Source organism: Mesorhizobium sp. RCAM 05099, from assembly GCF_059683685.1.
The window spans coordinates 617,348-673,744 of record NZ_CM185035.1; the positions used below are offsets into that span (position 1 = coordinate 617,348).

At 63.6% G+C, this 56,397-nt stretch carries 53 protein-coding genes and 1 pseudogene (1 of these 54 running past the window's edge); 29 read left to right on the plus strand and 25 right to left on the minus strand.

Features of this window, described 5'->3' with window-relative positions; translation table 11 throughout:
• Window positions 1-826 carry the 5' portion of an ABC transporter substrate-binding protein gene (locus AC56QQ_RS02980; protein ID WP_497125499.1) on the minus strand. It extends 143 nt beyond the left edge of the window, so 826 of the gene's 969 nt are visible here — the first part of the coding sequence; the start codon lies at window positions 824-826; its stop codon lies off the left edge, out of view.
• Window positions 827-1,248: 422 nt separating this feature from the next.
• Window positions 1,249-1,434 carry a hypothetical protein gene (locus AC56QQ_RS02985; protein ID WP_489858604.1) on the minus strand — a complete coding sequence of 62 codons (186 nt, stop codon included), beginning with the start codon at window positions 1,432-1,434 and terminating at the stop codon, window positions 1,249-1,251.
• 309 nt (window positions 1,435-1,743) lie between these two features.
• On the opposite strand from AC56QQ_RS02985, the gene AC56QQ_RS02990 reads away from it, so the two are divergent.
• The 4 genes from AC56QQ_RS02990 to AC56QQ_RS03005 all read left to right on the plus strand — a co-directional run bounded on the left by AC56QQ_RS02990 (window position 1,744) and on the right by AC56QQ_RS03005 (window position 4,967).
• Complete coding sequence (locus tag AC56QQ_RS02990) at window positions 1,744-2,112, plus strand: septal ring lytic transglycosylase RlpA family protein (protein WP_497125500.1); 369 nt, start codon at window positions 1,744-1,746, stop codon at window positions 2,110-2,112.
• 231 nt (window positions 2,113-2,343) lie between these two features.
• Complete coding sequence (locus tag AC56QQ_RS02995) at window positions 2,344-3,621, plus strand: polyhydroxyalkanoate depolymerase (protein ID WP_489858602.1); 1,278 nt, start codon at window positions 2,344-2,346, stop codon at window positions 3,619-3,621.
• A gap of 287 nt (window positions 3,622-3,908) precedes the next feature.
• A complete protein-coding gene (locus AC56QQ_RS03000; protein WP_497125501.1) occupies window positions 3,909-4,526 on the plus strand; it encodes a transglutaminase-like cysteine peptidase in 618 nt (205 codons plus the stop codon).
• Window positions 4,527-4,712: 186 nt separating this feature from the next.
• Complete coding sequence (locus AC56QQ_RS03005; protein WP_489858600.1) at window positions 4,713-4,967, plus strand: hypothetical protein; 255 nt, start codon at window positions 4,713-4,715, stop codon at window positions 4,965-4,967.
• A 93-nt stretch (window positions 4,968-5,060) separates the two neighbouring features.
• On the opposite strand, the gene AC56QQ_RS03010 is transcribed toward AC56QQ_RS03005, so the two are convergent.
• From AC56QQ_RS03010 to AC56QQ_RS03025, 4 genes are all read right to left on the minus strand, one after another.
• Window positions 5,061-5,429: a helix-turn-helix domain-containing protein gene (locus AC56QQ_RS03010; RefSeq protein WP_497125502.1), complete on the minus strand. Its 369-nt coding sequence runs from the start codon at window positions 5,427-5,429 to the stop codon at window positions 5,061-5,063.
• Window positions 5,426-5,971 (minus strand): Smr/MutS family protein, encoded by a 546-nt coding sequence (locus AC56QQ_RS03015; protein ID WP_497125503.1) that lies wholly within the window; start codon window positions 5,969-5,971, stop codon window positions 5,426-5,428. The genes AC56QQ_RS03010 and AC56QQ_RS03015 overlap by 4 nt, the downstream gene beginning before the upstream one ends.
• On the minus strand, window positions 5,968-7,074 hold the full coding sequence (mltA, locus tag AC56QQ_RS03020) for a murein transglycosylase A (protein ID WP_497125504.1): 1,107 nt from the start codon (window positions 7,072-7,074) through the stop codon (window positions 5,968-5,970). Before mltA ends, AC56QQ_RS03015 begins: the two co-directional genes overlap by 4 nt.
• A 127-nt stretch (window positions 7,075-7,201) precedes the next feature.
• Complete coding sequence (locus AC56QQ_RS03025) at window positions 7,202-7,909, minus strand: Tim44/TimA family putative adaptor protein (protein ID WP_256753290.1); 708 nt, start codon at window positions 7,907-7,909, stop codon at window positions 7,202-7,204.
• A gap of 213 nt (window positions 7,910-8,122) precedes the next feature.
• On the opposite strand from AC56QQ_RS03025, the gene AC56QQ_RS03030 reads away from it, so the two are divergent.
• Together AC56QQ_RS03030 and secB are read left to right on the plus strand one after the other, a co-directional pair.
• Window positions 8,123-8,623 (plus strand): FxsA family protein, encoded by a 501-nt coding sequence (locus AC56QQ_RS03030; protein ID WP_497125505.1) that lies wholly within the window; start codon window positions 8,123-8,125, stop codon window positions 8,621-8,623.
• A gap of 125 nt (window positions 8,624-8,748) precedes the next feature.
• On the plus strand, window positions 8,749-9,249 hold the full coding sequence (gene secB / locus AC56QQ_RS03035) for a protein-export chaperone SecB (RefSeq protein ID WP_497125506.1): 501 nt from the start codon (window positions 8,749-8,751) through the stop codon (window positions 9,247-9,249).
• A gap of 82 nt (window positions 9,250-9,331) precedes the next feature.
• Here secB and dnaQ read toward each other — a convergent pair whose 3' ends face one another.
• The 5 genes and pseudogenes from dnaQ to AC56QQ_RS03060 all read right to left on the minus strand — a co-directional run bounded on the left by dnaQ (window position 9,332) and on the right by AC56QQ_RS03060 (window position 13,625).
• Window positions 9,332-10,036 (minus strand): DNA polymerase III subunit epsilon, encoded by a 705-nt coding sequence (gene dnaQ / locus AC56QQ_RS03040; RefSeq protein ID WP_497125507.1) that lies wholly within the window; start codon window positions 10,034-10,036, stop codon window positions 9,332-9,334.
• 411 nt (window positions 10,037-10,447) lie between these two features.
• Window positions 10,448-11,052, minus strand: a pseudogene (gene coaE / locus AC56QQ_RS03045) (dephospho-CoA kinase).
• Window positions 11,049-11,891, minus strand: a complete 843-nt coding sequence (locus AC56QQ_RS03050) for a shikimate dehydrogenase (protein ID WP_497125508.1) — start codon at window positions 11,889-11,891, stop codon at window positions 11,049-11,051. Before AC56QQ_RS03050 ends, coaE begins: the two are co-directional and overlap by 4 nt.
• Window positions 11,884-12,483 (minus strand): Maf-like protein, encoded by a 600-nt coding sequence (locus AC56QQ_RS03055; protein WP_497125509.1) that lies wholly within the window; start codon window positions 12,481-12,483, stop codon window positions 11,884-11,886. The genes AC56QQ_RS03050 and AC56QQ_RS03055 overlap by 8 nt, the downstream gene beginning before the upstream one ends.
• Window positions 12,484-12,803: 320 nt before the next feature.
• A complete protein-coding gene (locus AC56QQ_RS03060) occupies window positions 12,804-13,625 on the minus strand; it encodes a pyruvate, water dikinase regulatory protein (protein ID WP_256753283.1) in 822 nt (273 codons plus the stop codon).
• A 404-nt stretch (window positions 13,626-14,029) separates the two neighbouring features.
• On the opposite strand from AC56QQ_RS03060, the gene hemE reads away from it, so the two are divergent.
• From hemE to yddG, 4 genes are all read left to right on the plus strand, one after another.
• Complete coding sequence (hemE, locus tag AC56QQ_RS03065) at window positions 14,030-15,061, plus strand: uroporphyrinogen decarboxylase (protein ID WP_489858591.1); 1,032 nt, start codon at window positions 14,030-14,032, stop codon at window positions 15,059-15,061.
• A complete protein-coding gene (gene hemJ, locus AC56QQ_RS03070) occupies window positions 15,061-15,597 on the plus strand; it encodes a protoporphyrinogen oxidase HemJ (protein WP_489858590.1) in 537 nt (178 codons plus the stop codon). The genes hemE and hemJ overlap by 1 nt, the downstream gene beginning before the upstream one ends.
• Before the next feature lie 161 nt (window positions 15,598-15,758).
• Entirely contained in the window at window positions 15,759-17,024 is a 1,266-nt protein-coding gene (gene rho, locus AC56QQ_RS03075) for a transcription termination factor Rho (protein ID WP_082525387.1), read from the plus strand.
• Between the two features lie 173 nt (window positions 17,025-17,197).
• Window positions 17,198-18,124: an aromatic amino acid exporter YddG gene (gene yddG / locus AC56QQ_RS03080; RefSeq protein ID WP_497125510.1), complete on the plus strand. Its 927-nt coding sequence runs from the start codon at window positions 17,198-17,200 to the stop codon at window positions 18,122-18,124.
• A 2-nt stretch (window positions 18,125-18,126) separates the two neighbouring features.
• Here yddG and AC56QQ_RS03085 read toward each other — a convergent pair whose 3' ends face one another.
• Window positions 18,127-20,145, minus strand: a complete 2,019-nt coding sequence (locus tag AC56QQ_RS03085; protein ID WP_497125511.1) for a thioredoxin domain-containing protein — start codon at window positions 20,143-20,145, stop codon at window positions 18,127-18,129.
• Between the two features lie 57 nt (window positions 20,146-20,202).
• Between AC56QQ_RS03085 and mnmE the strand changes: the two genes are divergently transcribed.
• From mnmE to AC56QQ_RS03110, 5 genes are all read left to right on the plus strand, one after another.
• Window positions 20,203-21,534, plus strand: coding sequence for a tRNA uridine-5-carboxymethylaminomethyl(34) synthesis GTPase MnmE (gene mnmE / locus AC56QQ_RS03090; RefSeq protein ID WP_497125512.1), 1,332 nt, complete (start codon window positions 20,203-20,205; stop codon window positions 21,532-21,534).
• Between the two features lie 194 nt (window positions 21,535-21,728).
• Window positions 21,729-23,600 (plus strand): tRNA uridine-5-carboxymethylaminomethyl(34) synthesis enzyme MnmG, encoded by a 1,872-nt coding sequence (gene mnmG / locus AC56QQ_RS03095; RefSeq protein ID WP_497125513.1) that lies wholly within the window; start codon window positions 21,729-21,731, stop codon window positions 23,598-23,600.
• Window positions 23,597-24,229: a 16S rRNA (guanine(527)-N(7))-methyltransferase RsmG gene (rsmG, locus tag AC56QQ_RS03100; RefSeq protein WP_497125514.1), complete on the plus strand. Its 633-nt coding sequence runs from the start codon at window positions 23,597-23,599 to the stop codon at window positions 24,227-24,229. The genes mnmG and rsmG overlap by 4 nt, the downstream gene beginning before the upstream one ends.
• Before the next feature lie 42 nt (window positions 24,230-24,271).
• Complete coding sequence (locus tag AC56QQ_RS03105) at window positions 24,272-25,072, plus strand: ParA family protein (protein ID WP_091575900.1); 801 nt, start codon at window positions 24,272-24,274, stop codon at window positions 25,070-25,072.
• 67 nt (window positions 25,073-25,139) lie between these two features.
• Window positions 25,140-26,027: a ParB/RepB/Spo0J family partition protein gene (locus AC56QQ_RS03110; protein ID WP_497125515.1), complete on the plus strand. Its 888-nt coding sequence runs from the start codon at window positions 25,140-25,142 to the stop codon at window positions 26,025-26,027.
• A 336-nt stretch (window positions 26,028-26,363) separates the two neighbouring features.
• Here AC56QQ_RS03110 and holA read toward each other — a convergent pair whose 3' ends face one another.
• A complete protein-coding gene (holA, locus tag AC56QQ_RS03115; RefSeq protein ID WP_497125516.1) occupies window positions 26,364-27,407 on the minus strand; it encodes a DNA polymerase III subunit delta in 1,044 nt (347 codons plus the stop codon).
• 576 nt (window positions 27,408-27,983) lie between these two features.
• On the opposite strand from holA, the gene AC56QQ_RS03120 reads away from it, so the two are divergent.
• From AC56QQ_RS03120 to lpdA, 4 genes are all read left to right on the plus strand, one after another.
• A complete protein-coding gene (locus AC56QQ_RS03120) occupies window positions 27,984-29,216 on the plus strand; it encodes a 3-methyl-2-oxobutanoate dehydrogenase (2-methylpropanoyl-transferring) subunit alpha (protein WP_497125517.1) in 1,233 nt (410 codons plus the stop codon).
• A gap of 3 nt (window positions 29,217-29,219) precedes the next feature.
• Window positions 29,220-30,233, plus strand: coding sequence for an alpha-ketoacid dehydrogenase subunit beta (locus tag AC56QQ_RS03125; protein WP_497125518.1), 1,014 nt, complete (start codon window positions 29,220-29,222; stop codon window positions 30,231-30,233).
• Window position 30,234: 1 nt separating this feature from the next.
• Window positions 30,235-31,566 (plus strand): dihydrolipoamide acetyltransferase family protein, encoded by a 1,332-nt coding sequence (locus AC56QQ_RS03130; RefSeq protein ID WP_497125519.1) that lies wholly within the window; start codon window positions 30,235-30,237, stop codon window positions 31,564-31,566.
• 245 nt (window positions 31,567-31,811) lie between these two features.
• Complete coding sequence (lpdA, locus tag AC56QQ_RS03135; RefSeq protein ID WP_497125520.1) at window positions 31,812-33,206, plus strand: dihydrolipoyl dehydrogenase; 1,395 nt, start codon at window positions 31,812-31,814, stop codon at window positions 33,204-33,206.
• A 111-nt stretch (window positions 33,207-33,317) separates the two neighbouring features.
• Here the strand turns inward: lpdA and AC56QQ_RS03140 are convergent, their stop codons facing one another.
• Window positions 33,318-34,421: a saccharopine dehydrogenase family protein gene (locus tag AC56QQ_RS03140; protein WP_497125521.1), complete on the minus strand. Its 1,104-nt coding sequence runs from the start codon at window positions 34,419-34,421 to the stop codon at window positions 33,318-33,320.
• 123 nt (window positions 34,422-34,544) lie between these two features.
• Here AC56QQ_RS03140 and AC56QQ_RS03145 point away from each other — a divergent pair, with 123 nt between their 5' ends.
• On the plus strand, window positions 34,545-34,973 hold the full coding sequence (locus tag AC56QQ_RS03145; RefSeq protein ID WP_497125522.1) for an Lrp/AsnC family transcriptional regulator: 429 nt from the start codon (window positions 34,545-34,547) through the stop codon (window positions 34,971-34,973).
• A gap of 426 nt (window positions 34,974-35,399) precedes the next feature.
• On the opposite strand, the gene AC56QQ_RS03150 is transcribed toward AC56QQ_RS03145, so the two are convergent.
• The 3 genes from AC56QQ_RS03150 to AC56QQ_RS03160 form a co-directional block, all read right to left on the minus strand.
• Window positions 35,400-36,770 (minus strand): HAMP domain-containing sensor histidine kinase, encoded by a 1,371-nt coding sequence (locus AC56QQ_RS03150; protein ID WP_497125523.1) that lies wholly within the window; start codon window positions 36,768-36,770, stop codon window positions 35,400-35,402.
• The gene (locus AC56QQ_RS03155) at window positions 36,767-37,450 is read right to left on the minus strand and encodes a winged helix-turn-helix domain-containing protein (protein ID WP_091575911.1); all 684 of its coding nucleotides are present in this window, start codon (window positions 37,448-37,450) and stop codon (window positions 36,767-36,769) included. The genes AC56QQ_RS03150 and AC56QQ_RS03155 overlap by 4 nt, the downstream gene beginning before the upstream one ends.
• A 133-nt stretch (window positions 37,451-37,583) precedes the next feature.
• Window positions 37,584-38,378 carry a COG4705 family protein gene (locus AC56QQ_RS03160; protein WP_497125524.1) on the minus strand — a complete coding sequence of 265 codons (795 nt, stop codon included), beginning with the start codon at window positions 38,376-38,378 and terminating at the stop codon, window positions 37,584-37,586.
• 295 nt (window positions 38,379-38,673) lie between these two features.
• On the opposite strand from AC56QQ_RS03160, the gene AC56QQ_RS03165 reads away from it, so the two are divergent.
• Window positions 38,674-39,309 (plus strand): methyltransferase family protein, encoded by a 636-nt coding sequence (locus AC56QQ_RS03165; RefSeq protein WP_489858574.1) that lies wholly within the window; start codon window positions 38,674-38,676, stop codon window positions 39,307-39,309.
• 11 nt (window positions 39,310-39,320) lie between these two features.
• Here the strand turns inward: AC56QQ_RS03165 and AC56QQ_RS03170 are convergent, their stop codons facing one another.
• The 3 genes from AC56QQ_RS03170 to AC56QQ_RS03180 form a co-directional block, all read right to left on the minus strand.
• Window positions 39,321-39,533 carry a hypothetical protein gene (locus AC56QQ_RS03170; RefSeq protein WP_497125525.1) on the minus strand — a complete coding sequence of 71 codons (213 nt, stop codon included), beginning with the start codon at window positions 39,531-39,533 and terminating at the stop codon, window positions 39,321-39,323.
• A complete protein-coding gene (locus tag AC56QQ_RS03175; protein ID WP_497125526.1) occupies window positions 39,530-40,285 on the minus strand; it encodes a COG4280 domain-containing protein in 756 nt (251 codons plus the stop codon). Before AC56QQ_RS03175 ends, AC56QQ_RS03170 begins: the two co-directional genes overlap by 4 nt.
• Window positions 40,286-40,446: 161 nt before the next feature.
• Window positions 40,447-40,932 carry a hypothetical protein gene (locus AC56QQ_RS03180; RefSeq protein WP_497125527.1) on the minus strand — a complete coding sequence of 162 codons (486 nt, stop codon included), beginning with the start codon at window positions 40,930-40,932 and terminating at the stop codon, window positions 40,447-40,449.
• Window positions 40,933-41,115: 183 nt separating this feature from the next.
• Between AC56QQ_RS03180 and AC56QQ_RS03185 the strand changes: the two genes are divergently transcribed.
• Both AC56QQ_RS03185 and AC56QQ_RS03190 read left to right on the plus strand, forming a co-directional pair.
• The gene (locus AC56QQ_RS03185) at window positions 41,116-41,517 is read left to right on the plus strand and encodes a RidA family protein (protein WP_497125528.1); all 402 of its coding nucleotides are present in this window, start codon (window positions 41,116-41,118) and stop codon (window positions 41,515-41,517) included.
• A 28-nt stretch (window positions 41,518-41,545) separates the two neighbouring features.
• Window positions 41,546-42,781, plus strand: coding sequence for an amidohydrolase/deacetylase family metallohydrolase (locus tag AC56QQ_RS03190; RefSeq protein WP_497125529.1), 1,236 nt, complete (start codon window positions 41,546-41,548; stop codon window positions 42,779-42,781).
• A 35-nt stretch (window positions 42,782-42,816) separates the two neighbouring features.
• Here the strand turns inward: AC56QQ_RS03190 and AC56QQ_RS03195 are convergent, their stop codons facing one another.
• From AC56QQ_RS03195 to AC56QQ_RS03205, 3 genes are all read right to left on the minus strand, one after another.
• A complete protein-coding gene (locus AC56QQ_RS03195) occupies window positions 42,817-43,224 on the minus strand; it encodes a CatB-related O-acetyltransferase (protein WP_497125530.1) in 408 nt (135 codons plus the stop codon).
• Between the two features lie 441 nt (window positions 43,225-43,665).
• Window positions 43,666-45,486 (minus strand): flavin-containing monooxygenase, encoded by a 1,821-nt coding sequence (locus AC56QQ_RS03200; RefSeq protein ID WP_497125531.1) that lies wholly within the window; start codon window positions 45,484-45,486, stop codon window positions 43,666-43,668.
• Window positions 45,487-45,599: 113 nt separating this feature from the next.
• Window positions 45,600-46,544 (minus strand): MurR/RpiR family transcriptional regulator, encoded by a 945-nt coding sequence (locus AC56QQ_RS03205; RefSeq protein WP_497125532.1) that lies wholly within the window; start codon window positions 46,542-46,544, stop codon window positions 45,600-45,602.
• 357 nt (window positions 46,545-46,901) lie between these two features.
• Between AC56QQ_RS03205 and AC56QQ_RS03210 the strand changes: the two genes are divergently transcribed.
• The 5 genes from AC56QQ_RS03210 (at window position 46,902) to AC56QQ_RS03230 (ending at window position 52,959) form a co-directional block, all read left to right on the plus strand.
• Complete coding sequence (locus tag AC56QQ_RS03210) at window positions 46,902-47,729, plus strand: ABC transporter ATP-binding protein (protein WP_497125533.1); 828 nt, start codon at window positions 46,902-46,904, stop codon at window positions 47,727-47,729.
• Window positions 47,726-48,574, plus strand: coding sequence for an ABC transporter permease (locus tag AC56QQ_RS03215; RefSeq protein ID WP_489858564.1), 849 nt, complete (start codon window positions 47,726-47,728; stop codon window positions 48,572-48,574). Before AC56QQ_RS03210 ends, AC56QQ_RS03215 begins: the two co-directional genes overlap by 4 nt.
• A gap of 110 nt (window positions 48,575-48,684) precedes the next feature.
• A complete protein-coding gene (locus AC56QQ_RS03220) occupies window positions 48,685-49,851 on the plus strand; it encodes an ABC transporter substrate-binding protein (protein ID WP_497125534.1) in 1,167 nt (388 codons plus the stop codon).
• 313 nt (window positions 49,852-50,164) lie between these two features.
• Window positions 50,165-51,256: a Gfo/Idh/MocA family protein gene (locus AC56QQ_RS03225; RefSeq protein ID WP_497125535.1), complete on the plus strand. Its 1,092-nt coding sequence runs from the start codon at window positions 50,165-50,167 to the stop codon at window positions 51,254-51,256.
• 266 nt (window positions 51,257-51,522) lie between these two features.
• The gene (locus AC56QQ_RS03230; protein WP_497125536.1) at window positions 51,523-52,959 is read left to right on the plus strand and encodes an amidase; all 1,437 of its coding nucleotides are present in this window, start codon (window positions 51,523-51,525) and stop codon (window positions 52,957-52,959) included.
• A gap of 307 nt (window positions 52,960-53,266) precedes the next feature.
• On the opposite strand, the gene AC56QQ_RS03235 is transcribed toward AC56QQ_RS03230, so the two are convergent.
• Window positions 53,267-54,511, minus strand: coding sequence for a M24 family metallopeptidase (locus tag AC56QQ_RS03235; protein ID WP_497125537.1), 1,245 nt, complete (start codon window positions 54,509-54,511; stop codon window positions 53,267-53,269).
• Window positions 54,512-54,674: 163 nt separating this feature from the next.
• Between AC56QQ_RS03235 and AC56QQ_RS03240 the strand changes: the two genes are divergently transcribed.
• Entirely contained in the window at window positions 54,675-55,436 is a 762-nt protein-coding gene (locus tag AC56QQ_RS03240) for a class I SAM-dependent methyltransferase (protein WP_497125538.1), read from the plus strand.
• A gap of 583 nt (window positions 55,437-56,019) precedes the next feature.
• Here the strand turns inward: AC56QQ_RS03240 and AC56QQ_RS03245 are convergent.
• Entirely contained in the window at window positions 56,020-56,181 is a 162-nt protein-coding gene (locus AC56QQ_RS03245; protein ID WP_497125539.1) for a hypothetical protein, read from the minus strand.
• Between the last annotated feature and the right edge of the window lie 216 nt (window positions 56,182-56,397).

Below are 56,397 nucleotides of genomic sequence, written 5' to 3' on the forward strand. Positions count from 1 at the left end.
AGCGAACCACCTCCGGATGTTTCTTACGCAGCGAAGTCGCGTAGGCGATGTGGTAGTGAGCCGTATCCCAGGCAACGGCGGCGTTCGATTTCGAAAGCCACTGTGGGTCCTCCGTCGGCAGCACGATCTTCCATTTGGCGGCATCATATGGCGGTTCGGTCAGGCGGACGATGTCGTGCAATTTGAAAACCACATGGGGCGCGTAGCAAGCGAAGACCATCGGTCGATCCGCCGCCTCCGCCGCATCGACAGCCGCCATGCCCACATCTTCCGGCATCTCGAGCAGCGTCAGGTTCTTGGCATAGCCGTAGCTGTTGGCGCGGATGCGCTCGATTGTGGTCGAAGACCATGTCTCGGCGCCGATCCACATCTCACCCTTGCCGTCCCCGTCCGTGTCGAGCGCTTCGGTCTTCTTCGGATCACTGAGGTCGGAAATGTCCTTGAAGCCGTATTTGTCGGCTGCTGTCCTGTTGGCGCAGATGCCTTGCCAGGCCGGAACGCCGATCGGGCCGATCGCGACCGTACCGGCATCGGTGACATACTTCTTGACGAGGTTGTCGAGGTTGGGCAGCCAGACTTCCGGATGGATGTCGACCTGGCCGGAGTCGAGGCCGGCGAATGCGATTAGAGTGCCCATCTCCACCACATCCGCATCAATCCCGAACTCCTTCTTGAGGCTCACCTTCAGGATGTTGGCCGTGGCCTGGCCCGACGACCAGTTCGGCATCGCAATAACAAGATCGGCAGCCTGGGTGCGAACATCGCCGAGCACAATCGCCAAGGCGACCACCGCCACTTTCAATGCCAATTTCACCAGGTCGACCATCAAGTGATCCTCTTCACGTGCTCCTTCGGAATTCGGCTGAGGACAGCGATGCGTCAATACAATATATAAATATGCGCTCTGCTTAATATATGCGTGCTAGCCAGAATAAATATCCTCTTTTGGCGCAAATAAATCAAGATCGAACAGCCCGACGCAACCCCATCTGGCGGGAGCATAATTCGCTTGGTGCAACACTCGGCGAATCCGAAGATAATACCTTATTAGCCTCCTCTTGCGGACCTGCTTCCAACGGTATCGGATGAAGGATCGCCAAATTGCTGGCTATGGTGACCTGCAAAACCCGCCAAGGATGTCGACGCTAGCTTGGCGGTTCTCCGCGCCAGATCGCACGTTCAAACCGGCATCCGGTCCTGATACGTTTCCTTGGGGATGCCGGCCGTGGCGGGCCTGTATTCGATGTGTCAGTTGCGCGAGCGGTTCGCCCACGCCAGCCCGGCAAGGCCGACCAGCATGGTGACGATGCCGACATAGAGCCATTGCGACTGGCCGGTCATGAAGCTTCCGCCGACAACGCCGATGCCTTGCAGCGACCATAGCGCGCCGAGGGCAAGAACGATCAAGGCCAGCAGATTTTTGGTCAGTCTCACTGTCCGATATCCCTTCCCAAGTCGATCTATTGCGGTGTCATCGCCGCGATGAAAGAGCCAAAGGAAGCGGCTCGATCACGCCGACTTCTACTTGGATATCAGCGCCCGATCTTGTCAAACAAATCTCGGATATCGGCACGAAGATCATGATGAATTGATCATCGCGCCCCGGAATATCACTAACAGACTGTTACCCAGCGACTCCAAACGTGTGCCTTCGCCACGGAACCGCCAGATGATTGCCGCATTTCCCGCCTTATTCGCTACCTAACGGCTGGGGTCTGTCAAAAACGGAGTCATCCCCAAAAAATGAAGAACACAAAACAGACCGCGCTTGTCGCGGTAACGATCGCTGCTGGCCTGATGGTCGGCGCCTCCGCCTCTTCGGCAACCGCCGCCGCCGGCCAGTGCGGCCGCGCTTCGTGGTATGCCCTGCATTCCAGGACCGCATCGGGTGAGCGCATGAATCCTTCGGCTTTGACCGCCGCCCACCGCACCCTGCCTTTCGGCACCAAGCTTCGGGTGACCAACCAGAACAACGGCCGCAGCGTCGTCGTCCGCATCAACGATCGCGGCCCGTTCATCAAGGGGCGCGTGCTGGACCTGTCGAAGGGTGCCGCCGGCCAACTCGGCTTCATCGGCTCGGGCCACACCGCCGTCTGCATGGCGCGCGTCTGATGTCGCGTGTGTCCGGCGCGAAGGTCGGACACATTTCCTATACACTTCGCAATGCACATTGAGCCGGCTGCGCCGTTCGAGGCGGTTTTTCAACGCTTTGGACGAAAGAACCATTGGTCACGCAACGTGACGTATTGCATCGCAACAATTAGTTGTTAACCTCGCCGCGAGATATCCAGGGCTCGGCGCTGCTCGTCGTCCCTTCGGTCGGCAGCAGCAGCGGGGTTCTCGATGTTCTACCAGCTCTATGAAATGAACCACGCCGCCATGCAGCCCGCGCGCCTCTACGCCGACGCGGTGCGGATGTTCTACTCCAATCCGCTCAATCCGGTTTCCCATACAGCCTGGGGCCGTTCGATCGCGGCGACCGCCGAATTGTTCGAGCGGACGACGCGCCGCTACGGCAAGCCGACGTTCGGCCTCGACAAGACGGTGGTCGACTGGAAGAGCGTCGAGGTCACCGAAAAGACCGTCTGGTCGCGGTCGTTCTGCAATCTCGTCCGCTTCGAACGCGCACTGCCAGCCGGGCGCCGGCCGGATCCGAAGCTGCTGATCGTGGCGCCGATGTCCGGCCACTACGCGACGCTGCTGCGCGGCACGGCCGAGGCGATGCTGCCCCATGCCGACGTGTATATCACCGACTGGGTCGATGCCCGCATGGTGCCGCTGGCGGATGGCAGTTTCGATCTCGACGACTACATCGACTACATCATCGACATGCTGCACACGCTGGGGCCCGACACGCATGTGATGGCTGTGTGCCAGCCTTCCGTGCCGGTGCTTGCCGCCGTTGCGCTGATGGAAACGCGCGGCGACCCCTTCGTTCCCTCGACGATGACCTTGATGGGCGGACCGATCGACACCCGCCGCAACCCGACCGCGGTGAACCTTCTGGCCGAGGAAAAGGGCATCGACTGGTTCCGCGACAACGTCATCATGAACGCGCCGTGGCCGGTGCCTGGTTTCGGCCGTGAGGTCTATCCGGGCTTCCTGCAGCTTTCCGGCTTCATGAGCATGAACCTCGACCGTCACATCATCGCCCACAAGGACTTCTTCATGCACCTGGTGAAGCATGATGGCGACAATGCCGAGAAGCACCGCGATTTCTATGACGAATACCTGGCGGTGATGGATCTGACGGCGGAGTTCTACCTGCAGACCGTCGACACCGTCTTCGTGCGCCATGCCTTGCCGAAGGGCGAGATGACGCATCGCGGCACCAGGATCGACCCGTCGGAGATCCGCAATGTCGCGCTGTTCACGGTCGAGGGCGAGAATGACGACATTTCCGGCCTTGGCCAGACCAAGGCGGCACATGATCTGTGCCCCAACATCCCCGCCGACAGGCACGCCCACTACATGCAGCCGGCGGTCGGCCATTACGGCGTGTTCAACGGCTCGCGCTTCCGCTCCGAAATCGTGCCGCGCATCGTCGACTTCATCACCAGCTATGGCCGACAGAACCGCGTTGCGGTGAAACCGAAGCTGGTCCGCACCGCCAAGAAATAATGCCCACGGGCCTGTGCCACGGTGCGCGGTCATGCGGGACAATGGCTCGTAGTACAAAAGGCTTAAACCGCGCCGACTGACGCGGTTCAAGCCCACGCGTTCTAAGTACGGCAGCGACAATCCACGCCGATTGGCCGCCAGAATGAGGGTGGCGGCCGATTCTGTTGCACAATAGACGCTGTCCTGCCGCTCGGGTAACCATGCTGCTAATCCGCCCGTCGTCGTAATTGACACGGACTGTCAATCGCCCTTAACCTTTCGTTAATAACAAAGGGCGAGCGGGGACAATGATTTCCTCACCTATGGCACGAAGGCTGCGCTTGTGCGTGTTGGCCGGGCTGGCAGCAACGGGAGGCTGGGTGGCACCGGCTTTGGCGGCTGGAGCAATGGTGACGGGGGGACTGACCTCGCAGCCGATTGGCCACTATGATTTCTGCAGGCTCAATCCGGGCGAATGCTCGATCCGCCCGACCAACCTCGCGCCCACCCCGATGACCGATGGGCTGATGCGCAAGCTGATCAGCGTCAGCGCCAAGGTCAACGCCGCCGTCAAGCCGATGAGCGACATGGAAATCTACGGCAAGGACGAGGTCTGGGCCTATCCCGACAAGGGCGTCGGCGACTGCGAAGACTATGTGCTGGAAAAGCGACGCGAGCTTTCGCGCATGAGCATCTCGCTTGCCGATCTGCTGATCACCGTGGTGCGCAAGCCCGACGGCGAGGGCCACGCGGTGCTGACGGTGCGCACCGACAAGGGCGACTACGTGCTCGACAATCTGACCGACAAGGTCAAGCCGTGGGACCAGACCGGTTATCGCTTCCTCAAACGGCAGGCGATCGACAACACCGGTCGCTGGGTCTCGATCCGGGGCGGCCAGCAGGTGCTGGTCGGCGCGGTCCAGTAGCGGACTGGACGTTCCGCCCGAGGATGGCGAACGCAATGACGGCCTCCTGATCCAAGGCGGTCGCAGCTGCATCAGCCGCGCATCGCGCCGCCTTTCGACAAATTTTCGCATTTCTCCATGAACCATTTCCGTTCGCCCGGCGACACACAGCCGTGGACGACAGAAACTCAACCATGGAGACTTCAGATGACTGCTTTTCTGCGGAATGCCCTTCTCGCTGCCGCGGCCGTGTCGGCCCTGACCGGATCCGCTCTGGCTGACCAGACCGTCACGAGCTGCGCCAAGACCACGCTCAATGATCTGTGGAGCGGTCGCTGCTGCAGCGCCGCCGGCGCATCGGACTGCCTGGGCGGTGGAAACGGTGGCCGCGACCATCACGACAATGGTGGCCCCAGCACCAATGGCGGCGGAAACAAGGGCGGCGCGGCCGGCAAGCCGTGATCTCATCGCTGCTGACCGCCGGCGGGCTCTTCAGGTGAAGCGGACGCCGGCGCCAGCAGCAGAACTCGCGCCGTCTGGCGCAAATCGCCTGGGCTACGGCCGCCGACCCAGCGCCGCGCGGATCGACGCGGTGATGCGGCGAAGTTCGGCCTCGTCAAGTTTTTCGATGTTCTCGGCCAACAGATTGGCAAGCTCGGTGGCGGCGGGATTCAGACCCGACGTGTCGAGCTTCACACGCGGGTGCGAGGCCTCGGCCAGCCGTGCCAGTTCCTCGGCGTCATCCCAGATGATGTTGAAATAGCCGATGATCTTCTGAATCAGCGTCCAGGTCGGCGCACCGCGCCGGCCATGTTCCAGCGCCGACAGATAGGCCGCGCTGACGCCGATCGCCGCCGCCATGTCCTTCTGGTTGACACCACGTTCGCTGCGCAGCGCGCGCAGCTTCTCGCCGAAGGGGGTCATGACCGCACCCGCCGCAAGCGGACATAGAGCGCGCCCGAGCCGCCATGGTTGCGCGCGGCATGGTCGTGGCTGGAGACCAGCGGCCGGAAGGCCGGCGTCGACAGCCAGGCGGGGACCGCGCGCCGCAACACCCCGTCGCCGCCCGAGGATGAGCCCTTGCCGGTGATGACCAGCACATAGCGGATGCCGCCGGCATGCGCGCGGTGCAGGAACGAAAACAGCAGCGAATAGGCTTCGTCCTGGGTCAGGCCGTGCAGGTCGACGCGGCCCTCGATCGGCAGCCGGCCTTTCGACAGTTTGTCCAGCGTCGGCTCATCGAGCGCGTGCGCGACATGTTGTGCCTTCGGCTTCGCCGCGCCGGCCGGAGCGCCGGCGAGCGGCGCTGGTTGCGGCGGCGCAGGCCTGGGCTCGGCGCCGATGTCGGGAATGTCGACGGCTGTCCTGCCCTTCAGCGGCTTGGCCGTGCGCGCCACCAGGTTCCACAGAACCCGGTCGTCCTCGCTTAGCTTGGCTTCGCTCACCCTGTCTGGGCGCCGGGTCATCGATTCGAACCCGAAACGAGCGCGCGCGGCACCAGCGCGTGAAAGTCCGCCGCATTGCGCACCACGCCGGCGATCTCGCCGGCCGCGTCGCCCGAACCGGCGAACAGGTCGCCCCGCGCCGGCCCGGTTATGGCCGAGCCGGTGTCCTGCGCGATCATCAGGCGCCGGAACGGTTTTCCGTCGAAAGCGGTCAGCGACGGAGCGTCGATATGGAACGGCGTACCGAATGTGTGCAGCAGGCGGTCGACGGCGACGGAGCGGCCCGGCGTCAGCGGCACCTTGGCGGCGGCGATCGGACCGAGCGTCGCATCGTCGACATCCGCCTCGCGGAAGAAGATATAGGAGCGGTTGCGCCAGAGGATTTCGTCGACGCGGCCGGGATGCGCCTTGAACCAGGCGCGGATCGACTGCATCGTCACCTTCTCGAGCGGGATCTCGCCAATCTCGCTCAGGATCTTGCCCGGCCCGGTGAAGCGCTGGCCGGATTTGGCCGCGTAGGTGACGCGGCGAAGCCGGCCATCGGTCATGTTCAGCCGCGCCGCCCCCTGCACGTGAATGAAGAAGGCATCGACCTTGTCGGCTAGCCAGGCGATTTCCAGCCCCTTGCCCGCGAGCGCGCCGCGCTCGATCTCGCCACGGTCGGGATATTCGACCGGCCCGTCCGGCGTCTGGCGCGCAAAAGCGAGATAGGGGTCCATGCCGGGCGGCCGGTTGGCGTCGTCGATATCGACGAGATCGGCCGGACGCGACAGCAGCGGCACGCAGAAGTGCCGGGTTTGCGCCGCCGACGCCTCGATTTCGGGCTCGTAGAAGCCGGTGACGAGGCCTGGGCCGCCGTTCTCGGCGCGGACATGCGCCGGAATGAAATGGCGCTCGAAGAAGGCACGGGCCTGCGACCGATTCGCCGGCGAAACAGTGCGGGCCTCGGTGTAGGCGTCAGCGAAGGCGTTGAAATCGATACCGAGCGACCCGGTGCGATAGGGTTTAGTCAGGACATGAAAGGCGGAGCGGCGGAAGGCCGCGAAGGCCGCGAGATGGTCGTCTTCGCCCCAGCCGGGGAGATCCTCAAACGATTTTCCGACAAGGAGAGGCGACAGCGACACCGGAGCCCGCCTTCGACTAAAGCGCGTCGTGCTTGAAGAGGGCCATGCGACGCGCTTCGGATCCTGGGTTTGATGCCTGTCGTTGCCCCAAGACCGCTTCGCACTTTTGGGCGACATGCATCGGGGCTCAGTCTTCTTCCTCGGTGGCGACCAGCTTCCAGTTCGGATCGCGCGAACGCGTGTCGCGGGCGAAGGTCCAGACGTCCTTGACCTCGGCGACGGTTTCCGGGTCGCCGTCGATGACGGCGCCGGCCTTGTCGCGGGTCGCCGAGATCAGCTCGCTGATGATGCGCAACGTGACATGGGCCTCGCCACCCTTCATCTCGGCCGAAACGATGTCGGCCTTGTCGATGCCGACGAAGGAAGACTGGATCTTTTCCGACTTGGCCTCGCGTTCGCCAATGGCGGCGACAAAGCCGTCATAGACCTCGCGCGACAACAGGTTCTTCAGGGTCTTGCGATCGCCGTCGGCATAGGCCATGACGATCATCTCGTAGGCCATCTTGGCGCCGTCGACGAAGCCCTTGGGATCGAAGGACGGGTCGTTGTCCTTGATCGTGCGCAGGCCCTTGTTGAGGTCGCTGTCAGGCTTGGCGAAGGCGTCGATCGCCGCGTAGGTGTCGGCCGCCGGCTCACCCGGCAACCGCTTGCGCGGCAGCGAAACGACATTTTCGGATTTCTGAGCGGCATCCTTGTCGCCGCCGCGGGCCGCGGTATAGGGGTCGAAGGGCGGCCGTTCACTGCCGGTACGACGGCCCAGCACATTGCGCAGCTGGAAAAAGATGACCACCGCCGCAATCAGGAAGAAAATCGTGCCGAAGTCGAAGAATCCCATATCTTCCGCCAATCAATCCCTGCCTTTTGGCCGGACCGTCCGGCCAAGGAGCCGCGGTCGCATAGCGTTCAACATTCAAAGCATATAGAACGCAAGGCGCAATCATTCAAATCAAAGGCAGGCATACCTATCTAACAGGCCCAGTGCCAGCGGCGATTGCTCGCCAGCGGCCGAAACATTGAACGGCCTGACGATCGGAAGGGTTGGCAAGACTTGCGTATTTCATTCCTTCCTCTTTTTCTCCTCGCGCTTCCGCTTCTGGAAATCGCCGGCTTCGTGGTCGTCGGCCGCGAGATCGGCGCGCTGGCGACAGTCGGGCTGGTGCTGGCGTCGAGCATCGCCGGCGTGCTGCTCTTGAGACACCAGGGTTTCGGCGTCATGACCCGGATCCGCGCCGAGATGGATGCCGGCCGCGACCCCAGCCGCCAGCTTGCCCATGGCGCCATGATCGTGGTCGCGTCGATCTTTTTGATCATCCCCGGCTTCATCACGGATATTATCGGCCTGCTCCTGTTCCTGCCGCCGGTGCGCGACCTTGCCTGGCGCAGGTTCAAGGGCCGCATCGTCGTGGCCACCAATTTTACCAGCGGGGGCTTTGGCGGCCGGCCGCGCGACAGGGTCATCGATCTCGGCGACGGCGATTATTCGCGCGAGGACGATTTGAAACGCGGTCCCGACCACAACTCGCCGTGGCGGCGCCTGAAGGACGATTGAGGCAGCGGCCTTCCCGGGTCGCCACAAGCAAGGCTGCAAACCTTGTCTTGTCATGCCGACCATGGTAGCGAACGCCCGATTTCAATTCGGTCAGCGATGCTGCCCAGGCAAAAGGACAACGGCTCATGGCCAGCAAAGATGACGCGCCGGTCGGCGCAGCCAACGGAAACGGCAATGCGGCACAGCCGTCGCTCAACGTTCTGGCCCAGTATGTGAAGGATCTCTCCTTCGAAAGCCCCGGCGCGCCGAATTCGCTGCGCGGCCGCGACAAGGCGCCCGGCATCGCCATCAACGTCAACGTCAACGCCAATCCGCTCTCCGACAAGCAGTTCGACGTCAACCTGACGCTGAACGCGAAGGCTTCCTTCGACCAGGAAGTGCTGTTCAATGTCGAGCTGGTCTATGGCGGCGTGTTCGCGATCAGCGGCTTCCCGCAGGAACACATGCTGCCGATCCTGTTCATCGAGTGCCCGCGCCTGCTGTTCCCGTTCGCCGGGCAGATCATTGCCGAGGCGACGCGCAATGGCGGCTTCCCGCCGCTGATGCTCGACCCGATCGATTTCGCGCAGATGTTCCAGCAGAAGCTGGCCGAGGACCAGGCCGCCACCAAGGTCAAGGTGAGCTGATCCTGCCTTGCAGAATTTCCGAAAAACCCGGCCTCGCGCCGGGTTTTTTGTTTGAGATGTCGGCGGGTCGCTGCGGCGGAAATCAGCCAGCCGCAACCTTCAGCCAAAGCGCTTTTTCGCCCAGCGCGGCGACCATGCCGGCGTGGGCGTCGCGCTCGGCGTCGGTCAGGCGGGATGGCAATGGCGCCGGGCGTTGGCTTATCGTGATTTCGATCTGGCGGACATTCTCCCTGCCCTGGGCGGGGGCGGTTGCGCTGTCGAGGACGAGCGCCGCCTGCTTGCCGCCGATCAGCTCGATATAGACCTCGGCCAGCAGTTCGGAATCGAGCAGGGCGCCATGCTTGGTGCGCCTTGTGTTGTCGATGCCGTAGCGCCGGCAGAGCGCGTCGAGCGAATTGGGGCCCATCGGATGCTTGCGGCGCGCCAGCGCCAGCGTGTCGACGACAAGACCGTTGTCGATGACCGGGTGGCCCAGCCGGCCGAATTCGACATTGAGGAAGCCGATGTCGAAGGTGGCGTTGTGGGCAACCAGCTTGGCGCCGTCGATGAAGGCCAGCCACTCCTCGGCAATCTCGGCAAAGGTCGGCTTGCCGACGAGGTCCGCCGCGCTGATGCCGTGCACGGCCTGCGCTTCAGCGTGGATCGGGCGGCCTTGCGGATTGATATAGTGGTGGAAGGTGCGGCCGGTCGGGAAGCGGTTGACCAGCTCGACGCCGCCAAGCTCGATCACGCGGTCGTCGCGCGAATCGAGGCCAGTGGTTTCCGTGTCGAAGATGATCTCGCGCATCGAATCAGTCTGCTCCTAAGGAGCAGAATCATACACCGGAACAAAATGGCAATAGGGCGCCGCCAGCAGGCCTCAGAGAATGGTGGGTAAGATAGAAATCTATGAAGGCAAAACGCCGATTTCTCGCATGGCCGCTTCAAGAGCATTACGCTTTTCCGGCGGGCATGGATGTCGCCTGGATTTCGGATCGAACCTGTTCGGAGCTTGACGGTTGGTGAGTCCGAAATCGGACAAGACGTGTGCAATCCAACACGTTTTCGGGACGAAGGAACGAGTCCGTCGAACATGCTCTTGGATATCTTTGTAAGTGGTCATGATGAGCCTCCGCTAGAGTGAGGTCTGTTACTAATCACCGTCCTGAACTGAAAATAGTCCACCTCACAAAACTATTTGGGCCGGAAGCCATCCCCATCAGGAGTTGGCCTCGCCACCCCTATTCCCGGAGAGTTCCGCAACGATGGCTTTGACGGCAGCGCGAGCCGCCTCGAGACCTTGTCCCGTGTCGATGATGAAATCGGCAAGCCGGCGCTTCTCGGCGTCGGGAACCTGCTTGGCCAGGATCGACGCCAGTTTTTCTTCGCTCATGCCCGGCCGGGCCAGCACGCGGGCGCGCTGGATCTCGGCCGAAGCGGTGACGACGACGACCTTGTCGACGCGGTCGCGGCCGCCGGTTTCGAACAGCAACGGGATGTCGAGGACCGCCAGCGGTACGCCGGCGGCGCGATGCCGGCCAGGAAGGCATCGGCATCGGCGCGCACCAGCGGATGGATGATGGCCTCGAGCCGCTTCAGCGCGGCGGCATCGCCGAGCACCCGCCGGGCCAGCTCCGTGCGATCGACCACACCGGAAATAGTGGTGCCGGGAAAGGCCGCCTCGACCAGCGGCGCGGCCTTGCCGGCATAGAGGCGGTGCACCGCCTCGTCGGAATCGTGAACCGGCACGCCGGCCTCGGCGAACATCTTCGCCGTCGTCGACTTGCCCATGCCGATCGAGCCGGTGAGGCCGAGCACGATCATGCCTTCGGCACCAGGTCGGCGACGATGAGCGCACGCAGCTCAGCCGTAACCTGCGGCCTGATGCCGAACCAGCGTTCGAAGCCGGGCGCGGCCTGATGGAGCAGCATGCCAAGACCATCGACGGTCCTCAGGCCGCGCGCTCGAGCCGCGGCAAGCAGCGGCGTCTCCAGGGGCACGTAGACAATGTCGGTGACGATCGCCTGGTCGGGCAGTCTGGACGGATCGGCGGACAGGCCTTCATTGCCATGCATACCGAGCGCCGTGGCGTTGATCAGCAGACCGGCCCCCGTCAGCAGTTCGTTCGTCGCCTCCGGGCCATGGGCGGTAACGCCGGCGCCGAAGCGATCGCACAATTCCTGTGCCCGCGCCAGCGTCCGGTTGACGATGCGGATATCGCCGACGCCACGCTGCTTCAGCGCATGGATGACCGCGCGCGACGCGCCGCCGGCGCCAAGCACCACCGCTGGACCGTTGGTCGCCCAGCCCGGTGCATGGTCATCCAGATTGGCGGCGAAGCCGTGGCCATCGGTGTTGCCGCCCCACAAGGTGCCGTCCTCGAACCAAAGCGTGTTGACGGCGCCGATCTGCTCGGCGGCGTCATCGCGGCGGGCGACCTGCGCGAAGGCGACCTCCTTGTGCGGAATGGTGACATTGCCGCCTCGATAGCCATGTTTCCAAAGCGTCGCCAGGAATTCGGGAAAATCTTGCGGCGCCACGTCGATCGCCTCATAGCTGCCGTCAATGCCGTGTTTCGCCAGCCAATGGCCGTGGATCTTCGGCGAGCGCGAATGCCTGATCGGGTGGCCAGTGACGAAGGCCTTTTTCGTCGCTTCAGCCATCGATCGCTCCCAGCGCGCGCAGTTCGGCCAGCAGCGGCAACAATGGCAGGCCGACAATGGTGAAATGATCGCCTTCGATCTTGTCGAACAGCTGGATGCCTTCGCCTTCGACCTGATAGGCGCCGACACTGGACAACGCTTTGGAACCGACGCGGGCGAGATGGCGGCCGATGAAGGCCGGGTCGAGCTTGCGCATGGTCAGGCTGGCGATGCCGACATGCCGCCACAGCACCGCGCCGTCGCGGACCAGCACGGCGGCGCTGTTCAGCTGATGGGTCTTTCCCGACAGCGCCAGGAGATGACGGCGCGCGCCTTCCATGTCGGCCGGCTTGTGGAACACTTCGTCGCCGAGCGACAGCGTCTGGTCGCAGCCGAGCACCAGCGCGCCAGGCTTGCGCGCGCTTACCTCGGTGGCCTTGGCCTCGGCCAGAACCAGGGCGACGTCCTCGGGGGAGACGCCGCTGCCCTGCAGGGGCGCCTCGAGCGCGCGCTCGTCGACTTCGGCCGGAACCGCCTCGACGTCGACGCCGGCATTGACGAGCATCGCCTTGCGGAACGGGCTGCCCGAAGCGAGGATGATTTTCTCTGTCATGGTTTGTGCGCCCGATTACCCGTCCAGTTTCCGTCGAGATGTGAATCCAAGTAGAAAAACCGATGCGCCCGTCGGCCACTGTAACGGCATGGATCCTAGGGTCTCCGCGACGTCGCTTCGCGACTGCGCCGCCCTAGGATGACGAAGGCGCGATGGTTCAATGGCCAATGACCAACGTTGGAGATTGGCAGAGACGATCCTCTCTTCGTCATCCTAGGGCGAAGCAAGGAGCGCAGCGACGCGGCGGAGACCCTAGGATCCATGCCGTGACCTTCGAGCTTCGCGGCGGTGGGTGTTGGCGACGCGCTGCACGGTTCCAATTATCTATTCTTCCCCCTCAGGGCAACGATCGCCGCCGCCGTTTCTTCGATCGAGCGGCGGCTGACATCGATCATCGGCCAGCCATGCCGCGTGCAGATCTGGCGGGCATAGGCGAGTTCTTCGGTGATGGCGGCACGGTCCACATAATCAGTTGCCTCGTAGGAACTGCTGTTGCCGAGAACGCGGTTCTGGCGGACATGCGAGATGCGCTCGGCGGTGGCGATCAGCCCGACGATCAGCGGCCGCTTGGCGTTGACCAGGCTTTCCGGCACCGGCACGCCGAGCACGATCGGAATGTTGGCGGTCTTGATGCCGCGATTGGCGAGGTAGATGCTGGTCGGCGTCTTCGACGTGCGCGAGATGCCGACCAGCACGATATCGGCATCGTCCATGTTGGCCGGCAGCTGACCGTCGTCATGTTCCATGGTGAAGTTGAGCGCATCGATGCGGCGGAAATATTCGGCGTCGAGAACATGCTGGGCGCCGACGCGCCGGCCGGCCGGCGTGCCGAGATAGGACTGGAACACGGTCAGCACCGGCTCCAGCACAGAGACACAGGGCAGGCCCATGGTGGCGCAGCGCTCGTCGATGCCGCGCGCCAGCTTCTGGTCGACGACCGTATAAAGGATGATGCCCGGCTCCTCCTCGATGTCCTCGAACACCTTCGCCACCTGCTTTTCCGTGCGGATGAGCGGGTAGATGTGCTCGATGGCGCGCGCGTCCTTGTACTGCGCGGAAGCCGCCCGGCCGGCGGCGAGCAGCGTCTCGCCGGTCGCATCCGAAATCAGGTGCAGGTGGAAGAAGCTCTGGGGTTTGTTCACAGGGGGTCACCTGGGGCTGTGGGCTTGTGTGGATAAGGTCGGACAAAAAGACAGGTCGGTCGGAGGCGACTGTATCAGATGGCAGTTTGTCCACAATTCGATGTGCTGCTGGCTTCGTCGAGCGGCTGGGGACAAGTCTGGGGACGGCTTGTCTTGCCTTTCGGATGTCCACAGGGGGATTCTTTCCCGGCGCGTCCTAACGCCTTGACTCCAGTGGTGGATTCCCGGCCTTCCCCAGAACCCTACAATCCGGCGAGCGAAACGCGCGACAATATGCTTGCTGGCATTTTTCGGGTTAAAGCGGGACAGGTGACAACCACCACAACCAACAGACTCTTAGAATCAGAAGAATCTTAGATATAAGAATATTTGATTATAGAGAGGCTTGGAGAAGCGAGCGCTCGATGCCCCAGAACCGGATCATGTTGGACGTCCTGAAGGGCAAGACGGTGTTTCCGCCTCCGCTCTGGATGATGCGTCAGGCCGGACGCTATCTGCCGGAGTATCGTGAGACGCGCAGGCGGGCCGGTTCGTTCCTCGACCTCTGCTACGATCCCGACCTTGCCGTCGAAGTGACGCTGCAGCCGATCGAGCGCTTCGGTTTCGACGCATCGATCCTGTTCTCGGATATCCTGGTCGTTCCGCATGCGCTTGGCCGCGACGTGCGCTTCGAGGAGGGACGAGGGCCGTTGCTGACGCCGATCTCGGTTGCCGAGATTATGGCTCTGGAGAGCGGCGTGTTTCACGTGAATCTCGAACCGGTCTACGAGACGGTTCGCCGGTTGCGGGCAAAACTTCCCGACGAAACAACACTCATCGGCTTCTGCGGCGCGCCATGGACGGTGGCGACCTACATGATCGCTGGCCATGGCACGCCTGACCAGGCGCCGGCGCGACTGTTCGCGTATCGCGAGCCGGCGGCGTTCCATCATCTCCTGAAGGTGCTGGCCGATCATTCGGCGGCCTATCTGATCCGGCAGATCGAAGCTGGCGCTGATGTGGTGCAGATTTTTGATTCCTGGTCCGGCGTGCTCGACGATGCGTCGTTCGACCAGTTTTGCGTTTGGCCGGTGGCCGAGATCGTCAGGCAAGTGCGCGCCATCCATCCCGACGTACCGATCATCGGTTTTCCCAAGGGGGCCGGCGCTCGCTACCGGACCTATCGCCAGAAGACCGGGGTAACGGCCCTGGGGATCGACTGGACGGTGCCCCTGACGGCGGCGAAGGATTTGCAGCGCTCGGGTGCGGTCCAGGGCAATCTCGATCCCTTGCGGCTCGTGGCTGGCGGCAAGGCCCTATCGGATGGCGTCGAGACGATCCTGAAGACGCTGGGAGATGGGCCGCTGATTTTCAACCTCGGTCACGGCATCACGCCGGAGACGCCGATCGCGCATGTCGAGGCAATGGTGAAACTGGTGCGGAGCGCGACACGCTGATGACCGAGATGAACAATGTGAACAGCACCGGCCAGGCGATGATGCGCATGACGGTCAGCCTCGCTGTCCTGGTTGCCCTCACAGCACTTTTGTTTTTCGTCGCGCCCGACAGTTTCTATCCATGGGCGAAGGCGATCCATATCCTGGCCGTCATCTCGTGGATGGCTGGCATGCTCTATCTGCCGCGGTTGCTGGTCTACCACGCCGATGCCGAGAAGGGTTCGGCGCAGTCGGAGACCTTCAAGGTGATGGAGCGGCGCCTGCTGCGCGGCATCATCAATCCGGCGATGATCGTCACCTGGATGTTTGGGCTGTGGCTTGCCTGGAAAGGCTTTGGTTTCCAGGGCGGCTGGCTGCACGCCAAGATAGGCGCGGTGCTTCTGCTGTCGGCCGTCCACGGCTATCTGGCCGGCGCGGTGCGCAAATTCGCCGAGGACCGGAACGAAAAACCGGCACGGCACTGGCGAATCGTCAACGAGATCCCCACATTGCTGATGATCGCCATCGTGATTCTGGTTGTGGTCAAGCCGTTCTGAGCCTTTGTCAGGCCCGTAAAACGCAGCTTGCTCTTTCACCCGACCGACGATAAAAGACGGGTCTTCCTTCCCGTCATGCGCCGCCCGTCATTGCTTTCGGCCGCGCCCGGCATTTGTCGCATCCCGCCGATATTTCCCCAAAGCTTACTCAGAGTCCGTCTATGCAAGAAATGAAACTCGCCGAGTTCAAGAACAAGAAGCCACCAGAGCTGATCGCTTATGCCGAATCGCTCGAGGTCGAAAACGCCAGCGTCATGCGCAAGCAGGAGCTGATGTTCGCGATCCTGAAGAAGCTGGCCGCCCAGGATGTCGAGATCATCGGCGACGGCGTGGTTGAAGTGCTTCAGGACGGTTTTGGCTTCCTGCGCTCGGCCAATGCCAACTACCTGCCAGGTCCCGACGACATCTATATTTCGCCGTCGCAGATCCGGCGCTTTTCGCTGAAGACCGGCGATACGGTCGAAGGGCCGATCCGCAGCCCGAAAGAGGGCGAGCGCTATTTCGCGCTGCTCAAGGTCAACACGATCAATTTCGACGATCCGGAAAAGATCCGCCACAAGATCCACTTCGACAATCTGACGCCGCTTTATCCGACCTCGCGGCTGAAGATGGAAATGGAGGTTCCGACCTCCAAGGACATCTCGGCGCGCGTCATCGACTTGGTGGCGCCGCTCGGCAAGGGCCAGCGCGCCTTGATCGTGGCCCAGCCGCGCACCGGCAAGACGGTGCTGCTGCAGAACATCGCCCATTCGATCACCACCAATCATCCCGAATGCTATCTGATCGTGCTTTTGATCGACGAGCGGCCGGAGGAAGTGACCGACATGCAGCGCTCGGTGAAGGGCGAGGTCGTCTCCTCGACCTTCGACGAACCGGCGGTGCGCCACGTGCAGGTCGCCGAAATGGTCATCGAGAAGGCCAAGCGCCTGGTCGAACATGGCCGCGACGTCGTCATCCTGCTCGATTCGATCACCCGCCTCGGCCGCGCCTACAACACCGTGGTGCCGTCATCCGGCAAGGTGCTGACCGGCGGTGTCGACGCCAATGCGCTGCAGCGGCCGAAGCGCTTCTTCGGTGCCGCCCGCAACATCGAGGAAGGCGGCTCGCTGACCATCATCGCCACGGCGCTCATCGATACCGGCAGCCGCATGGACGAAGTCATCTTCGAAGAGTTCAAGGGCACCGGCAATTCGGAAATCGTGCTCGACCGCAAGGTGGCCGACAAGCGCATCTACCCGGCCATGGACATATTGAAGTCCGGTACCCGCAAGGAGGACCTGCTGGTGCCGCGTCAGGACCTGCAGAAGATCTTCGTGCTGCGCCGCATCCTGGCGCCGATGGGAACGACCGATGCGATCGAGTTCCTGATCGACAAGCTCAAGCAGACCAAGACCAACGCCGACTTCTTCGATTCGATGAACACGTAACGGTTTGTCCGGGACGTTCCGGTCTATGCATTGAACCCCATTCCGGGAAACCGGGGTGGGGTTTTTCGTTGCCTGGGATCAGGTCGCATTCCCGATATCGAGTGGCCGTATGCGGCAGCGGGCAGTGTCGCCTTTGTGCGACGACTCGTGTTTGCTAGGCGAGAGACGACGACGTGAACAAGACAATCCCGACCCTGATCGGATTCTCGGCCATCCTGACCTGGTCCCTTCTGGCGCTGCTTTCGATCGCCGCGGGCCCGATCCCGCCCTTTCAGCTGGCGGCGATGACGTTTCTGCTCGGAGCGCTCTTCGGCGCCAGCAGCTGGGTCTTTCGCCCGCAGGCCATTCGGTCACTGCGGCAGCCATGGCCGGTCTGGGCGATCGGAACCGCGGGATTTTGCATCTACCACTGCGCCTATTTCTTCGCGATCCAGTCTGCTCCGCCGGTCGAGGTCAGCCTGATCGCGTATCTATGGCCGCTGCTGATTGTCGTCTTCGCCGCCTTCCTGCCCGGAGAGAGGCTGAAGGCTCATCACGTCATGGGCGTGGTTCTTGGCCTTGCCGGCGCCGTCGTCGTGATCACCAAGGATGGCACTATCGGTCTGGCCAACGGGGTGATGAAGGGCCATGTCATTGTCCTGTTCTGTGCCTTCATCTGGGCCGGCTATTCGGTTCTGTCGCGCCGCTTCGGCCAGGTGCCGACCGATGTCGTGGCAGGGTACTGCTTCATCACGGCGGCGGTCGCCTTCGCGCTTCACCTGATGCTTGAGACCACTGTCTGGCCGCGGACGACGACGCAGTGGGGGGCGATCATCGTTCTGGGCGCGATCCCTCTCGGCGCCGGCTTTTATGCCTGGGATTATGGCTGCAAGCGCGGCGACATCATGATTCTCGGCGCTTTGTCCTACGCGGCGCCGCTGTTTTCGGTAATCGTGCTGCTGCTGGCGGGTTTTGGTGTCTTCCACTGGTCCGTGGCGCTCGCTTGCGTGCTGATCACCATCGGCGCGGTGATCGCCGCCAAGGATCTGTTGTTCAAGCCACGGCAGAATGTCCCTGCGGCCGAAGCAAAAGTCTTGCCTGCGGAAGCCGAGGCAAGCTGACGCTATTGGCGGCGCAGAAGACGGTCGAGCTCTTCCGGATTCGTTATGACGGGCAGGCAGACCTGACCAGTGCACAGCCAAGCGCCGGCCTTGTCCGTCGGTGGCAGGATTCCGCCGGGCAGCAGGGGTCGATTCGCTTCCGAACCGATCGATACAACGATGTCGACACGCCGGGGGTCAGGGCTTCGATTCGCAACCGGAACAAGTGTTGGTTGCGTCGGATCGTCTATCAACACAAGCTTCAGCGGCTCAATCGCCAGAGCGCAGGCGTTGACGATGCCGGCTTGACCATAGGCCTGCTGCGCCGCGCGGCCGGCGGCATGCTCGGCGACTTTCCAGACTCTCTCCCGCAGGTCGAGATCGCCGGTGATCGACGCCAGCCGGACCATCGCCTCGATGATCTGACTGGTCGCCGAGGAGATAGCCTCGTCGACATCGCCCCTGATGCGGATCGGCACGTCGGTGCTGTCGGAGGCGGTGAGATAGTAACCGGTCTTCTCGGCGTCGGCGTGCCAAAGGTCGAGCTTCTCGATGAACTGCTTGGCCCGATCGACATAATTCCAATCGCCGGAGGCTTCGAACAGCGAGATCGCTGCATTGGCCATGGCGGCGTAGTCACTGGACAAGGCAGGAAACAGTCTCCTGACTCCGAGCATCGAATGCGGCAAGCGGTCGTCGCGGTTGGCGGCGCTGATATGGGCGAAGGCCTTTGCCGCCGCGTCGATCCAGTCGCGCCGCGCCAGCGACCGACCGGCCTCGGCAAGGGCCGCGATCATCAGGCCGTTCCAGTCGGTCAGGGTTTTGCCGTCGCGGCCTGGCCTGACCCGTTGTTCTCTCACCGCGAGAAGCTTCGCCTTGAGCGGCCTGAGCCGCTCCCGATCGGCCACACTTTGTGACTGCTGGGACCGGCTTTGATGGGCAATCGGCTTGCCCTCCCAGGCATGCGGGCTGGACAGAGTGAAGTGTTTGAAAAACAAGGCAGAATCGTCACCAAGAACAGTTTCGATCTCCTGGCTGTCCCAGGTGTAGAAAAGTCCTTCCTCGCCGTCGCTGTCGGCGTCGAGGCTGGTGGCAAAGGCGCCGCCGTCGACACGCATTTCACCCAGCAGCCAGTCGACCGTCTCTTCGATTCGCATCCGGAACAAATCATTGCCGCTTGCCGCATAGGCCCAGTTGCACAGACGGATGAGCTGGGCGTTGTCGTAGAGCATCTTCTCGAAATGCGGCACCAGCCACTCGGCGTCGGTCGAGTAGCGGCTGAGCCCGCCGCCAATGTGGTCGTAGATGCCGCCGCTCAGCATCTGTTCAAGGCTGAGGAGGACGTCGTCGCGATGCGTGGCGTTGCCGTCCCGCAGCCAGGACAGCCAGAGTGTGAGCATGAACGGCGCGTTCGGGAATTTCGGCGCGCCGCGCAGGCCGCCGAGATCGCGGTCGACCATGCCGTCGATGCCACTGGCCAGCTTTGCCAGTGTGTCGCGATCAAGCGCCGTCGCAGCATGCGAGCCGGCAAGCCGCGCCCCGACATGCGTGGTCAGGCCATCGGCGCTCTGGTTCAGGCTGGCTCTCTTCTCGCGCCAGGCCTTGTCGACCGCCTCCATCACCTGGACGAAGCCCGGGCGGCCATAGCGCGGCTCGCGCGGAAAGTAGGTTCCACCCCAGAACGGCTTGCCATCCGGCGTCAGGAACATGGTCAGCGGCCAGCCGCCTTGCTCGCCCATCGAGGACAGCGCCGCCATGTAGATCTGATCAATGTCGGGGCGCTCTTCGCGATCCACCTTGATATTGACGAACAGGCGGTTCATGACGGCGGCGACGTCGTCATTCTCGAAGCTCTCGTGCGCCATGACGTGGCACCAATGGCAGGCGGCATAGCCGACGGAGAGCAGGATCGGCCTGTCCAGGGCCTTTGCCTCCTCGAGCGAAGCCGGCAACCAGGCCCGCCAGTGCACGGGGTTGCCGCTGTGCTGCTGCAGATAGGGGCTGGCCTCGTCGGCAAGCAGGTTTTGTGCGGGCAATGTCACATCGGCAACTCGGTTTGCAATGGGGCGGAAGCTAGGGCGGTTCGATAGAGCGGGCAAATGATTTCAAGGGATTCGATCGTTGCGCTGTCGAGCGGCCGGCTACCCGCCGGCATTGCCGTCATTCGCATTTCCGGCCCGCAGACTCGATTCGTAGTCGAAACGATCGCCGGCGGCATGGTTAAGGACCGCGCGGCGGTTCTGCGCCGACTGCGGGCGCCCGACGGAACCGTGCTCGACCATGGCCTTGTTGTCTTCTTCCCTGGCCCCGCGAGTTTTACGGGCGAGGATGTGGCGGAATTCCATGTCCATGGCGGGCGGGCCGTGGTGGCCAGGATGCTGGAGGCGATCACCGGTTTTGATGGCGTCAGGCACGCGGAACCCGGCGAATTCACGCGTCGCGCTTTCCTAAACGGCAAGATGGACCTGGTAGAAACGGAGGCGCTGGCGGATCTCGTCAATGCCGAAACCGAGGCTCAGCGGCGCTTTGCGATCCAAAACGCCGAGGGCGCCCAGAGCGAGCTCTATCTCGGCTGGCGGCGGCGGCTGATCCATGCCCGGGCGATGATCGAGGCCGAGATCGACTTCGCCGACGAGGATGATGTTCCGGGTTCCGTTTCGGATACGGTCTGGTCTGATGTCCAGGCGATGATCGGCGAGATTGACCGCCACATCGCCGGGTTCCGCGCTGCCGAGATCATCCGCGACGGGTTCGAGGTCGTTATCCTGGGTGCGCCCAATGCCGGCAAGTCGAGTCTGTTCAATACCTTGGCGCGACGGGATGCAGCTATTGTAACAGATGAGCCAGGCACGACGCGGGATCTGCTTGAGGTGACATTGGATCTCCAGGGCCTGCGCGTCCGGCTGACGGACACGGCCGGACTGCGCGATGCGCCGGGCAGGATCGAGGCGATTGGGATCGAGAAGGCAAGAGCCAAGGCGGATCGTGCCGATCTCTTGCTGCTGCTCCAGGACTTGGCGGATCCCAGGGATGCAGGTCCCATGCCGGCCGCGATACCAGCCTTGCGGGTTGGCACCAAGCTCGACCTATTGGAGGGGCAGGCGGCCGCGGATGCGGCTGGACACTATGATCTTGTCATTTCGGTCGTAGAGGGGATCGGTGTCGAGGCACTGCTGGCGGAAATCGGGCAACGCGCGGCTCGCGCGGCGGGCAACGCCGGCGATGTTCTGCCATCGCGCCTGCGCCATATTGAATTGCTTGGCGAAACCAACCGCCATCTGCTTCTCGCGACCAGCGACCACGACGTCGGACAAGAACTGCGCGCCGAGGAATTGCGGCTCGCCGCCGACCGCCTTGGCCGGATCGTTGGGGCCGTCGATGTCGAGGACCTTCTGGACGTCATCTTCTCGCAGTTCTGTATTGGGAAATGACTCACGTGAAACATCCGCTCGGTCGCAAACGCCTGGGATGACTCACGTGAAACATTGGGGAGGATCGCGACTCACGTGAAACATAGAGACGAGCCGCGAGGCTGTTTCACGTGAAACGATGCGCGGAGTTTTCTTGACAGCACGGTCTCGCGAGGACATGTGTCGATCGAATCTTTGAGTCCGGGATATTTGGAATGACCGATCACTATGATGTGGTTGTGGTGGGCGGCGGCCACGCTGGTTGCGAGGCGGCCAGTGCCGCCGCGCGCGCTGGCGCGAGGACCGCGCTGGTGACGCTGCGCTTCGACACGATCGGCGTGATGTCCTGCAATCCGGCGATCGGCGGGCTCGGCAAGGGCCATCTGGTTCGCGAGATCGACGCCATGGACGGGCTGATGGGCCGGGTGGCGGATGCCGCCGGTATCCAGTTCCGCTTGCTGAATCGTCGCAAGGGGCCAGCGGTGCGCGGGCCCCGTACGCAGGCCGACAGGAAGCTCTATCGCCTTGCCATGCAAGCAGCGATTCGGCACCAGAACGATCTCGACGTCGTTGAAGGCGAGGTTCTCGATTTCGAAATCGACGAGGGCCAAATCGCTGCTGTTCTTCTGGCTGACGGCCGCAGGTTGGCCTGCGGTGCGGTGGTTCTGACCACCGGAACCTTCCTGCGCGGGCTCATCCATATTGGCGAGAAGAAGATTGTCGCCGGACGCATGAACGAGCAAGCCAGCATCGGCCTGTCGGCGACGATGACACGGGTCGGCTTCAAGCTCGGTCGGCTGAAGACCGGCACGCCGCCCCGGCTCGACGGGCGCACCATCGATTGGGCATCGCTGGAGAGCCAGGCGGCGGATGAGGATCCGGTGCCGTTCTCACTGATGACCGATCGTATCGAGACGCCGCAGATCGATTGCGGCATCACCCGCACCACCCCGGCCACGCATGAACTGATCCGCGCCAATCTTAACCGGTCGGCCATGTACTCCGGCTCGATCGAAGGCGTGGGACCGCGCTATTGCCCGTCGATCGAGGACAAGATCGTCAAATTCGGCGACAGGGACGGGCACCAGATCTTCCTGGAGCCGGAAGGGCTGGATGACGACACCGTCTATCCCAACGGCATCTCGACCTCGCTGCCAGAGGATGTGCAGCTCGATATCCTGAAGACCATTCCCGGGCTTGAGCGCGCTGTCATGCTGCAGCCCGGCTATGCCATCGAATATGATCATGTCGACCCGCGCGAACTGCATCAGACGCTCGAGACGAAGCGCGTTGGCGGCCTCTTCCTCGCCGGGCAGATCAACGGCACCACCGGCTATGAGGAAGCCGCCGGGCAGGGCCTGCTTGCCGGCCTCAATGCGGCAAAGCGAGCGTCAGGCGGCGCGCAGGTCGTGCTCAGCCGCACCGAGGCCTATATCGGCGTGATGGTCGACGACCTGACCAGCCGTGGCATCAGCGAGCCCTACCGGATGTTCACCTCGCGGGCCGAGTTCCGGCTGTCGCTACGCGCCGACAATGCGGACGAGCGGCTGACGCCTCTCGCCGCGAAGCTGGGGATTGCGTCGGCGCAACGAATGCAGCGCTACGGCGACATGATGCAGCGGCTCGACGCGGCACGGGAGCTGGCGGTCGCGCTCGCCATGACCCCCAATGAGGCGGCGCGTCAGGGGTTGGAGATCAACCGCGACGGCGTTCGCCGCTCGGGCTACGAATTGCTGGCCTATCCCAACGTCGACGTCGCCTGGCTCGCCAGCTTCGAACCGAAATTCGCGGCGATCGACGCCAAGACGGCTGAGCGGCTCGAAACGGAAGCGAAATATTCGGTCTATCTCGATCGCCAGAAGACGGACGTCGCGCAGATCCGGCATGAAGAGAGCCGGTTGATCCCCGAGACCGTCGACTTTACCTTTGTGCCGGGGCTGTCCAACGAGCTGAAGCAGAAGATGCTGGCGCGGCGGCCCCGCTCCATTGCCGACGCCCAGCGCATGGAGGGCATGACGCCGGCGGCGCTGGCGATCATTGTCGCGCATGTCCGCCACCAGGAGAATGCGCAGAGGGACGTTGCGTGAGCTCTTTCTCCTGGAAGAGCCTGCAGGACGCGGCGGGCCCGGTTTCACGTGAAACATTCGATCGCCTGGTGGCGTTCGAGCAGATGTTCCAGAAATGGAACCGCAGCATCAACCTCGTCGCGCAATCGACATCCGGCGATGTCTGGCAGCGTCACATTCTGGACAGCGCGCAGCTCGGGCGCATAGAGCCTTCCGCCACGCGCTGGGTCGATCTGGGTTCGGGTGGCGGATTTCCGGGCCTTGTCATGGCCTTTCTGCTTGCCGAACGAGACGCCGCCAGCATCGATCTGGTCGAAAGCAACCGTAAGAAGGCCTCTTTCCTGCAGGCCGTCGTCGGCCAGTTCAACCTGCCGGCGCGCGTCGTGGCGCGCCGCATCGATGACAGCCATGCGCTTGTTTCGACACCACAAATCGTCACGGCGCGGGCGTTGGCCCCGCTTTCGACCCTGCTGGACCTGTCGGCGCCGTGGCTGACATCAGGCGCGCGCGGGCTGTTCCACAAAGGCCGGGATTACCGCGCCGAAGTGCAAGAAAGCGTTCACCGATGGTCCTTCGATCTGGTAGAACATCCAAGCGTGACCGACGCTGGCGGCGTCATCCTTGAGCTGTCGAATTTGCGGCCTGTCTGATTTTTGCTTGGCGACCTCGATATGAATTTCTGGCATAGACCCATGATGAAGAATGGCCCCCGAATCATCACCGTAGCCAACCAGAAAGGTGGCGTCGGCAAGACGACCACCGCCATCAATCTGGCCACTGCACTGGCGGCAATCGGCGAAAAGGTGCTGATCGTCGATCTCGATCCGCAAGGCAATGCCAGCACCGGCCTGGGCATCGACCGCAAGGACCGGACGGTTTCGTCCTATGACGTGCTGACGGGTGAGCTGGAGCTGGAAGCGGCGGCCATCCCGACCGCTGTGCCTGGCCTGTCGATCGTTCCGTCGACGCTCGACTTGCTTGGCATCGAAATGGAGATCGCGTCGGCGCCGGACCGGGTCCTGCGGTTGCGCAACGCCTTGCGTGCCGCTTCGGCGCGTTCGGCCGGTTTCGGCTATGTGCTGATCGACTGCCCGCCGTCGCTCAACCTCCTGACGCTCAATTCGATGGCCGCGGCCGATTCGGTGCTGGTGCCGCTGCAATGCGAGTTCTTCGCGCTCGAAGGCCTCAGCCAGTTGCTGGAAACCGTCGAGCAGGTTCGCCGTTCGATCAATCCGGATCTCACCATCCAGGGCATCGTGCTGACCATGTATGACGGCCGCAACAATCTCGCCAACCAGGTGGTCCAGGATGTCCGCGCCCATATGGGCGACAAGGTCTACGAGACCATCATTCCGCGCAATGTGCGGGTGTCCGAGGCACCGTCCTACGGCAAGCCGGCGATCCTGTACGACCTCAAATGCTCGGGCAGCCAAGCCTATCTGCAACTGGCATCGGAAGTGATCCGTCGCGAGCGTAAATTGCGCGCCGCTTGATTAGGCCGGATGCATAGACCGAAAAGCCGATTCGATACCGAAACGATCCGGGACCCTTGGAATAAAGATGAGCGAAGACCTTTCGAGAAAAAGACTGGGCCGCGGGCTGGCAGCGCTGATCGGCGAGATCGATCGCCCGGCGGCGCCGGAAAAGCCTGGTATGAGCGCCGACGGCAAGGTGCCGATCGAGTTCCTGAGCCCCAATCCGAAAAATCCGCGCCGGCATTTCGGCGACGCCGATCTGACCGATCTGGCGCAGTCGATCCGCGAACATGGCATCGTGCAGCCGGTGGTGGCGCGGCCATCGCCCACCCAGGCCGGCCGTTACGAGATCATTGCCGGCGAGCGGCGCTGGCGGGCGGCGCAGCGCGCCGGGCTGAGCGAAATCCCGGTCATCATTCGTGAGGTCAACGACCGCACGGCGCTCGAGCTGGCGATCATCGAGAACGTCCAGCGCACCGACCTCAATGCGGTCGAGGAGGCGCTCGGCTACCAGCAACTGATCGACGAGCACGGCTACACCCAGGCCGATCTCGGCCAGGTGATCGGCAAGAGCCGCAGCCATGTCGCCAACACGCTGCGGCTCCTGAAGCTGCCCGACGTGATCCGCGACATGCTGGTCGACGGCGCGCTGTCGGCCGGCCATGCCCGCACGCTGGTGACGGCGGAGGATCCCGCCGGACTTGCCAAGCGCATCGTCGAAGAAGGACTTTCGGTGCGCCAGGCCGAAGCGCTGGCGCAGATGCCGGCCGGCCCCACTCCAGCCAGGGCGAAGCAGGCGCACAGCGCGCCGGAAAAGGACACCGACACGCTGGCGCTGGAAAAGCTGATGACCGACACACTCGGCATGATCGTGTCGATCGATCACAAGGGCAGGGGCGGCGAGCTGCGGGTTTCGTATCGGTCGCTGGAGCAGCTTGACGAGCTGTGTCGCAGGCTGAAGCAGGAACGGTAGTTAGCCGGCGAACTATCCTGGTATCAGTGACCTTTGAAGTGGCTGTAGCGATTTGATTTTGAGACGAATTCGTCAGTAAATCTGATTGCTATGGGCGTCGACGCCGCCCCTCACCTGCCTGCCGGCATACTCTCCCCGTAAACGGGGCGAGGGACGCGGTCATCGACGGTTTCGCCAATCACAAACATTGCAGGAAGGACGCCAGCGTTGCGGCCAGCGTCTTTCTCCCCGTCACTGTACGGGGAGAAATGCCCGGCAGGGCAATGAGGGGCGGCGCTGACATCGACCATCGGCCGCCTCCGGCACAAGCCCAAGGCGCCGGTTGCGTCCAAAGACCTACCTTTGCGCCAGCCGGCTGCTTTCCACCGCAATACCGAGCAGTGCCTGCCTTGCCAGCGCAACCGAAAGGTCCGGCCGTCGCCGCGTCTGCAGCACGGCGGTCTGCAAACGGGTCAGGGCGCGGCCGAGCGCTTCGCTGCTCCAGCGCTCCAGCGCTTTCTCAACCAGTTTGCGCCGCGAGAAGAACACCGGCGGCCGGGCGGCGGCGACGACGGATGCGGCGTTGCGGCCACCCGAATCCATCTGGCCGCGCATGGCCTGGATTTGCTGCAGCTGCCGCATCGCCGATGAAAGGACCAGGAAGGGCGGGCCGCCGGACTGGCAATGACGGGTGAAGGCGGTGTCGAAGTCGCCGATCTTGCCTTCGAGAAGCGCGTCGACCGCGTCGTCGAAGGACGCGCCCGACACGTCACCCGACATGGCCTTGACCTCTTCCAGCCCGATCTCCTTCTGGCCATGGGCATAGAGGATGAGCTTCTCGATTTCGCCGCGCGAGGCCAGCCGGTCGCCGCCCAGATTGCGGCGCAGCGCCAGTCGCGCCTCCATGGTCATCGACATGCCGGCCTTGCGCAGTTCATCGTCGATGACCGCGTCGATATCCCTGGCTTCATCGGCATAGCAAGGCAGGGCCATGGCGTTCTCCGCCGCCTCGACGACGGCGCGCAGCCCGACGCCCTTCTTGAGATCGCCGGCCTCGATCACGATGATGGCATCGCGCGGCGGTTCGGCGGTGAGCGCCTTGACGTCGTCGGCCAGCGCCTTCTGGCCGCTGGCGTTGCGCACCCACAGCAGGCGCCGCTCCGAAAACATCGGCACGGTGCGCGCTTCGTCGAGCAGGCGGCCCTCGTCGCGGTCAACCTCCGAGCCCTCCAGCCGGACCACCGAGAACGGATCGTCGAGCGGCAGGCCGGTCTTTTCGGCAAAGGCTTTCGCACGCTCGGCGACAAGCCCACGGTCTGGGCCATAGAGCAGGACGATCGAGATGCGCGGATCCGGCCGCGCCAGCCAGGAATCGACCTCGAAAGCTTTCTTCTGTGCCATGAAGGGTGGTTAGCATGATGTCGGGACGGCTTCCAGCTTGGGGTTCCTCTCCCTCGATCGACGGGGGAGAGGTGGCGCCGCGCAGCAGCGACGGAGTGGGGGAAGCCGCTCGCCAGACGCGCCGCCGCGAGACAGGCACAATCCAGCGAGCAAGAAAACCCAGGCAAGCGGCAATCAGGCGGAAGGATGGCTTCGATGACAGGTCGACCCCCACTCCGTCGAGCTTCGCTCGACACCTCTCCCCCGATCGACGGGGGAGAGGAAAGGCGCGCGTTGGCCAACCTTGGCGCCCGTCTTCTCCCTCAGGAGGCGTTAAAGCGAGGGCGAGGAACCCAAGTACTGCCGGCCAATGGCCTTATCTGGCGACAAACCCGCCGCAACCTTGCGCCTAATTGCGCGCCTCCCGCCAACATCGACAAGAAATTTCGCGGACATATCTACATCCTGTGCGCGGGAGGCTGCATCGGCCGGCGCGGCCGGGACCGAAGCCCGAAGGCTTGCCCGACGAATTCGCACTGGTCTGGCCGCGCGGATATGCAAATATCCTTGGCCAGGCAACATTGGAGGACAAAGGTCATGGCCGATGCTGGGATGTTGCGTTTTCACGTTCCGGAACCGGAAGTGCGGCCGGGCGGAACGCCTGACTTTTCCAATGTGACCGTCCCGAAGGCCGGCTCGGTGCCGCGCCCGGAGATCGATGTCGATCCGCGCACGATCCGCGACCTCGCCTTCTCGATCATCCGTGTGCTGAACCGCAACGGCGAAGCCGTCGGCCCCTGGGCGGGGTTGCTTTCCCATGACGAGTTGTTGGCTGGCCTTCGCCACATGGTGACGCTCAGAACCTTCGACGCCCGCATGCAGATGGCGCAGCGCCAGGGCAAGACGTCCTTCTACATGCAGCATCTCGGCGAAGAGGCGGTGAGCTGCGCCTTCCGCAAGGCGCTTAGCCCGGGCGACATGAACTTCCCCACCTATCGCCAGGCAGGCCTGCTCATCGCCGACGACTATCCGATGGTCACGATGATGAACCAGATCTATTCCAACGAGGCCGACCCGCTGAAAGGCAGGCAATTGCCGGTCATGTACTCGTCGAAGGAGCACGGCTTCTTCTCGATCTCCGGCAATCTGGCGACGCAGTACATCCAGGCGGTCGGCTGGGCGATGGCTTCGGCGATCTCGAACGATTCGCGCATTGCCGCCGCCTGGATCGGCGACGGCTCGACCGCCGAGTCCGACTTCCATTCGGCGCTGGTGTTCGCCTCCACCTACAAGGCGCCCGTCGTGCTCAATGTCGTCAACAACCAGTGGGCGATATCGACCTTCCAGGGCATCGCGCGCGGCGGCTCCGGCACCTTCGCCGCGCGAGGGCTCGGCTTCGGCATCCCGTCGCTGCGCGTCGACGGCAACGATTATCTCGCCGTCCACGCGGTGGCCAAATGGGCGGCGGAGCGCGCGCGCAGCAATCTCGGGCCGACGCTGGTCGAATATGTCACCTACCGCGCCGGCGCGCATTCCAGCTCGGACGATCCCTCCGCCTACCGGCCAAAGACCGAATCCGACGCCTGGCCGCTCGGCGACCCGATCGTGCGACTGAAGAACCATCTGATCGGGCTCGGCGTCTGGTCGGACGAGCGTCACGCGCAGGCCGAGGCGGAAATCCTCGACACGGTGATCGCGGCGCAGAAGGAAGCGGAAAGCCACGGCACGCTGCATGCTGGCGGCAAGCCGTCGACGCGCGACATGTTCGAGGGCCTCTATGCCGAGATGCCGCCGCATCTGCGGCGACAGCGCCAGCAGGCGGGAGTCTGAGCCATGCCGAGACGGACCATGATCGAGGCGATCCGCGACGCCATGGATGTGTCTATGGGACGTGACGAACGCGTCGTCGTGTTCGGCGAGGATGTCGGCTTCTTCGGCGGCGTCTTCCGCTGCACGCAGGGCCTGCAGGCGAAATACGGCAAGAGCCGCTGCTTCGACGCGCCGATCAACGAATCCGGCATTGTCGGCTCGGCCATCGGCATGGCCGCCTATGGCTTGAAGCCGTGCGTGGAAATTCAGTTTGCCGACTACATGTATCCGGCCTACGACCAGCTGACCCAGGAAGCGGCACGGCTGCGCTACCGCTCTAATGGCGATTTCACCTGCCCGATCGTGGTGCGGATGCCGACCGGCGGCGGCATCTTCGGCGGCCAGACCCACAGCCAGAGTCCGGAAGCGCTGTTCACCCATGTGTCGGGCCTGAAGACCGTGGTGCCGTCCAACCCGCATGATGCCAAGGGGTTGCTCATCGCCGCGATCGAGGATCCGGACCCGGTGATCTTCCTCGAGCCGAAGCGGCTCTACAACGGCCCCTTCGACGGCCATCACGACCGGCCGGTGACGCCATGGTCGAAGCATGAACTCGGCGAGGTCGCCGACGGCCACTATACGGTTCCGCTCGGCAAGGCCGCGATCCGCAGGACGGGCGCGGCGATCACGGTGCTCGCCTACGGCACCATGGTCTATGTCGCGCAGGCCGCCGTCGAGGAGACCGGCATCGATGCCGAGATCATCGATCTGAGAACCCTGCTGCCGCTCGATCTCGACACCATCGTGGCTTCGGTCAAGAAGACCGGGCGCTGCGTCATCGTGCACGAGGCGACGCTGACCTCCGGCTTCGGCGCCGAGCTGTCGGCGCTGGTGCAGGAGAACTGCTTCTACCATCTGGAGGCGCCGGTGGCGCGGGTCGCCGGCTGGGATACGCCCTATCCGCATGCGCAGGAGTGGGACTATTTCCCCGGTCCCGCCCGGCTTGGCCGCGCTCTCATCGAAACCATGGAGGCCTGAGATGGGCGAGCACGTCATCAAGTTGCCCGATGTCGGCGAAGGCGTCGCCGAAGCCGAGCTGGTCGAGTGGCATGTCAAGGTCGGCGACATCGTGCGCGAAGACACCGTGCTCGCCGCCGTCATGACCGACAAGGCAACGGTCGAAATCCCGTCGCCTGTCGATGGCCAGATCCTGTGGCTGGGCGCCGAGATCGGCGACACGGTGGCGATCGGCTCGCCCATCGTGCGGCTGAAGGTGGCGGGCGAGGGCAATGCGAAGCCACAGGGCGGCGACGAGGTGGAAGTGGTGGCCGCCGAAGCTCCGGCGAGGCTCCCGACGTCGAAGCCTGAAACCGTTGCGCCAATCGCGAAGGCTTCGCCAAACGCCAGCGCAACGGATATAAAGCCGGCTGCGGCCGTTGTGAAAAACGCCCAGCAGCCTTCCGTCTCTGGCGCGCCGCGTCTGGAGGGTGAGAAACCGCTGGCCTCGCCGGCCGTGCGCCTGCGGGCCAGGGAGGCCGGCATTGATCTCAGGCAGGTTGCGGGAACCGGCCCGGCCGGCCGCATAAGCCACGAGGATATCGAGGCCTATCTGACCCGCGGTCCTCAGGCCGCCAAGACCTCCGGCCTTGCCCGCAACGACACGGTAGAGGACATCAAGGTGGTCGGGCTCCGGCGCAAGATCGCCGAGAAGATGACGCTGTCAAAGTCGCGCATCCCGCACATCACCTATGTCGAGGAGATCGACGTCACCGCGCTGGAGGAACTGCGCGCAGCGCTCAACAAGGAAAAACGCGCAGACCGGAGTGGAGCAGAGCGGCCGAAGCTGACATTGCTGCCGTTCCTGATGCGGGCGATGGTCAAGGCAATCGCCGATCAGCCCAATCTCAATTCGCTGTTCGACGACGAAGCCGGCATCATCCACCAGCATGGCGGCATCCATATCGGCATTGCCGCGCAGACGCCGTCGGGGCTGGTGGTGCCGGTGGTCAAGCATGCCGAGGCGCGCGACATCTGGGATTGTGGCGCCGAGGTCATCAGGTTGGCGGAAGCGGCCAAGTCCGGCACGGCGACACGCGACGAGCTGTCCGGCTCGACCATCACCATCACTTCGCTTGGCGCCATGGGCGGCGTGGCGACGACGCCGGTGATCAATCATCCGGAAGTGGCGATCATCGGCGTCAACAAGATGATGGTGCGGCCGGTGTGGGACGGCACGCAGTTCATGCCGCGCAAGATGATGAACCTGTCCTCCAGCTTCGACCATCGCGTCATCGACGGCTGGAACGCCGCCGTCTTCATCCAGCGCATCAAGACGCTGCTGGAAACGCCAGCGCTGATTTTCGTGGATTAGAGTGATGCGGTTGATCAAGACGGTTCGTCGGAAGTTGCCGGCGCTGGTGTGTGGGCTTCCCCTTCTCCCCTTGTGGGAGAAGGTGTCGCCGAAGGCGACGGATGAGGGGTGCTCCAGGGAACGCCAACGCCTCACTTGGCTGGAACACCCCTCATCCGTCTCGGCGCTATCGCGCCGATCCACCTTCCCCCACAAGGGGGAAGGAAAAGGCACGTCGCGGCCTTCGCCGAAGGGGAGCAGTCGTCATGAAGGAAATCTCCTGCAAGCTGCTCGTCATCGGCGCTGGTCCCGGCGGCTATGTCTGCGCCATCCGCGCCGGCCAGCTCGGCATCGACACGGTGATCGTCGAGGCCGGCAAGCCCGGCGGCACCTGCCTCAATGTCGGCTGCATTCCGTCCAAGGCGCTGATCCACGCGGCGGAAGAGTTCGAGAAGGTGTCGCACATGGCCGGCGGCAACAGCCCGCTCGGCATCTCGGTCTCGGCACCCGTCCTCGATCTCGCCAGAACCGTGGCCTGGAAGGATGGAATCGTCAGCCGGCTCAACAGCGGCGTGGCGGGCCTGCTCAAGAAGGCCAAAGTGAAGACGGTTCAGGGCTGGGCGACGTTCCGCGATGGCAAGACCGTCGAGGTCGAGACCGAGACCGGAAGCCAAGTGATCCGCGCCGAAACGATCGTGATCGCTACCGGCTCGGCGCCGGTCGAACTGCCGTTCCTGCCATTTGGCGGGCCGGTGATTTCATCCACCGAGGCCTTGGCGCTGAGCGCGGTGCCGAAAAGGCTCGCCGTCGTCGGTGGCGGCTATATCGGCCTCGAACTCGGCATGGCGTTCGCAAAAATGGGTGCCAAGGTGACCGTGGTCGAGGCCTTGCCACGGGTGCTGGCGCAGTATGACGCCGAGCTCACCCGGCCGGTGGTCAAGCGCCTGGCCGAACTCGGCATCGAGGTGATGCTAGGTGCCAAGGCCAAGGGCCTGTCGACCAAGGGCGACGCGCTGCTGGTCGAGACGTTGGATGGCAAGAGCGCCAAAGTGGCCGCCGACAAGATCCTGGTGACGATTGGCCGCAAGCCGGTGACCGAAGGCTGGGGGCTCGACCAGATCGACCTCGACAGGGCCGGCAAATTCATCCGCATCGACGACCAGTGCCGCAGCTCGATGCGCGGCGTCTTCGCCATCGGTGATGTCACCGGCGAGCCGATGCTGGCGCACCGGGCGATGGCGCAAGGTGAAATGGTCGCCGAGATCGTGGCCGGCCACAAGCGCAGCTGGGACAAACGCTGCATTCCCGCGGTGTGCTTCACCGATCCTGAGCTGGTGACGGCTGGCCTGTCGCCTGAAGAGGCCAAGGGCCAGGGCGAGATCAAGATCGGAATGTTTCCCTTTGCCGCCAACGGCCGCGCGATGACGAGGCTCGGCGAGGACGGTTTCGTGCGTGTTGTCGCCCGCGCGGACAACCATCTGGTGCTCGGCATCCAGGCGGTCGGACAGGGCGTCTCGGAACTGTCGGCGGCGTTTGGTCTGGCGCTCGAAATGGGGGCAAGGCTGGAGGATATCGCCGGAACAATCCACGCGCATCCGACGCAGGGCGAAGGGTTCCAGGAAGCGGCGCTGAAGGCGCTCGGCCACGCGCTGCATATTTAGGCGTTTACGCTCCCCCTTGTGGGGCGCAAGGGGAGAGGAACAGCGCTAACCTACTCCCCCAGGCTCCCTTCCTCTCCCCCGGTCGACGGGGGAGAGGAAAGGGGCGGCTCCTCAGCTCGCGAGCCGGCTCTCCATCTCGTGCTGCGCGTAGGCGCGGCCGAAGCGGTTGGCGAGGAAGGCGTCGAGCGCGATGTCTTCCTGTCTGATGAAACCGGTCGCGGGCAAGGTCCCATCGGCGAGCATGTCGAGCACGGCGCAGATGCCGGAGGCAGTGGTGATCTGGATGGCGCTGCGCACCGTCTGGCCGATGCGCCTGGAGTAGATCTTGTTGGCGTAGGTCTCCTGCAGCAGGCGGCCGTTCTTGCGGCCCGAGACAGTGACGAAGACGATGACCACGTCCTGCAGCGTCGCCGGCAGGGCGCTCTCGAAGATGTCCTTCAGCACCTCGCGGCGGTGGCGCAGCCCAAGATCGTTGAGCAGTGCCTTCATGATCGCGGCGTGGCCGGGATAGCGGATCGTGCGGTAGTTGAGCGTGCGCACCTTGCCCTTCAGCGTCTCCGCCAAGGTGCCGAGCCCGCCGGACGTGTTGAACGCCTCGTAGGTGACGCCGTCGAGCGAGAATTCCTCGCGCTCCTCCAGCGGCGGCACTTCGACCAGCTCGCCCTCGACGATCGCCTCGCAAGGCTCGCAATATTCGTTGATGACGCCGTCAGTGCTCCAGGTCAAATTGTAGTTCAACGCGTTGGAGGGATATTGCGGCAGGGCGCCAACCCGCATGCGCACGCTCTCCAGCGTGTCGAAGCGGCTGGCCAGATCATTGGCGACGATCGAGATGAAGCCCGGCGCAAGGCCGCATTGCGGGATGAAGGCGCTTCTGGCCGAGCGGGCCAGTTCCTTGACCCGCCTTGTGCTGACGACATCCTCGGTGAGATCGAGATAGTGCACGCCGGCACTTGCCGCCGCCTCGGCGATGCGCGTCGTCAGATGGAACGGGGCGGCGCTGAGCACCGCGAACTTGTCGGCCAAGGCCGCTTCGAGCGTGCCGGCTGCCTCGATGTCGAGTTCCAGTGTGGCGACCGCCGCGGGCAGTTCGGCCGCGGCGAGCTGCGCCGCGGAGCGGTCGACCAGGGTGACTTGATAATCACCCGTACCGGCAAGCATCCCGGCAATGGTCGAGCCGATCTTGCCGGCGCCGACAACAACAATTTTCTTCATGACCGATCCCTCGCGCAAAAGCTGATTTCTGGGGACAGGATCGCAGCTTGCTCGTCGAAAGGAAGCGTGGAATTGTTCGAAACGAAACTCTGATTGCGCACTATGCCGACAGGATTCGTCGAAATGATCAGTGACGCCGAACAAGCCCTGCTTTCCCTGCTGCGCGAGAATGCGCGCGCCTCGACCGCCGAACTCGCGCGGAAGCTCGGCGTGTCGCGAACGACGGTGCAAAGCCGGATCGAGCGGCTGGAACAGCGTGGCATCATCACCGGCTATGGCGTCAGGCTGGCGCCGAATTACGAGCAGGGGCTGGTGCGGGCGCATGTGCTGCTCACCGTGACGCCCAAGCTCGCCGACAAGGTGGTGCGCGGCCTGCGCGCGCTGGCGCCAGTCAGGGCGCTCCATTCCGTCAGCGGCAATTTCGATATGATCGTCATCGTCGATGCGCCGTCGATCCGGGATCTCGATCTGCTGCTCGACCAGATCGGCGCCATGGACGGGGTAGAGCGGACCTTGTCGTCGATCATCCTGTCGACGCGCATCGACCGCTGATCAATCGGGTGGTGATCGCGGGGAAGGCACCGTCGCGGCAATTTCCCGTCGGCACGTGTGGACCTGTTCGATGCGAACGTTCAGCGCTTTTCGCTTACCGATCTGTAAGAAACCGGCAAATCCCTTGTATGTTTGACAGCGTATATCGACGTCTGACCTACGGTAAAAGATATTCGGCAAGTCGAAAACCCGTAGATGGAAATTACAATGACGTTCTGGGTTCGGGTTTCGCATATGCTGTACCGCAGTGACTCCAGCGGAACGAGCAAAGAGATATGGACAACCACATCCCTGGTGCTCTTTACCATCGCTCTTCTGCTGATTTTTGTATCCGGAAATGGGTCCTCGCCGCATGAGCACTGGCAGACGCTGTGGATGTGGTAGCCGCGATGGAGCCCGGGTTCTCGTTAGTTCGCGCGGGTACGTCTATGCGGCCGATGGCTTGGCTCTCGGAAAGCTCACGGTTACCGCCAGCCCGGGTCGGCAGTCTTCGAGGACGATTGTCGCCCCATGCAGGTCGACGATGGCCCGCACCAGGCTGAGGCCGAGGCCACTGCCGGGCGTCGACCGGCTATTGTCAAGCCGATACAGCCGCTGGAACACCTTGTCGCGCTCATCGGCCGGAATGCCGGGCCCGTTGTCACTGACCTTTGCTAGAATATGGTCGGCCTGCGGGGTCACCGACAATTCGATGGCAGTGCCTTTGGGGCAGTGCCGCAAGGCATTTTCCACGAGATTGGCGAACAGCTGCGTCAGCAGTTCACGGTCTCCATGAATCTGGCTTCCATGGAGCACCGTGGCCGACAGGGACTTTCCATCGTCCTCGGCAACGTCGGCGTAGATTTCGGCGATGGTTTCCACCACCTCTCCGAGATCGACATCGGTGAACCGCGCCTTGCGGGCGCCAGCCTCGATCTGGGCGATCCGCAGCAGCGCGTCGAAGGTCTCGTTGATCTGCAGGCTCTCCGCATGCGCCTCCGCCAGTTCGTCGGAGACCTCCTGGCCCGACAGGTTCCTTTCCGACGCGGTGTCGAGGATCATCTGCAGGCGGTTGAGCGGTGTTTTCAGGTCGTGCGCGATGTTGGCGCTGACCAGTCTCATGCCTTCGACCAGCCCGGACAGGCGGTCGAGCGCCGCATTGACCTGGGTTGACACGACGTCGATATCGTCGCCATTGCCGGTCAGGGGGATGCGGGCCTCCAGCCGACCATGCGAGACGTCCACCATCGTGGCGGCAATGCCGTCGAGACGGCGCTGGACGCGCGTGGCAAGCAGGGCACCGCCGGCAACGGCCAGCCCGGTGATGATGAGCGTTCCCCAGCCGAAGCTCATCAGCACCACCGTTTCCAGCTCCTCCGTCTCGGAAAGGCTGAAGGCGACCGTCAGACTGTTGCCGCCGATCGAGCCGGAATAGGCGCGGTACTCGGTGCCTGGAGGCACGCCGGGCAGGACAGCGTCGAACATCGAGAAACCGTCGGGAAGGCCCGCCGCTGTGAAATTGCCGGCCACGTGGTTTCCGGCAGGGTTGGTGAGCGAAAAGAGCTGCTCCTTCTTGGGGCTGAGCTGCGAATGGCTCGTGACCGTGGCGATCAGGTCTTCTGGATCGGTCTCATAGGTCGCCGCCACGACCGAGTAGGTTTCCTTGATGGCTTCATCGAGCCGCTCGGCAAGATCGGCGCTCATCATCTGGTAGACGATGGCGCCCGACAGCACGAAGGCCAGCACGAACAGGAAGGCGAATGTCAGGGCAAGCCGAAAGGGCGTGCTGCGCAGCAGACGGGCTCTTGTACCCGTCATGGCGCAAGCGGGGCGTGCAGACTGTAGCCGGTGTTGCGGACCGTGTGGATGAGCTGGGCTTCGAACGGCTTGTCGATCTTGGTCCGCAGCCGGCTGATATGGGTCTCGACCACGCTGGTCTTGGGATCGAAGTGAAAATCCCAGACGCGCTCCAGCAGCATGGTGCGGGTGACGACGCGTCCTTCGCCCCGCATCAGCACCTCCAGCAGGCTGAACTCCCTCGGTTGCAGGTCGATCGGATGGCCCTGCCGGGTGACGCGCCGCATGATCAGGTCCATTTCAAGGTCGGCAACCCGCAAGACGGTCTTCTGCTCCTGCGCGGCCGGCCGGCGGCCGAGCGCGTTGATGCGGGCAAGCAACTCGGAAAAGGCGAAGGGCTTGACCAGATAGTCGTCGCCGCCCGCCTCGAGGCCCTCGACGCGGTCGTCGATGCCGCCGACGGAGGTTAGAAAGATGGCCGGGGTCCGCACGCCTGCCGCGCGGATCGCCTTGACCATCGACAGGCCGTCGAGACCGGGGATCATTCGATCGGCCACGATCACGTCATAGCCGCCGCTGGCCGCCGCGAAAAGCGCGTCGTGTCCGTTGCGCAGCAAGTCGCAGACATGACCGGCCTCGGTCAATCCCTTGACGATGTAGTCGGCCGTCTTGAGGTCGTCCTCGACAAGAAGAAGTCGCATGGCTGTTCCGGTTTGCTGCCGACTTTGGGGATAGGCTAGCACCGGCATGGATCCGTTCCTAGGATATCACGAGCCTGAAGCCCGCGGCGGCTCGCAGCGGGTTCATGGCCCGGCTTTCTGGCGAAGTTTTGTCCTAATCCGACTCCAGCAGGATTTCCTCGGCCTCGTCGGCCGCCTCCTTCAGCGTCATGTAGAGGACAAGGGCAATGATGCAGCCAAGGAACATCAGGCTGGTGAAGATGGTGCCGAAACCGAGGCCGCCGTATTCGACCGGCTGCGACAGCAGGTCGCCGAAAGAGGCGCCAAGCGGCCGCGTCAGGATATAGGCGAGCCAGAAGGCCAGGATGCCGTCCAGATCGAGCAGGTAGTAGGCAAGCGCAATGAGCGCGATGATGCCGCAGAACAGCAGGCCGGTGGTCAGATAGCCCAACTCGAAGGTCTCGGCGACGAGATCGCCGGCGGCGGTGCCGAGCGAGAAGGTGAAGAGGATCGCCAGCCAGTAGAAGATCTCGCGCCTGGTGGTGAAGATGGTGTGGATCGACAGCGTTCGTTCGCTCGCGTACCAGACCGCGAATGTCGCGGCGAGCAGGACCGAGAAAGCAATGGTCGTCGTCTGCAGGCGCGCGCCGAAATTGTCGACGAGGTTGTCCGTGACCAGCGTTCCGACGACGCTGATCAGCACCACCGCCAGCCAGTATGCCCAGGGCACGTAGCGCTTTTGCGCGAACTGGGCGACAAGGGCGACGGCCAGGACAGCGGTCATGATCAGCGACGTGACGGTCAGCCCAAGCCCGAGATTGACGGCGAGATAGTCGGCCGCCGTTTCGCCCATGGTCACGGCCATCAGCTTGATCAGCCAGAAATCGAGGGTAACGTCCGGGACCCTGTTATGGCCCGGTTCGGCGGTGTGCGTGTTGGGCGAGAGCATGGCGGGCGTCCTGAGGCTGATGGTTCGCGGAATTGTCTGGCCATGACCTTCATCGGGCGAAAAGCCGTCACCGCGCCGCTCGAAGCCGGCCAAGCGGAAATGAGCCGGCATCCTAGGCAAGGAAAATCACGCTCGCCTGTCCGGCAGCTTACAATTTGGTAAGAATGGGCGCGGGCCGTGCAAAAGGCCTTTACGAACGCCGCGCGGTGCGCTGATAGAAGGCCAGTGCCTTGCATCCGCCATCAAGTCGTGACCAGTGCTGCCCGGACTGTCAGCGCCCAAGGAAAAACGCGCAATGACCTACGCTTCCCTTAAGCCGGTTTCAGAAGCCTTCGTCCAGCGCAAGCGGCTGATCTTCGTGCGAGCCGCGGCGGTGCTCGCGGTGCTGCTTCTGTTGGTTGCCAAACCAGCCCTGATCGAGGGTTCGAACGGTCATGAAACGCTCGAACTCTTCGGCTTTTGCCTGGTGCTCGTCTGCGTTGCCGGGCGGCTTTGGAGCATCCTTTATGTCGGCGCCAAGAAGAACCAGGAACTGGTGTCGGCGGGACCGTTTTCGATAATGCAGAACCCGCTCTATTTCTTCTCGACGGTCGGGGCGGTCGGTGTCGGGTTGATCTATGGCTCGCTGCTGGCGGCCGTGGCGCTCGGCCTCGCCAGCTTCTTGATCTTCCGGGTCACGGCGCGCAAGGAAGCCGAATATCTGCTGGGCAAGTTCGGCCCCGCCTACGTGGCCTACGCGCGAAGCACGCCCCGGTTCTGGCCGAACCCGTTGCTGTACCATGACCTCGACGAGCTGCAGCTCTCGACGCGGGCGCTGAAGCGTACGTTCTACGACGGGCTCTATTTCCTTGCCATTTTCCCGGCCATTGAACTGGTCGAGCATTTCAGGGCGACCGGCCTGCTGTTCCAGCCCTTCGTCACGCTCTATTGATCATCGGCTGATCATGGGGGCCGCGATGCGGCCCGCCGCACGCTCCGCGCGAGAATAGCCAGGCAGCCAATCAGCAGCAGGATGCCGCCGAGAAGCGGCGGCAGCGCCAGCAGCTTCACCGCCGCGGTGACCCCGGCAATCAGGATCAGCGCCAGCAGCGCCAGGCTGCCATCGTCGATGAACATGCCGGCGAGCTCTTTCAGGACGATACGCACGATTTTCATCGAGGACGTTCTCCGGCCGGAGCGGGGCGGGTCTCGCGCAGCCAGCGGACGATGGCAAGGGATGCGAGCGCAACGACCGCGAAGATCGCCAGCAAGGCGAGATCGGCGCCGGGCCAGTCGGCGCCGATGCCTTCACCGGTCCAGAAAATGCCAAAGCTGGTCAGCATCAGGCCGACAACGAACTTCAAGGCGTTTTCGGGAACGCGCGCCAATGGGCGATGCACGGCGAGGCCGATGACCATCACCAGGACAAACGCTGCCAGCGCTCCGAGGCTGGCGTTGAGTGTCTGTCCATGCGCCCCGCCAACCGCGATGACGATGAACACCACCTCGACACCTTCCAGCAGCACCGCCTTGAATGCCGCCAGCCCGGCCAGGTAGTCCGCCCGGCGATCGCCAGCCTGCCGGCGAAGCGCCGCGGTCTCCTTCGAGAAGGCCGCCTCCTCGTCATGCAACGGGACAATTCCGACGCTGCGCAGGATGGCCTTGCGCAGCCACCGCATGCCGAACAGGATGAGCAGCACGCCGACCGCGAATTGCAGGATGGTGATGGGAACAAGCGCCAGCAATCGTCCGAAAGCCAGCACGAGCGCGGTCAGGACCGCCAGTGCCAGTACGGCGCCGGTCAATGCCGGCCGCAAGCCCCGGGTCAGGCCGACCGCGAGCACGATCGTGAAGGCTTCGACCATCTCGACGAACGAGCCGAGAAAGGCCGCGCTTATGGTCGAAACCAACGGTGCTAAATTGGTCATGGCTCCTGTCCTGTGGAACACACGCTTCCCAGCATAGACATCGCCACGGCCCCCGACAGCGAATTCTCGTGGATCCGTATGCAACGGGCGCGGAGGGGCGAGGGTCCGGGCAATATCATAGCCGGCTAATGAGGGTCGCGCCGCCGCCTTATCCTGGACCTCTAGCTGCCGAGCGGGTGCGGCATGTAGCCAACGAAGCCCGCGATCTTCCAGCTTCCCCCGACCTTGGTGCAGAAATACAGCGTCTGCCATTTCAGCCTGTCGACGCCGCCATCCGCCTTGGCGACGGTGCCGTCGAATTTCTTGTGCAGCACGGCGCGGTCGCCGTCGACATCGATGTCGCGCATGTTGGTGACGCGAAACAGCGCCTCGCGCAGCGGCTCGGCGAATTTCGTCGCCGCGGTCTCCTTGGCCTGGCGCAGCCACTCGTCGCGATAAACTTCCAGCCGGGGAAACTGCAGCCGCCAGGCGTCGGCATTGCCGAGGAAATGCGCGTGCATGCCAAAGAAGCTCGAGGCCACGAAATCATCCTCGACCATCGACCAGTCCTGGCTGATGAAAGCATCGATGTCGCGCCGCACCAGCATTTCCCAAAGCGCATGGCGATCGGCGTCGCCTGCCGGAAACGGGTTTTTGTCGTAGGTCATTGCTGTTTTCTCCGGATCTGGAAACGCGTCTGTCCGTTGCGGCTTGAAGACTGCCTGTCAATGGGTACGATGCAAGCGCCTCTGTAATAAAGCAACACGGATTTCGAAGAATGTTGCTTTCCAACAAGGCCTCTATGAGGATCGGCCCGATCGGGGTAAATGTCGATCGAAGCGGGAGCCGCCATGGCGTCCCGCCGCGTCATCAGAGGAGGCTGTGCCTTGCCGAAGCAATGTTTTGGAACGTCCCATGTGCCGTTGTCGCCGGCCGTGCGGGCCGGCGATTTGGTCTATGTCTCCGGCCAGGTTCCGGTCGGCAGCGACGGCATCGTGGTCAAGGGCGGCATATCCGAACAGACCGAACAGGTGCTGTCGAACGTCAAGGCGGCGTTGGCGCTCGCCGGCTGCACCATGGACGATGTGGTCAAGACGACGGTCTGGCTGGAAGACGCGCGCGATTTCGGCGCTTTCAACGCCGTCTATGCCAGGCATTTTCCCAAGAACCCGCCGGCCCGCACCACGGTCGAATCGCGGTTGATGATCGACATCAAGATCGAAGTCGAGGCCGTCGCCTATCGGCCGGTCTGACGGCAAGAGACGACGGAGGCAGGTGCCGATGCAATTTGATCTGCTGATAAAGGGCGGCCGCGTCATCGACCCGGCCACGGGTCTTGACGGGCAGCGCGATGTTGCCATCACCAATGGCCGTGTCGCCGCGATCGAAGCCGCGATCGATGCCGAACACGCCACGCAAGTCATCGATGCGAGAGACTGCATCGTCACGCCCGGCCTGGTCGACCTGCACAGCCACGTCTACTGGGGCGGCACCTCGCTTGGCGTCGACGCCGACCGTCTTGCAGCCAAGAGCGGCACCACCACCTTCATCGATGCGGGCAGTGCGGGCGCGGGCAATTTCCTCGGTTTCCGCCGCCATGTCATCGAGCGCTCGAAGGTGCGCATCCTGGCCTATGTCAACATTTCCTTTGCCGGCATCTTCGGCTTCTCGCAGACGGTGTCGGTCGGCGAGTGCAGCGATCTGAGGCTCTGCGATCCGCGCGAGGTCGTCGCGGCGGTGCGCGAGCACGCGGACGTGGTGGTCGGCGTGAAAGTTCGCTCCGGGCGCCATGCCGGCGGCACCAGCGGCATCGCCCCGGTCGATCTCGCGCTGGAGGCGGCGGACAAGGCCGGCCTGCCGTTGATGGCGCATATCGACGAGCCGCCGCCCGGCCGCTCGGAAGTGCTGCCGCGCCTGCGCAAGGGCGATATCCTCACCCACTGCTTCCGCCCCTTTCCCAACGCGCCGGTGTTTGCCTCCGGCGCGGTCAGGCCCGACATGCGGCTGGCGCGCGAACGCGGCGTCATCTTCGACCTCGGCCATGGCATGGGCTCGTTCGATTTCGCGGTCGCGAGAGCCATGCTCGAGGACGGGCTGGCGCCCGACGTCATCAGCAGCGACGTGCATCTCTACTGCGTCGACGGTCCGGCCTTCGACATCCTGGTCTGCATGTCGAAACTGCTGGCGCTCGGCATGCCGCTGGTCGAGGTCCTGCGCGCGGCGACGCAGCGTCCGGCGCAGGCGATCGCCCGGCCTGATTTGGGCACGCTGGCGGTCGGCACCGTCGGCGACGTCGCCGTGCTTCGGCAGCGCCCGGGCCGCTTCACCTTTGTCGACGCGGTCGGCGCATCACTGGTCGCCGACCTGAGGCTGATCTGCGAAGGCATCGTCATCGGCGGCACCTGGTGGCCGAACGAGGCGGCAAACGATGTCAGCGAGACCGAGCGTTTCGAACCGCAGGGCGGGCACACGCATGTCGATATCGCGGCCAGGCACTTTGGGCATCGCCACGACTGACCAGCGCTGTGCGCGGTTGATGAGCGCCGACCTGGTTACGCCGGCTCCACCGTGCTCAGGAACTGCTCGATACCCGTTGTCGTCAAAAGCTCAATGCGCTCGCGGATTAGATTGTCGCTCCAGTTCCACCACTGCAGGGCCTGCAGGCGCTCGATGACCTGGGGCGCGAATCGGTAGCGGATGACACGGGCCGGATTGCCGACAGCGACCGCGTAGGGCGGGATGTCCCTGGTGACGATGCTGCCGGCCCCGATGACCGCGCCATTGCCGATGGTGACACCGCCAAGGACAATACAGCGGGCACCAAACCATACGTCGTGGCCGACCGTGATTGGCCCCTTGCTGGAGACTTCGGCGCCATTGCGAATCTTTCCGTCGACGATTCGAAGCGGATAAGTGGTTGCTGTATCGACGCGGTGCTCGGCCGCGCCGACAAAAAGCACGTCCGGGCCAATCGAGCAGAACGAACCTATGCGTATTGGCGATCTTTTGCGCGGACCCCAAAACGAGCTCTTCGTAAGGCCATAGGTATGGCGACCAACCTCGACGCCTGGCAGTGGCGGCAAAGGGTTCTTTTTCAGCCCCAGTTTTATGCGAAGTCCTCTAAGTAGTCCCATCTGGTTCGATTCCCCCCGTTGCCACGCAAGCAACAGATACTCATTGCACCCCAATAGTTCTCAAGCAACTTCGATCTCAGGTCTGGCCCAAGCTGATGCCACTGACTGACAATGGGAAAGAAGGTGGGCTCGGAAACTTCGACAACCGGCTCATGTATTCGACGGAAGGCGACTGGGCGAGAAAGCGACGCGTCGCGCGCTACCCCATGGAATCCGGGCCTGGTCCGCTTCCGGCGTCCCCGCTATTCGGTTTGGCTTTCAGGGCCCTTAAATCTGGCGTGGTGAGGCGCGATATGTCTCGGTGCTGGAATTGCTCGGCTTCCCGTAGACCGGCGTTGCGATGCCTTCCATCCGCGCCTTGATCTGCAGCGCCACATATTTCGAATAGAAGCGCGACAGCGCCAGGTTGCCGCCGTGGAACCACAGCGCTTCCTGTGCCGTCGGCTTCCACATGTTGCGCAGCTCGCCCTGCCATGGGCCGGGGTCGCCCTTGACGCCCGAGCCGAGGCCCCAGCACGGGCCGACCTTGTCGGCGACCTCGCGCGAGACGATTTGCGCCACCGTCTCGTTCATCGACTGATAGCCGGTGCAGGCAATGATCGCGTCGGCGGCCAGTTCGCCGCCGTCCTCGAAAAGAATCCCCGTCGGCGTCAGCGACTTGATGGCGACGCCGCTGCGGACGCCGATCTCGCCGTCGATGATCAGATCGGAAGCGCCGACATCGATGTAATAGCCCGAGCCGGTACGATAGGCCTTCATCAAGAGGCCAGTCTCGTCGTCGCCGAAATCGATGGCGAAGCCGGCGGCGCGCAAGCGGTCATAGAAGGCGGCGTCGCGCTTCTTGATCACCTCGTAGAGCGCCCGCTGGCCCTTGGGTACCAGCGCGAAGGGCGTCGAGGCGACGATCATGTCGGCCTTTTCGGTGGTGATGCCGCGCGCCAGCGCGTTTTCGGAAAAGATCTCGAAGCCGACTTCCATCAGCGTGTCCGACTTGACCACCGTGGTCGGCGAGCGCTGGATCATGGTCACCTTCGCGCCGCTTTCCCACAGGTCGACGCAGACATCATGCCCCGAACTTGCCGCGCCGATGACCGCGACGCGTTTGCCGCGAAATTTCTCGCCGCTGGAATACTGGCTGGAATGCAGCAACTCGCCCTTGAACGTTTCGGCGCCCGCCAAGTCGATCCGCCGCGGCGGGCCATAGGCGCCGGTGGCAAAGACGATGTGATTCGGCTTCAGCGTGATGTGCCGGCCGACGCGGTCGACGACCACGGTCCAGACCTTCTCGGTCTCGTCATAGGAAGCGCTGAGGCATTTGGTGGCGACCCAGTAGTTGAGCTCCATGACGCGCGTGTACATTTCCAGCCAGTCGCCCATCTTGTCCTTGGGCGTGAACACCGGCCAGTTTTCCGGAAACGGAATGTAGGGCAGATGGTCGTACCAGACCGGATCATGCAGAACGAGCGAGCGGTAGCGGTTGCGCCAGGAATCGCCCGGGCGCGCATTCTTCTCGATGATGATGGTGGGCACGCCGAGTTGCCGCAGCCGCGCGCCGAGCATGATGCCGCCCTGGCCGCCGCCGATGACCAGGCAATAGGGTTGCTCGCCGGCGCCGAGTTCGCGCGTCTCGCGCGCCCGCGCTTCCGACCAGGTCTCGCGCTCGGGGTCGGCCTTGTGGCGCACGCCGAGCGGGCGCGCCGGTCCCTTGCGCTCCTCGAACCCCTTGAGCTCGGTCATTGCCGTGAACAGCGTCTGGCAGCGTCCGTCGCGCAGCCGCATGGCGCCCTGGCCCGTAGCCACCACGGTTTCGAAGCTGAACCAGGCTTCGATGGTGCCCTCGTCCGAGGTCGCCTCGCCGGTCAGCCGCCATGCGGTCGGTTTCGTCGTCGGCAGCGTTGCCAGCAGCATGTCGGCGATCGCCTCGCGGCCTTCCATGGTCGTGACGTTCCAGGTGAAGGTCAGAAGGTCACGCCAGTAGCAATCATCGACGAACAGGTTGCCCGCCGCCGCGACGTCGCCGGCCGCGAGTGCCTGCGCCAGGGAGTCGAGCCATGCGGCGGCTTGTTTCGTCGGTGCTATTTCGAGCATGTCTTCCCTCTTGCCGCGTGCGCCTAATCTGAATTGGGATGGTAATTGTCGAAACCCGGCGCTGCCCCTCATCCGCCTGCCGGCACCTTCTCCCCGTGAACGGGGAGAAGAGGCTAATCCCCCAGCGGCTCCATCTCCTTGCCGGTGCGGTGGATCTGGGCGTTGTACTTGATGCGGCGCACGGTCTCGCGGGCCGAGCCGTCGAGCCTGTAGGCGGAAGCCACCGCCATAAGGTCGATTGCGGCCAGGAAGGCAAAGCGCGACGCCGTCGGCTTCAGCGTGTCTGGATATTCGGGCACCGCCACCGTCAGCCTGACATCGCAGACACGCGCGAGTTCGGTGTCGGGCGCCGTCACGCCGATCGCATTGGCGCGGTAGTGCTTGGCGAGTTCGACCGCCTCGATCACCTCGCGCGTGCGCCCCGTGGCCGAAATGGCGATGACAAGGTCGCCCGGCTTCAGGGTCGAGGCGGTCATCCGCATCAGATAGGGGTCGCACTGGGCGCTGACGGTGATGCCGTAGCGAAACAGCCGGTACTGGGTTTCCTGCGCCAGCGCCGAGGAGCTGCCGCCGAGGCCGAAAACGGTGACCTGGCGTGCCTTGGCGATCAGCTCGGCCGCCTTCTGCAGCTGTCCCGGGTCGAGCTGGCGTTCGGCCTCCTGCAGTGCCCGGCGCGCTTCGCCGAACACGGCGTTCCAGAACGGCATGCCGTTGTCGCCGCTGGTGGCGGGTGGCTTGCTGAGGTAGAGCGCGCCGACGACCAGGCTCTGCGCCAGCTTCAGCTTGAAGTCGCGCACGCCCTCGCAGCCGATGGCGCGGCAGAACCGGGTCACCGTTGGCTCGCTGACCCCGGCGCGCTGGGCAAGCGCGGCATTGGAGGCGTCGACCGCGTATTTGACATCGTCGAGCACGACATCGGCGACGCGGCGTTCAGCCGGGCGCAATTCGCTGTAGGAATCCTTGACCAGCGAGATGATGTCGGGAATGCGCCGGACAGGCTCGCGCCCCTCCGCATCGCCACTCAAGAGCCGCCGGTCCTGGCTGTCAGCTTCAGTCATGAAGTCAAGTCTTTCCCTGGGTTGCGGAGCTGACTTCTTAACATGGTTGCACGCCGTCGTTCCATGCGTTCGGGCACGCCACAACTGCTGCGTGTCGCCAATGCATATCGCCTTCGCCGCTTGTCTCTCACAACCGCACGGTCTCGCGGCTCATTCGTCCGACGGCATTGAGTATGTAGGAAAGCAACATCCATTTCAAGATGAAGAAAATACAACAAAAACAGCGTGATGAGTAGGCTATAGGTATTTCGGCAACGAAGCCCCAGACTCCTCGCTTGACAGGAAAGTAGGATAGTTACAGACTGTTTTCGCGGTCGGATGAACCTGTTGGATCATCGCGCGATCTCCGAGGGGCGCATGAACTTGGGCGATGCACCAACCCCGAAGCTTGGCGTGCAGGCCGCGACCAAGGTCTATCACACGGCGTCCGGCGACCTGCTGGCGCTGGACCGCTGCAGCCTCGATATCAGGGCCAATGAAATCGTCTCGATCGTCGGTCCTTCCGGTTGCGGCAAGACGACGCTGCTGTGGTCGATGTCCGGCCTGCACAGCCTGACCAGCGGCGAGATCCGGCTCGACGGCATCAAGATCACCGGGCCACGCCCGGACATCGGCATCGTCTTCCAGGAAGCGAACCTTTTGCCCTGGCGCAATCTCGACGCCAACATCCGCTTCCCCTTCGAGATCAAAGGCGAGAAGCAGGACCGGGCATGGATCGCGCATCTGCTCAACCGCGTCGGGCTCGACGGCTTTGGCGGCAAGTTTCCGCGCGAGCTTTCGGGCGGCATGCAGCAGCGCGCGGCGATCGTGCGGGCGCTGGCGCTGAAGCCGTCGGTGCTGTTGATGGACGAGCCGTTCGGCGCGCTCGACAGTTTCACCCGCGAGGAGATGAACCGGCTGGTCGAGGAGATCTGGCTCGACACCAAGACCACCATCGTCTTCATCACCCACAGCATCGAGGAAGCGATCTTCCTTTCCGACCGCGTGGTGGTGCTGAGCGCGCGGCCGGGCCGCGTCGCCAAGGAATATCGCGTGCCGTTTCCACGGCCACGCTCGCTGGAGATCATGGCGACGAAGGAAGTCTTCGACCTCACCAACCGGATCAAGATGGACATCGTCGGCGAACGCACGCGACCGAAGCCGGCGGAGCGCCCGAGCGCCGAAATCGTGAGGATCAGGCCGTGAGCGGGGGCGACGCAATCCCGGAGTTCTCGAAGGCCAAGTCCGGCGATGGCCACGAGGTCAGCCTGACCAATTTGTCGGCTTTCGCCAGCGGCCCCGGCATCAAGTCGGGCAAGGAGGTGGCGGCCATCATCGCCGTCGCGGTCATCATCATCGGCGGCATCGAACTGGCGCTGCGCCTGTTTCATGTGCCGCTCTACATCATGCCGCCGCCGAGCTCGATCGCCTATGCGCTGTTCGACGAGTTCCCGCTGATCGCGCCGCATCTCGGCTACACGCTGGTCGAACTGGTTTCCGGCTTCACCATCGGCGCCATCATCGGCCTGGTGCTGGCCGCCGTCATCACCCAGTTCCCGTTCGCCGAGAAGATCGTCGCGCCCTACATCCTGCTGCTCGTCACCACGCCGATGCTGGCGCTGGTGCCGCTTCTGATCCTGCGCTTCGGCTTCGGCTACACGCCGCGCATCATCGCTGTCGCGCTGGCCGCCGGGCCGATGGTGATGATCAACGCGGCCACCGGCTTTCGCCGTGTCGACAGCGCCAAGATCGCGCTGGCGCGCTCCTATGGCGCCAGCACCTTGCAGATCTTCTGGAAGATCCGCGCGCCGATGGCGCTGCCGATGATCCTGGTCGGCCTGATGATCGGCGCCATCTTCGGCCTGTTGACCGCGGTCGGCGCCGAGATGGTCGGCGGCGGCTTCGGCCTCGGCAACCGGCTGACCACCTATTCGTCGATGATCCAGATGCCGCAGTTCTTCGCGGTGGTGCTGATCCTGTCGACGCTCGGCATCCTGATCTACGTGCTGTTCTTCCTGATCGGCAAGAAATGGGCGAGCTGGGAGGCATAGTGCATGTCGCCCAGACAACGGCAGGCACAAGACAAGGACTTAACGCAGACGCAATGACAGCGCCCGGGAGGCGGGCGACAGGGCCGACAATCAACAAGAAGGGGAATGTCATGACCAAAGAAAATGCGATTAGCCACAGGGCGGGGATCAGCCGCCGTTACTTCCTGCAGGTCACCGGCGCCGGCCTGGTGACGGCCACGGCGCTCGGCGCCACGGGCCTCAAGGCCAGGGCCGAGCCCTATGGCAAGTTCACCTGGATATCGCCTCGCGGCACACTCGAAGTGCTCGACGACTATCCCTACTGGGCGGCCAAGAAGGCCGGCTATTTCGACGGGCTGGACACCGACATGCAGCCGGGACCGTCGGACGGCACGGCGACGGTGAAGTTCGTCGATGTCGGCCAGGCCGACATGGGCTTTCCTTCGCCCGGCGTGTTCTCCTTCGCCATCCAGAACGGCATGAAGCTGAAGTCGGTGTTCCACATGGGCGCGCGCGACACGTTCAGCTTCGCCTTCCGCAAGGGCGAGGGAACGAAGGATCTGAAGACGCTCGAAGGCAAGACCATCCTGCTTGGTTCCGCCGCCTGGCAATCGATCACCGACCCGCTGCTGGCCGCGCAAGGCGTCGACATCAAGAAGGTCAAATATGTCGAGGCCGGCTGGCCGACCTGGGGCACCGCACTGGCCGGCGGCCAGGGCGACGCCGCTCTGTCATGGGAGGGCCTGCGCGCCGAATGGATCGCCAAGGGCCTCGACTTCGAATACTGGCTCGGCGTGCAGAACTCTAAGCTGCCGGCCAACACCTTCGTCGTGCGCGCCGCCGACCTCGAGGACCCCGACCGCAAGGCGTTCCTGGAGAAGTACCTGCGCGGCTGGGCGATGGGCCTCGAGTTCGGCTATCAGAATCCACGCGCCGCCGTCGAAGCGGTGTTCGAGCAGTTCCCGACGCTGGCCAAGAATCTCGGACCCGAGCTTGGCACCACCTCGATCCTGCAGCAGATCAACGTCTTCCGCGGCGACATGGACAAGCGTGGCGGCTGGGGCTCGCACGACATGGCGAGCTGGCAGGGCTTCTTCGACGAGATCCACAAGATCGGCCAGATCACCAATCCGGTGAAGGCCGAGGACGTCTGCACCAACGATCTGATCGGCCCGGCCAACGACTTCGACAAGGCCAAGGTCAAGGCCGATGCCGATGGTGTCAAGCTGTCGGAAGGCTTTGCCGCGCTCGATGTCGACAAGATCAAGGCGCATCTGTTCGATTCGGCGGTCAAGTAAGGACGGGCGGACGAGCATTGGCAGTCTCCTCGATGGAGAATTGTCGGTGTCGGCGCTGCCCCTCATCCGCCTGCCGGCACCTTCTCCCCGTATAGTGACGGGGAGAAGGGAGATGGCCGCAACCTCAGCGTCTCTTCTGCGACGTTGGCAGTTGGCGAAATCGTCGATGCCGGCGTCTTTCTCCCCGTCACTATACGGGGAGAAATGCCCGGCAGGGCAATGAGGGGCGGCGCCAACGTGAAGTGATTGCCCTGGATAGGCATGCGGGCGGGGACGGACGCCCAAGGTTCAATCAAGAATTTGGGAGGCTCAAATGGCCGACAAGGTAAAAGTGCTGGTGGTTGGTCTCGGCAATATGGGTGCGTCGCACGCCAATGCCTATCACCGCTCCGAGGGTTTTGAGATCGTCGGCATCATGAGCCGCTCGATCAAGAGCAACACGAAGATCCCGGCGGAGTTGGCCTCCTATCCGCTCTACGAGGATTTCGACATGGCGCTGAAAGAGACCAAGCCAGACGCCGTCTCGATCAACAGCTGGCCGAACACCCATGCCGAATACGCGCTGAAGGCGATAGCAGCCAATTGCCATGTGTTCATGGAAAAGCCGCTGGCCACCAACATCGAGGATGCCGAGAAGGTCGTCGCCGCGGCGCGCGCCAAGAACCGCAAGCTGGTGCTCGGCTACATCCTGCGCGTCCATCCGTCGTGGATCAAGTTCATCGAAGTCGGCAAGACGCTCGGCAAGCCGCTGGTGATGCGCCTCAACCTCAACCAGCAGAGCAGCGGCAGCGCCTGGCACTGGCACAAGAACCTGATCGATTCGCTGATCCCGATCGTCGATTGCGGCGTGCACTATGTCGATGTCATGTGCCAGCTGACCTGCGCCAAGCCGGTGCGTGTGCACGGCATCGGCGCCAAATTGTGGGCGGAAGCCGACAAGCAGAATTACGGCCACCTGCACGTCACCTTCGATGACGGCTCGGTCGGCTGGTACGAGGCCGGCTGGGGCCCGATGATGAGCGAGACGGCCTATTTCGTGAAGGACGTGGTCGGCCCCAAGGGCGCGGTGTCGATCGTTGCCGGCCAGCAGGCGAGCAGCGCGACCGAGCTCGCCGAGGTCTCGAACTCCGCCGACATCGACCGGCACACCAAGACCGACGCGCTCAAGATCCACTATGCGCAGGTCGACGGCGACAAGAATTTCTCGAAGCCCGACGAGATCGTCAGCATGGAGGACGAGCCCGGCCATCAGGAACTCTGCGACCGCGAGCAGGCGTTCTTCCTGCGCGCCATCCGCGAGGATCTCGACCTGACCGAGCAGATGGATGCGGCGGTCAACAGCCTGCGCATCGTGCTGGCCGCCGAACAGAGCATCGCGCTGGGGCGGACCGTCGAGCTGGCCTGAGGCGACCCGGCCGCTGGACGAAGAGGCGCCGGCGCCACCACAGTTGGAGCTCCAAAGGACAATCGCTTCAAGTTCGCGCTGCCCCTCACCCTTACCCTCTCCCCGTGCAGAACGGGGAGAGGGTATCGCCAGCATTGGAGCGCGTCGCTTCTCCCCGTAACTTACGGGGAGAAGGTGCCGGCAGGCGGATGAGGGGCAGCGCCGGCGTTGGTTTTTGGCCGAAGCGATAGCCCGGCGTGTGGACATGGAAAAATTGGGAGAGAGACATGGTCACCGACAGCCTGTTGAAAACCTATGCCGAATCCGACGCACTGGATCTGGCCGGGCTGGTGCACAGCGGGCAGGTTTCGCCAGCCGAATTGGTCGAGGCGGCGATCACTCTGGTCGAGCGGCTCAACCCCGCGCTCAACGCAGTCATCCACCGCCTCTATGACATGGCCCGCGCCCAGGCCGGGACGGTCGACAAATCAGCACCCTTCGCCGGCGTGCCGTTCCTGCTCAAGGAGCTGGCTTCGTCCTGGACCGGGGCGCCCAACACCAACTCCTGCTTCTACCTGAAAGACGTCGTTGCCGAGTTCGACACCGAAGTCGTCCGCCGCATGAAGGTGGCGGGGCTGGTGCTGGTCGGCAAGTCGAACGCGCCGGAGAATGGCTGGTCGATCACGACGGAGCCGAAACTCTACGGCCCGACGAAAAACCCATGGAAGGAGGGCATCACGCCTGGCGGTTCGAGCGGCGGTGCCGCCGCGGCCATCGCCGCGCGCATGGTGCCGATCGCCGAGGCCAGCGATGGCGCCGGCTCGATCCGCATTCCGGCCTCCTGCTGCGGCATCGTCGGGCTGAAGCCGTCGCGTGGCCGCGTCAGCCTCGCGCCCTTCGGCGACTATTGGTATGGCGGCGCCTATTTCCTGTGCTGCTCGCGCACGGTGCGCGACACCGCGGCCTATCTCGACGCGGTGGCCGGTGCGTTGCCGGGCGACCCCTATACGCCGCCGGTTCCCGATGGCAGCTGGCTCAGCCTGTCGGCGCGGGCGCCGAGGGCGCTGCGCATCGGCTTTTGCGTCACGCCGCCCAATGGCACGTCCATCGACGCGGACGTGAAGGCGGCGGTGCTGGCAACCGTGGCGGCACTCGAGCGGCTGGGACACCATGTCGAGGAACACGACATGCCGCTCGACGCCAATGCGGTGTGGAAGACCTACACCAACATGACCTGCGTACAGACGGCGGCGACGTTCGACTATCTTGAAACGGTGGTTGGACGGCCGGTGACGCTAGGCGATGTCGAGCCGGTGACCTGGGCGATCATCGAGCGCGGCCGCGCGACCAGCGGCATCCGCCACATCTCCGATGTCGAGCAGCTCAGGCAGGTCGGCCGCGACATCGTCGGCGATCTCGCGGCCTACGATCTCTTCGTCACCCCGACGCTGACGCAGCTGCCGCGCCCGTTCGGCTATTACGACATGTCGGAAACCGACATCGACCGCTACAACGCCAAGTGGACGGACGCGGTGTTCGCCTTCCCGTTCAACATTTCCGGGCAGCCGGCGATTTCCCTGCCGCTCGGCTGGTCGAAAGGCGGCGTGCCGATCGGCGTGCAGCTCATCGGCCGCTATGGCGACGAAGCGACGGTGCTGGCCGCGTCGGCGCAGCTGGAGCAGGAGATGCCGTGGAAGAATCGGCGGCCGCCGATCAGCGCTTAGTGCTCGGCAAGGCAAGGTTTGATCATTCAACGGCAATCGCATGACTTCGAGATTGGCCGAATCGCCCATCGCTTCGTCATCCTGGGGCGGAGCAAGGAGCGTAGCGACGCGGCGCAGACCCCAGGATCCATGCCGCGACTTCAAAGCGTTTCAGCGGCCCAGAATTCTGCTCCGCTGCACTCCTCGGCCAAGGTCACGGCATGGATCCTCGGGTCCCCGCGACGGAGCTTCGCTCCTGCTCCGCCCGTGGATGACGAAGGTGAAGGGGCCTCGACTGATCTTCAGGGTGCAGATTTGAAGCCCCTCGCTATCCGATCGTTTCCAGCCGCCTCGGCAGGCGGTTCATGGCAACGGGCCCATCCCCAGTGATCAGGAACTGGTCCTCGAGGTTGAAGCTGGCGAGGCCGTCGATGTAGAGCGGGATCTCGAAGGCCAGCACCATGCCGGCCTCGACCACGACCTCGCTGTCGGTCGAGATGAACGGCCATTGCTCGGAAAATACCGACTGGCCGACGCCATGGCCGAAATGACCGCGGCGATACGAGCGCAGGCCTTGCCGTGCCAGGCTCTCGGTCGCCACGCGATGCACATGGGCGAGCGCGGTTCCGGGGACGAGCGCGGCGAGCCCGTCCTCGAAGGCCCGTTCGGCGATCGCATGCAGTTCGGCCTGCTCGGCGGATGGCGGCCCGAAGGTGAAGTTGCGCGACATGTCGGAAGCGTAGCCGCCGACGGTGCAGACCATGTCGCACTTCAGCGGATCGCCGGGCATTGCCTTGGCTTCGGCACCCTTGGCCCGGGCGCCGAGCGTCACATATTCGGCCGTTGCGACCGGATGGGCCAGTCCGGCCGCGGCGGTGGCGAGGCCTTCGCGGTAGAGGGCAATGAGATCCGCCTGGCGCATGCCGGCCATGGCATCCACCAGCAGCCGCTCCAGCCCGGCCTCCGACAGAATGATGCCTTGCCGCAGCAGGTCGATCTCGCCTTGCGACTTGATCGCCCGCAACCTGTCGAGGACCGGCGAGCCGTCGACCATCGCGCAGGCCGGCAGCATCGCCTGCATGGCTGAGAAATCGGCGGCGGCAATGAAATCGAGATCGACCCCGATCGTCGCGCGGTCGAGCCCGAACCCGGCCAGTATCTGCTTCAGCTGGTGGACGGAATTGGCGAGCTCGAACGTCGCCGGCCGGGAAAAGTCCGGCTCACGGCCGAATGAGGCCAGACCGGCCTCTATGCGTTGCGCCAACCCCTGTCCGGATGTCGAGGCGTCGAGCGTCGCGGATTCGATCCAGATCGGGTGGCCGCGCACCACAGCGTCCGGCAGTGCCCGTTGCAGCTGCGCCGCGTTGAAATCCGCCGCCACGACACCGATCGGCAGGTCTTGCCGGGCCGGGACAACGACGAAGCCGGCGCCGGCCCGCCGGAACAGGCCCGCCGGGCCGATCGACACGCCGGTCGCGTAATGGAATGCCTCGGGCGCGCACAGCACCAGCGCATCGATGTTGGCGCGTCCCATCAAATGCGCCGCGCGCTGGCGGTCGACAAAGCCCGTCATGGATCTCTCCGGATGTCCGAAGCGGCAACGGAGCATTCCAGGGATCGACGATCAAGTGGCAAATACCGGCAAGCAGGAACCTACCGGCGAGCAATGATTTCACAGGGCCGGAGCGGAGAAGGAAAGGCTCCTGGTCTTTGCCAGGTCATGGAGCGTGTTATGCATGCGAGGCTCCAAGGATCGCGATCTGCAAATGCCCTCACTCAAGCAACTTATCAAAAAGCCGATTTATGCACTCACTTCGCGCTTGGCGACCAGCAAGCTGGAACGGGTGATTCGAGAAATTGAAAATGCCAAAAGCGAGGCGCTTTCAAGCAGCACGTTTCTCGAGGCGAAAATCCGCCAGATTGGCCTGCGCTACGACCGGCGCGGGCTGTATGGCGAGGATGTCAGGGACATGAATTTCCACGCGCCCGGTTTGTGGCAGATTCCGAGGCAACTGGCGGAAGCCACGGTGCTGTTGGCCAGCCAACCGATCGTCAGCTTTCTTGAAGTGGGAACTTGCGACGGATTCACCTTTTCCTTCATGACGGCATGTCTGTCGAGGCTCAATCCCGGCCTGAAGGCGACGACCATCGATATTGCGTCCACCCTTCCGGCTTCCGCGCGCATCGTCTTCAAGACACCCGTCGCGTTTCTTGCCGGCAAGACGTCGGACGCGTTCGCCGATGAGATATTCGACCTCGTTCTTATCGATGGAGATCACTCCTACGAATGGGTTGCCCGCGACTACCAAAATGTCGGTCGGCAGGCGCGCCTCTGCATGTTCCACGATATCAACGATCGATTTTGTGGAGACGATACGATCCCGAAATTCTGGAGGGAGCTGAAGATCGAGGAATTGGGACGCGCTGATTTCCATGAATTTTTGTTTCACTCCAATTCCGACAGAGTCATGGGGATCGGCATCCGGATCAAACGCTGAGCAACCGCAGTACGCGATCACGCCATAACCGCACCCCGGCCGGCTGACGCATATTGCGATTGCGGCGGATGTAATGTCCGCTTGGCCGGCGTCACCCCAAGCCCACCCCCGCCCAACTGGCGCCGGCCATTTTCATCCGCGATTCTTCGGTTTCGCACCCTGGCAGAAAACGCAGGCCCCATCAGGGCGGCGTGAGGCTGCGGAAGGCTTGATCGTTACTACTCACGCCGGCGGAGCGTATATTCGTCAGCCGTGCGGGTAGTAGCCGCCGTCGGCACCGTCGCCCATGTAAGTTCCTTGGCCGGTGGCATTCTGCAGTTGCTGATCCAGTTCATCGATCTGTCCCAGGCCGAAAGGGCTCCGGAAGTCAACGCGGTGTGTTGGGCGGTGTGTTGGATAGTATCCGCCTGGAGCATCAGGTCGCGAAATGGGCCGTCTGGTCACGTCGTGTCGCGGTGCAGATCATCGCCGGCGGTTCTCGACCCGCGACGACATATAGAGGCCACCCCGGCGTTGAAATGGGGGTGGAACGCAACGTTATCCGATGTGATCGAGCGTTGAATTGCGGCAATAGATCTCCGCCCTACAGGTCGAACAGGTCGTCCTTCACCTCGTCGAGCAGATCGGGCCGGTTGTTGCGCGGGTTGCCAACGTCGCGGCCGATCTTCCACATGGTCATCAGCTCTTCTGGAAACGGCTTCATCAGGTGTTCCGGGTCGGGATCGGTCAGCCAGGCGTTCGCCATAGCCGAGCGCACCCAAGCGTAACGCCGCAACATGTCCAGGGAGCCATTCCCTACGGCTCTGTGTCGCCGATAGGCTTAGTTGCATGGTGGCTAATAGACCGTAATTTAAGCAAGCGGGGGACATAAACCCTTCCCGCGGTGGCCGGTGTGGTGCGCAGCCCAGAGACCCCCAACCGCACCGGCCATTTCGCCTACGAGTGAGTGGCGCGCCAGCTT

Coding starts and splice junctions, on each gene's coding strand:
- AC56QQ_RS02990 (WP_497125500.1), top strand. CDS start 1,744: ATGAAGAACACAAAACAGACCGCGCTTGTCGCGGTAACGATCGCTGCT.
- AC56QQ_RS02995 (WP_489858602.1), top strand. CDS start 2,344: ATGTTCTACCAGCTCTATGAAATGAACCACGCCGCCATGCAGCCCGCG.
- AC56QQ_RS03000 (WP_497125501.1), top strand. CDS start 3,909: ATGATTTCCTCACCTATGGCACGAAGGCTGCGCTTGTGCGTGTTGGCC.
- AC56QQ_RS03005 (WP_489858600.1), top strand. CDS start 4,713: ATGACTGCTTTTCTGCGGAATGCCCTTCTCGCTGCCGCGGCCGTGTCG.
- AC56QQ_RS03010 (WP_497125502.1), bottom strand. CDS start 5,429: ATGACCCCCTTCGGCGAGAAGCTGCGCGCGCTGCGCAGCGAACGTGGT.
- AC56QQ_RS03015 (WP_497125503.1), bottom strand. CDS start 5,971: ATGACCCGGCGCCCAGACAGGGTGAGCGAAGCCAAGCTAAGCGAGGAC.
- AC56QQ_RS03025 (WP_256753290.1), bottom strand. CDS start 7,909: ATGGGATTCTTCGACTTCGGCACGATTTTCTTCCTGATTGCGGCGGTG.
- secB (WP_497125506.1), top strand. CDS start 8,749: ATGGCCAGCAAAGATGACGCGCCGGTCGGCGCAGCCAACGGAAACGGC.
- dnaQ (WP_497125507.1), bottom strand. CDS start 10,036: ATGCGCGAGATCATCTTCGACACGGAAACCACTGGCCTCGATTCGCGC.
- AC56QQ_RS03050 (WP_497125508.1), bottom strand. CDS start 11,891: ATGGCTGAAGCGACGAAAAAGGCCTTCGTCACTGGCCACCCGATCAGG.
- AC56QQ_RS03055 (WP_497125509.1), bottom strand. CDS start 12,483: ATGACAGAGAAAATCATCCTCGCTTCGGGCAGCCCGTTCCGCAAGGCG.
- hemE (WP_489858591.1), top strand. CDS start 14,030: ATGCCCCAGAACCGGATCATGTTGGACGTCCTGAAGGGCAAGACGGTG.
- hemJ (WP_489858590.1), top strand. CDS start 15,061: ATGACCGAGATGAACAATGTGAACAGCACCGGCCAGGCGATGATGCGC.
- rho (WP_082525387.1), top strand. CDS start 15,759: ATGCAAGAAATGAAACTCGCCGAGTTCAAGAACAAGAAGCCACCAGAG.
- mnmE (WP_497125512.1), top strand. CDS start 20,203: ATGATTTCAAGGGATTCGATCGTTGCGCTGTCGAGCGGCCGGCTACCC.
- mnmG (WP_497125513.1), top strand. CDS start 21,729: ATGACCGATCACTATGATGTGGTTGTGGTGGGCGGCGGCCACGCTGGT.
- AC56QQ_RS03105 (WP_091575900.1), top strand. CDS start 24,272: ATGATGAAGAATGGCCCCCGAATCATCACCGTAGCCAACCAGAAAGGT.
- AC56QQ_RS03110 (WP_497125515.1), top strand. CDS start 25,140: ATGAGCGAAGACCTTTCGAGAAAAAGACTGGGCCGCGGGCTGGCAGCG.
- holA (WP_497125516.1), bottom strand. CDS start 27,407: ATGGCACAGAAGAAAGCTTTCGAGGTCGATTCCTGGCTGGCGCGGCCG.
- AC56QQ_RS03120 (WP_497125517.1), top strand. CDS start 27,984: ATGGCCGATGCTGGGATGTTGCGTTTTCACGTTCCGGAACCGGAAGTG.
- AC56QQ_RS03125 (WP_497125518.1), top strand. CDS start 29,220: ATGCCGAGACGGACCATGATCGAGGCGATCCGCGACGCCATGGATGTG.
- AC56QQ_RS03130 (WP_497125519.1), top strand. CDS start 30,235: ATGGGCGAGCACGTCATCAAGTTGCCCGATGTCGGCGAAGGCGTCGCC.
- lpdA (WP_497125520.1), top strand. CDS start 31,812: ATGAAGGAAATCTCCTGCAAGCTGCTCGTCATCGGCGCTGGTCCCGGC.
- AC56QQ_RS03140 (WP_497125521.1), bottom strand. CDS start 34,421: ATGAAGAAAATTGTTGTTGTCGGCGCCGGCAAGATCGGCTCGACCATT.
- AC56QQ_RS03145 (WP_497125522.1), top strand. CDS start 34,545: ATGATCAGTGACGCCGAACAAGCCCTGCTTTCCCTGCTGCGCGAGAAT.
- AC56QQ_RS03150 (WP_497125523.1), bottom strand. CDS start 36,770: ATGACGGGTACAAGAGCCCGTCTGCTGCGCAGCACGCCCTTTCGGCTT.
- AC56QQ_RS03155 (WP_091575911.1), bottom strand. CDS start 37,450: ATGCGACTTCTTCTTGTCGAGGACGACCTCAAGACGGCCGACTACATC.
- AC56QQ_RS03160 (WP_497125524.1), bottom strand. CDS start 38,378: ATGCTCTCGCCCAACACGCACACCGCCGAACCGGGCCATAACAGGGTC.
- AC56QQ_RS03165 (WP_489858574.1), top strand. CDS start 38,674: ATGACCTACGCTTCCCTTAAGCCGGTTTCAGAAGCCTTCGTCCAGCGC.
- AC56QQ_RS03170 (WP_497125525.1), bottom strand. CDS start 39,533: ATGAAAATCGTGCGTATCGTCCTGAAAGAGCTCGCCGGCATGTTCATC.
- AC56QQ_RS03175 (WP_497125526.1), bottom strand. CDS start 40,285: ATGACCAATTTAGCACCGTTGGTTTCGACCATAAGCGCGGCCTTTCTC.
- AC56QQ_RS03180 (WP_497125527.1), bottom strand. CDS start 40,932: ATGACCTACGACAAAAACCCGTTTCCGGCAGGCGACGCCGATCGCCAT.
- AC56QQ_RS03185 (WP_497125528.1), top strand. CDS start 41,116: ATGGCGTCCCGCCGCGTCATCAGAGGAGGCTGTGCCTTGCCGAAGCAA.
- AC56QQ_RS03190 (WP_497125529.1), top strand. CDS start 41,546: ATGCAATTTGATCTGCTGATAAAGGGCGGCCGCGTCATCGACCCGGCC.
- AC56QQ_RS03200 (WP_497125531.1), bottom strand. CDS start 45,486: ATGCTCGAAATAGCACCGACGAAACAAGCCGCCGCATGGCTCGACTCC.
- AC56QQ_RS03205 (WP_497125532.1), bottom strand. CDS start 46,544: ATGACTGAAGCTGACAGCCAGGACCGGCGGCTCTTGAGTGGCGATGCG.
- AC56QQ_RS03210 (WP_497125533.1), top strand. CDS start 46,902: ATGAACTTGGGCGATGCACCAACCCCGAAGCTTGGCGTGCAGGCCGCG.
- AC56QQ_RS03220 (WP_497125534.1), top strand. CDS start 48,685: ATGACCAAAGAAAATGCGATTAGCCACAGGGCGGGGATCAGCCGCCGT.
- AC56QQ_RS03225 (WP_497125535.1), top strand. CDS start 50,165: ATGGCCGACAAGGTAAAAGTGCTGGTGGTTGGTCTCGGCAATATGGGT.
- AC56QQ_RS03230 (WP_497125536.1), top strand. CDS start 51,523: ATGGTCACCGACAGCCTGTTGAAAACCTATGCCGAATCCGACGCACTG.
- AC56QQ_RS03235 (WP_497125537.1), bottom strand. CDS start 54,511: ATGACGGGCTTTGTCGACCGCCAGCGCGCGGCGCATTTGATGGGACGC.
- AC56QQ_RS03240 (WP_497125538.1), top strand. CDS start 54,675: ATGCGAGGCTCCAAGGATCGCGATCTGCAAATGCCCTCACTCAAGCAA.
- AC56QQ_RS03245 (WP_497125539.1), bottom strand. CDS start 56,181: ATGGCGAACGCCTGGCTGACCGATCCCGACCCGGAACACCTGATGAAG.